Consider the following 42,938-nt stretch of genomic DNA (forward strand, 5'->3'; position numbering starts at 1 on the left):
CGATCAGCAGGATCAGCGCATAACTTCAGCACCACCCCGCACTCCGCCGAGGGCGGTGGCACCCCCGCACCGACGGGGGCGCCACCGCCCTCGCCGCATACCCGGGGTTCCCGTGACCCGGGACGAATGGACGGGCCAAGATGAGGTAGCCGGAAAGTAAAGACGTTCGAACGCTGGAGGGACACGATGTTACGGAGCAGCCTGCGCAGGACAGCGGCCATGGCCGTGGCGATAGCGGCGACGGCCGCGACCGCCGCCGCCCTCGGCGGTGGGGCGACCGCCTCGGCCGCCCCGGCCGCCGGGCGGACCCCGACCTGCGACGTATCCGGCCTGCGAGCCTCACTGTCCGACAAGGGAGGTCATCAGCACGGCATGTCCCACGAAGGCACCGTGCTGGTGCTCACGAACACCTCCGGCCGTGCCTGCGCACTGCGCGGCTACCCCGGCCTGCAGCTTGAGGACAGCCGGCACAAGGCCGTCGACACGAGCACCTCCTGGGGGAGCACCTACTTCGTCCCCGACCCCGGCAAGAGCACCCTGCTCCTGAAGCCCGGCGGTTCCGCGGAAGCCGCTCTGGCATGGGCCCACGCCGACGCCCCGCGGATGGTGAAGGCCGGCTACCTGCGCATCACGCCTCCGGCGTCCCGCGACCACCTGACGATCCCGTTCGACAAGACGGTGACCAACGGCGACCTCTCCGTCACCGCCTTCACGCGCAGCATCACCGTCTCCTGACGCTTCCCGGCGGACCAGCCGGTCCCGCTGCCCGGACGGAACCGGGCAGCGGGCCGCCACCGGCTGCCGGCCACGGGCCCCGCAGCCGTTACGTGATCTCGCGGAGGGCGTTCGTGGCACAGTGCACTTCGCCGCCGCCGAGGTGCGCCCAGGAGAAGTTCTCCACCCAGTGCACCCGCACGCCGCCTCCGGCCAGGGCGCGTTCGGTCTCGGCGCGGAAGAGGTCACGACCGGCGACCCGCGGGCCGTGCGGTGTGGGGGCTGCGAAGTCGCGGGCGGTCAGGGACAGCCCGTTGGCGAGGGCGGGGGAGAGGGCGATGTGGCGCCGCGGCTGTCCCGCGCCCGAATCGACCCTGTAGTAGAGGACGGGAAGCCGGACGATCTCCTGTGGCTTCAGCCCGGTCTCCCGCAGCAGGACCGCGAGTTGTCCGTCGATGTGCCGGGCAGCGTCCTCGTTGTCACCGGCCTGCTGCTCGTAGCGCAGGAATTCGTCGACGGTCGGCTTGGCCTCCGCGACCGTGTCGGCGAAGAGGTGCTGACCGCCTTCGCCCGCCTGCCGGGCCTGTTTGAGCAGGGCGACGGCCTTGCGGGGGTCGGAGACGGCGAGTGTCCAGCCGCGCGCGTTGTTCGCCCGCACGACGTGGACGGTCTCGTCGACGTGGCCGACCAGCAGCCAGGAGGTGTCCAGCACCACCGAGGGCTGCTGCCCCTGGGCGTTCAGCATGCCGACGAACGACGGGTCGGGCCGGCGGTCGGCGCTGCTGCCGTAGAGAACCCGGCCCTGCGGATGCCCGGCGTACGGCGGCAGGGACTCGAAGTTGCCCGTGAAGTTCAGCAGTTCGTCGACGTTCTTCTCGCGCCGGGACGTGGGCGTGTACTGCTGGACGACGCCCACATCGGGACCGCGCAGGTCGCGGTAGAGGAGCCGGCCTGCGCGGCGGAGGCTCGCGGTGCGGCCGTCCGCGGACGTCCAGTAGTTGGGGGAGCGCAGCAGGATGCGCAGTGTCTGCCGGCCGTGAGGAGTCGTCTTTGTGACGTAACCGGGCTCGGCGATGTCCTGGCGCCAGATGTCCTTCCACCACTGCGCGGTGCCGGGCTGGAACCGTACGCCGCTCTCGGGAAGGCCGGACTCCTTCGCGGCCTTGCGCAGGGAGTCCGCGAATTCCCGCCACTGGCCGGGAGGCCGCGTCGCGGCAGGGACCTCCACGGGCTGCCCCTCGCCCGGGCCCGGAGCGGCGGCGAAGACGTGCTGCGCGCGCTGCAGGTCGTGCTGCAGGAGTACCGGCGCCACGCGCAGGGCCGTCCGGGCCGTCCGGGTGGTGCCGCGCTGCGTGACGGTCAGGGTCACGTCGATCCGGCCGTCCCACCGCTTGCGGTCCCGCACGATGTCACGGCCCTCGACCGCCAGATGCACCCCGCGCCGCAGTTCCTCGGCGCTCAGCCGTCCGCCGGCGCCCAGCGATACGTACTTCCCGTCGCGCACCACGAAGATGCGCGCGTAGGGACTCTGCGCGGCGGGCAAGGAGACCCGGCCGCCGTCGGCATGGCCGCTCACGGTTATGGGCGCAACCGCCAGCGGGGTGAGGTCTTTGGCATCGGCGGCGCCGTTGACCACCTCATCCGCGGCGTCGTTGCAGGCGGCGAGCCGCTCGTCGACGGCCACGTCCAGCCGGTCCAGATCGCCGGCGCGCAGGGTGCAGCGCCGGGCGTCATCATCGAGATTCGGCAGCACGGTCGTGCCCTCGGGCGTGCGCAGCTCGGGCTGGGCGGTCACGGTCGAGGCCTGGGCGCCTGCAGGAGAGATCAGCGTGGCGACGACGGCCGCACAGGCCAGCACTCCGGCCACGGACGCCCGCCTGGTCAGTGGACTTTTCATGCCTTCACTGTCGCGCCGCCGGACCTCAACTCACATCGGCCACCGGGTGGAACTCCGGTTGCATCTTTGTGTCCAGCCCGGGGTGGAGCTTCTCCACTCACGGGTGGAGATCTGCACCATGGAGCCCCGGTGGATGACCGGGGCTCCATGCATGCGCGGTGCTGGAAGGCCGTCGCTTCAGACCTTGTTGAAGCACAGCGTGTAATCGACTCCACGACTGACGGAGTACTGGATGCCGTAGTCGAATGCCGGGCCGCACTTCTTGTCGGGCCCGTACAGCTTCTCGCCCATCTTGTACTCGGCCTGGCCGGAGCCGCAGTCGACGATTTCGGGAACGGGCTTGCCCTTGGGGTCCTGGATCTTGACGCAGTCGCCGATGTTCGGGCTGTGCTTCTTGCTCTCCTCGGCCTGTGCGGCCTGTGCGGCCTCCTTCTTGGCCTTACCGCCGTTGGGGTCGGTGTTGTAGTCCCACACGTACCAGGCGGCGCCACCGAATATCGACAGGACGACGATGGCGGAGATCGCTGCTCGCAGCGGACTCCTCTGCGGTTGCCGGGGTCCCTGCAGAGGCTGAGGCTGCGGGTACCCGTGAGGTGCCTGCGGATAGCCGTGCGGAGGCTGGTTCTGATAGGGCGGCGGCGGTGCGGACATGGTGGAGCTTCCCCGTCATTGACTGCAAAGAGTGAAGATCAACGTGTTGTTGACCGGTGAAGGTTACCTTCCGGAACCTCGGCGTCAATCGGCAGAGCCGAGCCGTGGCGCCGGCCCGGTCCTGCCTGTTGCCTCCGATGTCGGTGATGCAGGCAGGTATGTCGCATGCCGGATTTGCCGTATAGAGACTTCAGTGGCATTTTCGTTCTGTTTGTGGATCTGTCTGGCGGGCAGCTTGGCAGCGGAACCTTCCGGCGAGGGGCGGGGGATGACGGTAGTGATGAGGCATCAGGTGCGGGTCGGTACAGGGGTGGCGCTGGTGTGCGCGGCCGGGATGGTGCTCGCAGGCTGCGGCAAGGACAGCAAGGACAGCAAGGGTGGTGCGGACGGGGCGAAGTCCCCCGGCAGCAGTGCGCCCCCTGCCGCTTCGGCTTCGCCCCCGGGGCAAGGATCCGGAGACGGGAAGCCCGGCGGCGCCGGCGACGGCGGGCTTCCCGCCCTGCCGTCGTCAGGGGACGCGAAGAAGCAGCTGAACGGGCTGACCGTGGCCAAGCCCCGGCCGATGACCGGATACAGCCGCGACAAGTTCCCGCACTGGGCCCAGCAGGGCAACAAGTGCGACACGCGCGAGACGATCCTCGGCCGCGACGGCAAGGACGTGAAGCGCGATGCGGAGTGCCGGGCGGTCTCCGGCACCTGGCAGAGCCTGTACGACGGCAAGAGCTTCACCGCGGCCTCCCAGGTCGACATCGACCACATCGTGCCGCTGGCCAACGCCTGGCGGTCGGGCGCCGACCAGTGGAGCACGGACCGGCGCAAGGCACTTGCCAACGACCTCACGCACCCGCAGCTGCTGACCGTCTCCGCGGCGACGAACCGCAGCAAGGGCGACCAGAGCCCCGACCAGTGGCAGCCCCCGGCGAAGACCGCCTGGTGCGCCTACGGCCGCGCTTGGACCTCGGTGAAGTCCACCTACGGCCTGACCGTCACCGAGGACGAGAAGAAGATGCTCACGACGATGCTGGGCACTTGCACCTCGTGATCGGATAACCGGCTGCGGTCTGCCGTCTGCCGCCGGCCCGGCACCGGGAGAGGCAGCCGCCGGGCGGGACGTCGTGACGCCCCGCCCGGCGGCCCCTGTCATACGGCCGGTTCGGATCAGATGCCGAACGGCGCCGCGTAGCGGACGGTACCGGCCGGCAGCGGGTGGCCGGCGTCGAGGGCGAGGGCCATCATGGCCTCGTCCGGGACGTCGATGGTCAGCCCGATGCCGTGGGCCGAGGCCCGGGTGAAGCCGAACCGCGGGTAGTACGCCGGGTGCCCGAGGACGGTGACGAAGCGCTCGCCCATGCCCTTCGCGGCCTCAAGAACAGCGCGAACGGCTGCGGAACCGGCGCCGGTGCTCTGGTGCTCGGGGAGCACGGAGACGGGAGCCAGGCACAGGGCCGGGACGTCGCCGATGTGGCATCGGGTGAGCAGCGCGTGACCGACCGGCTTGCCGTCGGCGCCGGTGACGACGATCGACAGGCCCTCGATCCACGAGGAATCGGTGCGCAAGGCGTCGACGAGGTCGGCTTCCAGCGGGGTTTCGAACGCCGCGAGGACGATGTCGCGGACGGCAGGGATGTCGGCGCCGGTCTCGGCGCGCGTGATCCAGTCAATGCGATGAGTCATGGCGGTACGGAGATCCGTTCCATGGTGATGTTCGTATGGATGTCGCCCCGCGAGCTCACGCTCCCGGCAGGGCACAGCAGGATGCGGTCAGACCGTCGCCCGGGACGTGAGGATGATCCGGGCGCTGCGCACGGCAGTGGCCTTGCGTACGGTCATCAACCTCACCTCCCGAAATCTCCCGCTATCAGATACGAACGTCGAAAACTGTATCACCCGTGGGTGGGCGCCGGCTCGTGAATTACGGCCTGTAGACGCATGCCGCGAGCCGGGCGTGCGCCTTCCAGCCCAGCGTCTCGTACAGCGCGCGCCCTTCGTCAGTCGCTCCCAGGACGCCCACGGACGCGCCCCCGGCCACGGCGTGGTCGGCGAGCGTGCGCATCACGAAGGCGCCGAGGCCGCGGCGGCGGTGGATCTCCTCGGTCACCACGCGGTCGACGACCGCCTCGTGGCCGAGCAGGGCGACCTGGCCCGTGGCGGCGAGTCCGCCCGCGGCGTCGTGCGTCCGGACGTAGGTGACGCCGTCGCTCGTCTCCAGGGACGCGGTGTAGCCCTCGGGCGGGACGGGTTCCGTGGCCGACAGGTCCACGGCCATCAGATGGCCGGTCTCCTCCTCGTCGACCACCCAGCCCCGAGGCAGCCACGGCCGGATGTCCTCGGGCTCCGCGGGTGCCTTGAGCCAGGTGTGCGGCACGACGACCGATGCCGCGGCCGCGCGCACCGCCGACTCATGGGCTTCGAAGAGCACGTGGCGCGCCGCCTGCTCGGCCTGCCCCACCTCTATGTAGGCCCCCCAGGGCTGCTCGACGGGTCGCGGCGTCCGCCGCGAAAGGGCCCATCCCGACGCCCACGCCCTGACAAGATCCGAAACCACGACGCCTCCCCGAAGTAACCGTCACTCACCGGGAATGCACATTACTCGGGATCATGAGTCACAGCACTTTCTTTTCCTCCCGCGTCCTCTCACGCCATGCCCGGCAGCCGCCCGATCTCTTTGACGACCCTCGCCGCGCCGTCCTCCGCTTCCATGCGCCGTGCGGTCGCTGCAGCCCGCTTGCGGTACTGCGGTTCGTCGACAGCCCGCTTCACTGCTTCCGCCGGCCGGGCGGTGAGTTCCTTGTACGGAACGGGGGCGGTCCCCGCGCCCAGGGAGGCGATCCGCCCCGCCCGGAACGGTTGGTCGGCGGGGGGAGAGGGGGAGACGCGCCCAGCCGCCCTGTTGCCCCAGCGGCCCAGTGAGCGGCCTCCGCCCACAACCGGCCCGAATGCGCCCGTGGGTGTCACCGGCTGCAAGTACACGCCGATGCTGGGGATGCCCAATGATTCCGCGACGTGCCAGCCCAGCGGAGCCGTGGTGGTCGAGAGCAGCAGCAGGTCCGCACCGGCCGCGGCGGCGTCGGCGATGCCCGGCCCCAGCTCCTGAGTACAAGCAGTGAAGCGGCGGCGGTCAGCTCTGCGGCTGTTCGGGGACGACGAGTTCACGGCGCGGGGACATCGCCGGCGTGACGGCGCCGGCTGAGCGACTCGACTCCTTCTGTCCCTCTACCCCTCTTGTTCCTCCTGCTCCTTCTGTTCCTTCGGGCCCGGCTCCGTGTCGTACGTGGCGGTGCGGCCGGCCAGGCGCTCGTACCGCTGGCGGGCGGCTTGCGGGGTGCTGAGCCCCAGGCCGAAGGCGATCTCCTGCCAGGTCATGCCGCGCCCCCGCGCCATCTGCAGGAGACCGGCTTCCAGCTCGTCCATCTCACCCCGGACCGACGGAACGAGGCTCAGGGCGGCGGTGATGTCGGTGCGGTCCACCTCCGGCTCGCCGTCGACGCGCTGTGCGGCCCCGCTGAGCAGGAACGACACGAGCCGTACGGCTTCGTGCGGCCCGAGGACGGACGGATGGGTCTGGCGGCGGCGCTGTTCGTCGGTGGCCGCGTGCCGCTCCGCGATACGGAACAGGGAGGCATAGACGCGCTGTGCCCGCGCCTGGTCCGCGTGCGGAGGCGCGAAGGGGTCGGTGGGCCGGTCGGTCGGCCGGCCTGCGGGCTGATCGGGAATAGACGGCATGCGATCAAGATGCGGGCGCATGCGAGATGTTGTCAACTAGGTGTTGTAAACAACATGTTCAAACATGTCGACGGCGTCGCCGGCCTTCTGTCGGCGGAGCCGCCCCGGCTTGCCCCGCTACAGCTACAGCTACAGCTACGACTCGGTTCGCGGTCGATCGCCGGCCGTAGCAGCGCCTGCCTGGAGGCGGTACACCACGTTCTTGCGGAGCGGCCCCTCGGGCACGGTCAGGTCGTCGAAGTCGTCGGCCGGGTCGTACGTCATGCCGATGCGGCGCATCACCGCCCGCGAGCGGAGGTTGGTGGCCGTCGTCACCGCGAGGATCTCCGTCAGGCCGAGCTCGGCGAAGCCGAATTCCACGACGGCGAGTGCGGCCTCGGTGGCGTAACCATGGCCCCACGCCGGGCGGGCCAGGCGCCAGCCGGCCTCCACTCCGGTGAACGGCATGTCCTCCTCCACCGGGTCCAGTCCGGCGAACCCGATGAACTCTCCGGTGGCCACGACCTCCACCGCCCACCATCCCCAGCCGCGCCGCTCGAGATCGGCACGGAAGTGGGCGACGGACGCCTCGCTCTCCTCCCGGGTGAGCACCTCGGGGAAGTACCGGCGCACTTCGGGATCGGCATTCATGGCCGCCCAGGGGGCGAGGTCGGACTCCTGCCACGCGCGGAGCACAAGCCGGTCAGTTCGCAGTAGGGACATCACGCCAACCTAATGTGGCCGTGGCCGCCGAGCCATCGAATATGCAGGCCGTGCGGGCCCCTTAAGGGACCCGCACCCTCCTGGGGGACCGGAAGGCCATCTTTCTGTCCTTCCTTGGACGGATGCCTCGCTGGTCTTTGCGGACGATGTCCCGCCATGCACCCCGCCCCGATCGTGGAAGGGAGAGTTCACCTCCGCATCAGGCATCAGATCAGGCATCAGGCATCAGGCATTAGACATCAGGCATTCTTAGGAGAGCAGCCCATGGCAGAAATGACGCGCCGCGGCGTACTGGCAGGCACAGCAGCGTTCGGCGCGGCCGCCGCGGGATTATCCGTGCCGACCCTCGCGGCTCCCGCGGCAGCGGTGTCGCGCAGCAGCACCCCGCCCCGCCCGGACGCGGTCACGGTCGAACCCGGCGACCTGCGCTACCAGTCGCTGACGCATCGCGGGTGCAACGCTCGCTTCGTCGGCGCACCCGACTACGTGCGCGTGGTCAGTTCGACCGAACAGGTCGTCGACGCCGTGCAGCAAGCCGTACGCCAGGGCAAGCGCATCGCCGTCCGCAGCGGTGGGCACTGCTTCGAGGGCTTCGTCGACGACCGGTCCGTCCGGGCCCTCATCGACGTCTCTCCGATGACCGCCGTCTCCTACGACCCGCAGCGCCGTGCGTTCGCCGTCGAGCCCGGCGCCTCGCTCGGTGAGATGTACCGGCGTCTGTTCCTCGGCTGGGGCGTGACCGTTCCGGCCGGTGCCACGGCGGAGGTCGGCGTCGGCGGGCACATTCTGGGCGGCGGATACGGTGCCCTGTCCCGCCGCCACGGCCTGGGCGTGGACCACCTGGAGGCCGTCGAGGTCGTGGTGGTGGACAGGGACGGCGAGGCGCGCAGCGTGGTGGCCTCCAGGGATCCCGCCGATCCCCACCACGACCTGTGGTGGGCGCACACCGGCTGCGGAGGCGGCAACTTCGGCATCGTCACGCGCTACTGGTTCCGGTCGCCCGGTGCGAAGGGCTCCGACCCCTCACACTTGCTGCCCCGGGCCCCGGAGTCCGCACTCACCTTCAGCGCCTCGTGGTCCTGGAAGGACCTCGACCGGAGCTCCTTCACCCGGCTGGTGCGCAATCACGGCAGCTGGCACGAGCGCAACAGCGCCCCCGACTCTCCCTACGCCGGGCTGTTCAGCGTCCTGATGCTCAACAACCGCAAGTCGGGCACCGTCGACCTGGTCGGGCACCTGGACTCCACCGGGCCGGGTGCCCGGCGGCTGATCGACGACTACGTGGCCGCCGTCGGCCGCGGGGCCGGGGCGCGGCCCACCCGGAGCCATGTGGAACGGCCGTGGCTGCAGGTCGCCGCGAGCGTGGAGGAGAGCCGGCCGGGATTCTTCAAGGCGAAGGCCGCCTATCTGCGGAAACGTTTCACGGACCGGCAGACGGACACCATCCATGACCACGTGGCGGGCAAAGAGGCCGCCGAGCTCACCGGCTCCCTGTGGCTTGTCTCCTACGGCGGGAAGGTCAACACCGTCGCGCCCGGGGCGACCGCCGTCGCGCAGCGCGACTCCATCCTCAAGGCGGTCTACCTCACCGGCTGGGAACCGCAGGAGGACGCCGGACCGCACCTGTCGTGGGTGCGCGACTTCTACCGCGCCGTCTACGCCGACAGTGGCGGCGTACCGGTCCCCGGCACCGTCAGCGACGGCTCCTTCATCAACTACCCCGACACCGACCTCGCCGACTCCGCATGGAACACCTCCGGCACGCCGTGGCAGAGCCTCTACTACAAGCAGCACTACCCCCGCCTCCAGCGCGTCAAGGCCCGCTGGGACCCCCGCAACGAGTTCCGCCACGCCCTGTCGATCCGTCTGCCCCAGTGACGCCCGGTCTCTTTGCGCCACGGCTCCGTCCCGGCCGGGCGGCGGATGTTCGACGGTGGCGCGAGGCCTTCCTCCCGCGGCGCGCGCCCGGCAGGCGCTCAGGACCGGGTGGCCACGAGGAGGTCGACGAGGTAGGTCTCTTCCACGGTTCCGTCCGGGAAGTCCTCACGGAGGCGGGTGTGCTCGTCGGCGAGGAAAGCCCGGGACCTGGCCCGGTCGAGGACGAGCAACGCCGAGTGACTGCCGATGTTGGCCAGGTGCGTCTCCAGGGGAACGGTACGGCTCCAGCGCACTTGGCGACGCGCGACCCGTAGGCCGGAGAGGCCCGCGATCCGCACGGCGCGGGTGTCGTCGGGGCGCGCCGCGGGTGACGGTTCCGCTCCGCAGAAGCGCGCAAGGCGCTCGTCCTGGGCGGCTATCCAGGGCACGTCCAGGGCGCTGATGTTCCACCAGAGGGCGAGCGCGCCGTCCGGGCGCAGGACCCGCAGGGCCTCGGGAACGGAGCGTTCGGTGTCCGTCCAGTGCCAGGACTGCGCGTACGTGATGAGGTCGCAGGAGGCGTCGGGAAGGGGCAGGGCGTTGCCGTCGCCGCGGACGAGCGGCACACCGGGCAGTGCGCGGCGGAACTGGGCGGCCATGCCGCCGCCGGGCTCGACGGCGACGACGTCGGCGCCGCGTTCGCGGAGCAGGACGGTGGCGATTCCGGTGCCCGCGCCGACATCGGCGACACGGGAGCCTGCCAAGGGTTGTCCCGTGAGCTCTTCGACGGCGTCGAGGAGGGCGGGCGGGTAGGAAGGGCGGTTGGCTGCGTACTGGGCGGCGGCCGAGTTGAACGACTCGGAGCGTGCGACGCGTGAGACGGCAGACATCCGCCCAGGCTAGCCAGCCGCCCGGGCTGACGTCCCCCCTTCACTTGGCTGATCTTGGTCTGCCTCACCTGCCGCGGTCGGGGAGAGCGATTCCGGAGGTGCTCTATCGCGAGCGGTACGCCGGGAGTAGCCTGCGGGCGCTTGTCCGCCGTCAGGGGGTGTGCCGTGGGTGCCGTCGCAGGCGTCGATCCCGTCGCCGAGCACGAGAGGGCCCGCGCCGCCTTGCGCGCCGTCATCCCGCGCCTGGACCGTCTGCTGCGCGCCGCCCCCGACTTGGACGCGCCCTCCGGTGTGCCGCCGTGGACGGTGGGGGACGCCGGCGCCCACCTCTGCGCCGTGTACCTGGCGTTCTGCTCCGCCTTCACCCATGAGTTCGCGGACTGGGACGGCGTCCTGCCGGCGGGCGACGGCTCGTTCACCGAGCGGATCACGGCGGTGAACGCCAAGTCGATCGGGCTCCTGGACGCGGACGAGCGCAGGCACCTCGGCGAACTCCTCACCGAGCGAGGGGAGAGGTTCCTGCACGTCACCAGGGACCTCGCCCCCGGCACACCCGTCGCAGCACCCTGGTACGGACAGAAGGTCGTCCTGACTCTGGCGAACGCGACCGGGCTGATGCTCAGCGAGAGCCTCCTCCATGGTCTCGACGTCGCGCGCGGTGCCCGCATTCCCTGGACGATCGGAGCGGACGAGGCACGCCTGGTGATCGGCCAGGCGATGCCGGCGGTGATGCCGCTCGCCCTGGACGAGGCGAAGGCGCAAGGGGTCCGCATCTCGTTCGACGTCGTCATCAAGGGCGGCCCGCGCCTTGCGGTCGTCGTCGACGACGGGACGGCGACGGTGACCCGTGACGCGCCACCTCGGGCCTACGACTGCAGGATCACGGCGGAACCGACCGCGTTCCTGCTGATCAGCTTCCGGCGCACGCCGCTGTGGACGGCGATCGCCCGCGGCCGGATCCGAGCCGGCGGACGCAGGCCGTGGCTGGCCCTGCGCCTGAGCGAACTGATCGCCGGCCCCTGAGCCCGGGCATTCGTCGGCGCCGGCACCCGGGGAGGCAGCCGTCAACGACCGTCCGGCAGGACGGGACGTGCCCTCCGGGTGAGGGCCAAGGCGGCGAAAGCGAGGGCGGCCGAGACGGTCATGCCCAGGAACATGGGGAACGCGGTGTGCTCGCCGCCCAGCCCGACCAGTGGAGCGGCCACCGCTCCCAGCAGCCCCTGCCCGGCCCCGAGCACGGCGGAGCCGGCACCGGCCGCGTGGGGAACGCGCTCCAGGGCGAGCGCGGTCGCGTTGACGGACACCAGGCAGATGCCGGCGAGCGCCACGTACACCAGCCCCAGTGCGAGCGTCAGGGTGAGGGCGTCGGCCAGGGCGAGCACGGTGAGCGCGGCGGAGGCGGTGACCATGACGTACAGGCCGGTGCGCAGGAGCGCTTCGGGGCTGAAGCGGCCGACCAGCTTGGTGACGACCGCGGTGGCCAGGGCCCCGGCGACTCCGGTGGAGGCGAAGGCCGCGGACGTCTGCCCGACGCTCAGGCCGAGCAGGTTCTGGAAGAGGAACGACGCGCCGCCGAGGTAGCAGAAGAGCACGGCGAGGGAGAGCCCGAAGGAGAGGGCGTAGCCCAGGTAGGCCCGGTTCCCCAGCACCTCGCGCACCGCCCGCGCCGTCGCGGCCGCGCCTCCCGTACGGCGCCGGTCCCTGGGCAGGCTCTCGGGCACGGCGACGGCCGCCGTCACGACCGCGAGGACCGTCGCGGCGGCCAGGACCCAGAACACCGTCCGCCACCCGCCGTTCTCGATCACCACGCCGCCCGCGACGGGCGCGACGACCGGGGCGAGGCCGGTGAGAGCCATCACGATGCCGAACAGCCGCGCCGCGGTCTCGCCCCGGGCCACGTCGGCTATCACGGCCCGGCCGATCACGACGCCGGCGGCACCGCTGAAGCCCTGGACGAAGCGCAGGGCGACCAGCCATTCCAGCGACGGCGCGAGCGCGCAGAACGCCGTGGTCACCACGCACGCGACACCGCCCGCCAGCAGCGGCACCCGTCGGCCGCAGCGGTCGGAGAGCGGGCCGAGGACCAGCTGGCCGAGTCCCATGCCGATCAGGAAGGCGGTCAGGGTGAGCTGGACGCCCGATGCGTCGGTGTGCAGATCGCCCGTCATTTGTGGCAGCGCGGGCAGGTACATGTCCGTAGCCAAAGGCATGACGAAGGCGAGCAGCCCCAGGGCCGCGATCAGGACGGGCATCCGGTATCTCCAGACAGGTCGAACGAGTGCGCTGTGCCGGACAGCAGGCCGCCGCAGGAGGCTCCGGAAGGGCCACCGGCCGGGCTGGAGTGAGCGTTATTGAGCGCAATCGCTGTCCGGGATCCCGACCGTAGAAGCGGAGACCTCTCATCCGCTTCCTTCGCAGGGCCGGAACTGCAGCGTCCGCTGGTCCTACTTCCCGGGCACCGGTCTCCGTCGGACCGGCGCGCCGCGCTCACGGGCGACGGGCGCCCTGAGTCCTAGGCCGTGGTGGGCCCGTTGCCGCACACGGCCCGTGACACCCCCATGCGAAGATCCTTCCGCAGGTGTGCCGGTTCCGGACCGCGGAAGGTGACGATGTACGCGATATCCCTGGGCGACGACGGTGCGGAGCTGCGCCCGGTCGAGCCGTGGCAGGCCGCGGAGTTCCTGGCCCACATGGACCGGGGGCGGGAGTTCATCGGGCAGCACAACGGGCTCCCCGACGTCGTCACGGACCTGGAGTCCAGCCGGGCGTTCCTCCGGACGTACGCGGAGAGGACCGCGGCCGACACCGGACGCCTCTACGGCATCTGGTCGGACGGAAAGCTGGTCGGTGGTTTCCTGCTGCGGAGGCTGGACTTCGAGCAGGGCGTCGCCGAGGCGGGCTGCTGGCTGGAGCCGGCGGCGGTGGGCAGGGGCCTGGTGACCCGGGCCGCGCGCGCGGTCATCGACTGGGCCGTCGAGGAGCGCGGCATCCACCGCGTGGAGTGGTGGGTGTCGGCGGAGAACGCGCCCAGCATCGCCGTGGCGCGGCGGCTCGGCATGACGAGGGACGGCGTGCTGCGGGAGAGCTTCCTGTACCGGGGGAAGCGCCACGACGAGGAGATCTGGTCGGTGCTCGCGCCGGAGTGGCGGGCGGCCGAGCAGGCGTCTTGAGGCCTGAGACCTGAGGGCTGAGGTTTCTGAGGTCCGAGAGCCCCGAGGCTTGACGGCTGACCCCGCCTCCGCCCCCGCCCGCGGCCGGTCGGCCGAGGAGCCTCAGCGGCTCACGTCCCCGCGCTCCGGTTGATGGCGAGCAGTACCAGGTCATCGGTGATGCAGCCACCGGTGTGACGGCGCACATCGGCCAGGACGGCGTCGAGCAGCGCGTCCGGCGAGGGAAAGCCGCGCCCGGTCAGCCGGGCGACCGGGTCGTAGAACGTGTCGGACCGGTCGCGCGCCTCGCTCAGGCCGTCGGTGTACAGGAACAGGGTCGTCCCCGGCGGGAAGGGCACGGTGTCGGTCCGGTCCTCGACGGCGCTCAGCTCCGTCAGGCCCAAGGGCAGGGCCGGCTCGGACGGTTCCACGCCGCGGACCGCCTCGCCGTGCAGCAGCAACGGCGGCGGGTGCCCCCGGTTGATCAGCCGCAGTTCGCCGCCCGAGGGCGGGATCTCGGCCAGGACGCAGGTGACGAACCCCTCGGTGCGCTCCGGCCCCGGCCGCCGCTTCGCTTCCCGCAGCAGCGCCCGGTCCAGCCTGGCCGCGATCCGCACGAGCGTGGGTTCGTCGTCGGCGGCCTCCCGGAACACGCCGAGCGCCACGTCCACCGCCTTGACCGCTTCCATGCCCTTGCCCCGCACGTCGCCGACCAGGCAGCGTACGCCGTACGGAGTGTCCTGGACGCCGTAGAGGTCACCGCCGATCTGCGCGTCCTTCACGGCGGACTGGTAGCGCACGGCGATCTTGTAGGGCCCGATCGAGGCCGGCGGCCGTGGCAGGACGGCGTCCTGTACGGCGAGGGCGATCCTCCGCGCCGACTGCAGCCGCAGGTTGCTGTAGTGCATGAGACGGTTGACGACGACGGCGATCGCCGAGACGGTCGCGACCGCCGCCAGCTCGCTGCGGCCGCCGGAATCCCCCATGATGCCGAAGTGCGTGAGCATCGCGAAGTCGGCGGCGCAGGCGGCGACGGCTGCCAGGATCGTCGCGCGCAGCGACAGCAGCGCGGCCGCCGCCATCGGTGCGGCGGTGTAGAAGGCCTCGGCGCTGAAGCGCGGAGGGGTGTTGTAGTCGAGGACGACCCCTCCGACGAGCAGGGCCACCGGCAGCAACTGGAGGTGGCGCAGGAACCAGCGCCTCTCCGCGCTGCGACCTGCTTTCGGTGCCCTCACGTGCCTGCTCCCGCTCGGTCGTGCCGTAGGACCGTACCCGTACGACACGCTCAAGCATCCTCGGGCCCGATTGCCGCTGCCAGTCATGGTGGGGCCGTAGGGGTACGCGCCGGAACGCCCCCGGCTGCGCCGTTACGACCGCTCCGGACGGACCGGCGGTCCCTTGCCCCGGCCCCGGCGTCGGCCGGGGCGTCGGCCGGGGCGGAGGGCCGGCCGGGAGGGGTCAGGGCGCGGGCGTGAACACCAGGGAGGCGTTGTGCCCGCCGAAGCCGAAGGAGTTCGTGAGCGCGGCCGTCAGCTTGCCGTGCCGGGGCTGTCCCGCGACGACGTCGAGCTTCACCTCCGGGTCGAGGGTGTCGAGGTTCTGCGTTGCGGGGATGACGCCGTCGCGTACGGCGAGGATCGTCGCGAGGGCGCCGATCGCGCCGGCGGCGCCGAACAGGTGGCCGGTCATCGACTTGGTCGCGGTGACGGCCGGGTGCGTGCCGATGGCCTCGGTGATCGACCGGGCCTCCACGAGATCGCCCTTGGGGGTGGACGTCGCATGGGCGTGGACGTGCGCGACGGCCAGGGGATCCAGCCCCGCGGAGGTCAGGGCCATGCGCATCGCGCGGACCTGGCCGTCGGGATGCGCGGCGGTGATGTGGTGGGCGTCCGAGGTGACGCCGGCGCCGGCGAGCGTCGCGTGGGCCCGGGCTCCCCGCGAGGCGGCGGACCCGGCGCGCTCCAGGACGACCACGACCGCGCCCTCTCCGATGACGAATCCGTCGCGGTCGGTGTCGAAGGGGCGGGACGCCTGCCCGGGCGCGTCGTTGCGCGTTGAGTGGGCCTTGGCCTGGGCGAAGCCGGCCAGCGGGAGCGGGTGGATGCACGCTTCCGTGCCGCCTGCTACGACCACGTCGGCGCGGCCGAGCCGGATCAGGTCAAGGCCCATCGCGATGGCCTCGGCCCCGGACGCACAGGCGCTGACGGGGGTGTGCGCGCCGCCGCGGGCGCCGAGGTCGATGCTGACCCACGCGGCCGGGCCGTTCGCCATCAGCATCGGGACGGTGTGGGGCGACACGCGCCGCACCCCGGAGGTTTCGAGGATGTCGTCCTGGCCGAGCATGGTCAGGGCGCCACCGGTGGCCGTGCCGATCACGACGGCCAGCCGCTCCGGGTCGACGTCGGGCCCGCCCGCGTCGGCCCAGGCCTCGCGGGCGGCGACGAGCGCTATCTGCTCACAGCGGTCCATGCGGCGGGCCTGTACGCGGTCCAGGACCTCGGTGGGCTCGGTCCTCAGCCTGCCGGCGATCTTCACGGGCAGGTCGGCCGCCCACTCCTCCTCGATCGCGCTGATCCCCGACCGCCCGGCCAGCATCCCCGACCAGGTCGAGGCGACGTCCCCGCCGAGCGGAGTCGTGGCCCCCAGGCCCGTGACGACCACATCATCGGTGTGCGTGCTCACTGAGCGAACCCCCTTTGTAGTAGAGATACAACTCCCTGCAGAGTCGACTGCGGGAAGAGATCGACTTGACGGCCACTCTGCCAAGGGGGTGACGGGAAATTAGATGTCGTGGCCAACGGATTTCGGCGTCCGGGATTTGTAGGAAACGCTTATTCCCAGCCTTGGGGCCTCACCCGTACGGCGGAGCCGTGCATGCGACCAGAGGGTCGGGGGATGGCTGCTGATTCCGGCCGCCCGGTGGGCGGGCCCGGTACGAGCGACGGACGCCCGGGGCAGGCTCCGTTGGAAAAGATCGGGAGCAGTTCGCCCCACCACTCACTCCCGAGCCGCACTTCCGAACTGCGCTCCCGATCGGAGAACCTCCATGCAGAAGAAGGCCCTTCGTGCCGCCGCGCTCGTCTCCCTCGCCGTCGCCTTGACCATTCCGGCCGGTGCCGCGGTGGCGACCACCCCTTCGCCCGGCCTCGGCCCGAAGTCGACGACCGTCGATTCGGTGGCCGTCGGGTCTGCGGCCGCAGAGACGACCACTTCCTCCATACGAGGGGAAGCCCGCATGGGCTACCCCGTCGACGGCGACGACATCCGGGTCTCGGTCGACGCCCGCAGCACCTTCGCCCAGGGCAACAAGCCCCTGCAGTCCGGGGGAACGTTCCGCATCTTCCACAAGGTCGAGCATCCGGGCGGCGAGCCGGAGGTCTACTGGGGTGACTTCAAGGTCGACTGCCTCACCACAGGTGGCCCCACCGCAACGGTGACCGGCACCCTGGAGCGCACCAGCCCCGGACACCCCTGGCGGACCCACCTCGAACCGCACGTCCGGATGGGGGTGAGCTTCTACGTCCCGGAAGGCAAGGGCGGCGGGCCCGCCCGGATCGGGCTGTCCGGGGCCTCTTTGAAGAAGGAGAAGAAGCCGCCGCTCACGCCGTGCATGGCGCCGGCTGCCGACTCGCCCGTCGTGGCCGGCGGCTACACCCTCAAGGACAGGAAGTAGGCGCTCCGGCACGGCGGCCGGAGCGGGTTTCGCTGTACCGGTTCCACACGTCTCCGGCTCACACCTTCTTCATGGGGAGTGGGCCGGTCGGCCGCGCATGGGCCGACTGCCCGCCCCGGGCGGCCGACTTCGCCGCTTCGCCCACGAGGGACCCTGCTGATCCCGCCATCCGGCCGACGGTGCGTTGGGCCGCGGCCGTCGTGTGCCTCACGGTCCCGCCGGCCGCCTTGCCCGCCATGGGAACCGCCTTCTTCACGACCTTGCTCCCGGCGTCCCCGGCGATGCGCGTCGCCTTCTGCACCGCGCCGTCCACGGTTTTGCCCAGACTGCCGGGGTCGATCGCCGCCAGCCCGCCGAGGTCCGGGGAGGGCGCCGAACCGGCAGCCTGGGCGGCAGTGGCCGATCCGAACGTCAGAGCGGCTGCGGCCATGGCGACGGTGGTGAGGACTCGGCGCATCGACTCTCCTGCAGAGATACGAGTGGGCATGTCATGACTTGTAACGACCGGCCGGTCTTCCGGGACACGCGGCGGCCCGCACGAATACCCTCCGGACGCTTCTGCTCACCCAGCCCCCCGATGGGCCTACGGGTCCGCTTACCGCCCCTCCCGCCGGGGTACCCGAGGGAAATGCGCTTCTTCCGGCTTCCTGGGGTCTATGTGCCCCAGGAGGACACAGCACTGCTCCTGGAAGCCTTCTCCCGGGAGCGGGTCGAGCGTGGCGCGGCCGTGCTGGACGTGGGCACCGGCTGCGGCGTACTGGCCGTGGCGGCGGCACGGCGCCACGCCCGGGCCGTCGCCGTCGACGCCTCGCGCCGTGCCGTGCTCACGACCCGCCTGAACGCGCTGCGGGCAGGGGTGTGCGTGCGGACCGTCCGGGGTGACCTGCTGACGCCCGTGTCCGGCGGGCGCTTCGACCTGATCCTGACAAACCCTCCGTACGTGCCGGTGCCGGGCGGCCGGAAGCCCCTGCGCGGCCCCGGGCGGAACTGGGCCGCGGGAGCGGACGGCCGAGCCCTCCTGGACCGGCTGTGCCGGGGAGTGCCGGAGCTGCTCCGGCCCGGCGGAGTGGTGCTGATGGTCCACTCGTCCGTATGCGGGCCGGAACGCACCGTGAAGGCGCTGGAGAAGGGCGGGCTGACCGCGGAAGTGACCGCCCGGCGCACCGTGGCGTACGGCCCGGTCATGCGCGGTCAGGCCCCGTGGATGCGGGAGCAAGGGCTGATCGGGTCCGGCGACGCCCGGGACGAACTGGTGGTGGTCCGTGGCGAACACCTCACCTGAGGAGCCGGGGTCCGGCGAGGCGCGGCGGGTGTGGCAGGAACCGGGCGGGCCAATGCTGATCGAGGGGCCGGTGGAGTTCGTGACGGAGGACGGCAGGGTCGTCCGCTCGGACCGGCCGGTCGTCGCTGTGTGCACCTGCCGTCGGAGCCTTCTCTACCCGTTCTGCGACACCAGCCATCGCCGTCGCCACCGGCCGGACGAATCTTCCCGGGAAGCCTCAAGCTGAAGCGCACGGAATCCCGCGAACCGGCAGCCTCGGCCTGCGCGCAGCCGTCAGAGAGGACGGCGTACCGCGGAACCACCGTCGCTCCACGCCCCGAGAATGTGGCCGGCGAGACGGTCCTCAAGCCAAACGGTGGCGTCGATCCCGAAGGCGATGTCGTGCGTCAGCCCGGGATCGTCCGCCTGCAGGCCGCCGATGACCTCATGACGTACCAACTGCTCGTGCACGGCGTCCGCTTCGACGTGTTCGGCGTAGAAGTGACGGGCCGCGGGGCCCGCACCGAGCCTGTCGATCGCCTGGACCAGGCGCCGGGACGAGGGGGACGACGTGATCTCCACTGCCGCGAAGTGCCCGGCGAGCGCACCTCGCAGCGACCGGTGCAGCCCCAGGAGTGACATCAGATTCACCACGGCCAGCGTGTGGGCCGTGGCTGCTTCCAGGTAGCGGCCGTACGCCGGGTCGAGGCCGAGTTCGCTCATCGCGGCGGCGAAGAGGCCCGCGTGGATGCGGTCGGCCCGCCCCGCGCCGAACTCGTCGTACTCCACGGCCACCAGCCCCGCCTTGGCCCTCCCGGTCAGCCGGGGAATGGCCCAGGCGTGCGGGTCCGCTTCCTTGAGCTGGTACAGGGAGCGCAGGGCCACGTACTCGCGCAGGTGCTGCACCGTGCCCCCGTCCCGCAGGAAATGCGAGACCCCTTCGCCGTCGGCGGGCTCCACGAGCACGTCCCGCAGCGCGGAAGCGACGTCCGGATGGACCGGGACGTCACCGCGCAGGGCGGAGAGAAACGCCCGTTCCAGCGCTGCGCGCAGGCGGAGCAGCTCCGGGTCCCATTCCCATGCGTCCTCCACGCCGTCGAAGCCTCTGTAGTGCAGCTCGTAGCAGAGGTAGAGGGCGAGGTGGAGATCGTCTCCGTACGGGTCGGAGTTGCGCACGGCGCCGCAGGGAGCAAGGCTTGCCGTCCCTCCGGGCTCGCAGCCGAGCGCACCGATCACCGCCTCGGACAAGGTTCCGCGTGCGTCGGGCAGGCTCGGCACCCTGCTCCTTTCCGTCACGGCCTGCCGGCGTTCGCCAGCAGGCGCAGCGTGGCCTGACCGCCCGCCCTGGTACAGCCGGCGGCCGGAGACAGGCTGTTGCGCTCACCGCTGTTGCGCCTGCCGGCGGCAGCACCGGCTACCTACCAGTAGTGCTTGCGTCCGCCGACCGCGTGCCCCACTGCTCCGAGGACCCAGAGGATCAGGCCGATGACCAGCAGGATGATGCCGATGGTCCACAGGATCGAGATACCGGCCAGGAACCCGATGATGAGGAGAATGACGCCGAGGACGATCATGGTGTCCTCCGATGTGACAGATGTCCCCTGCCTTCTACTATCTTCCCCGGTCGGCCTGCGCGCCAGTTCATCCTGTTCTCCAGGACCTGCCGGCGGCCGTCCCTGAGAGCGCGTACCCGCCCGGGCCTCGCCTAGACCGCGTACCCGCCGTCGGCGGTGATGGTGGCCCCGGTGATGTACGAGGCTTCGGGCCCGGCGAGATAGGCGACGAGGCCGGCGATCTCCTCCGGCGTGCCGAAGCGGCGCAGGGCGGTGGCCTCGGTCATGACGTCGCGGACGTGGCTGTCGGCGGACGTCAGATCGGTGCTGATGGGGCCGGGCTGGATGTTGTTGACCGTGATGCCGCGGCCGCCGAGGTCACGGGCGAGGGCGCGGGTCAGGCCGGCGACGGCGGCCTTGCTGGTCACGTAGGCGGACAGCGTGCCGAAGGGGGTCCGGTCGGCGAACACGCTGCCGATGTTGATGATGCGGCCGTGATCGGGCATGTGGGGGAGTACGGCCTGGGCGGCGGCGAACGGGCCGCGCACGTTGACGGCCATCGTCCGGTCGAAGTGCTCGATGGGCATCTCCTCGATGGGCCCGCCCATGCCTATGCCTGCGTTGTTGACCAGAATGTCGATCTTCCCGTACTCCCTGCCCGTCGCGTCGGCGGCGGCACGGATCTGGTCGGCGTCGGCGCTGTCCGCATGGAGGGCCAGGGCGTGGCCGCCCGCCTCGGTGATCTCTTCGACGACGCGGTCGGCGGCGGTGCGGGACGCGTTGTAGGTCAGTGCGACGCGTATGCCGTCCGCGGCCAGGCGTGTGGCGATCGCGGCACCGATGCCGCGGGAACCGCCGGTGACCAGGGCGGACCTGTACTCGGGCAGCGCGGGAGGGGTGGGGCTCGCGAGACGCTCGGAATGCGTGGGAAGTGCTGCTGACACGGCGGTGCTTCCTTTCAACCAGGGGTGGTCGGTGAGCGGCGCGTCCGGGCGGCAGCCGTCGATGGCGGCGTCCGGCTCGATGGCTGCCTCGATGGCGCGGGCAGCGGCCACGAACCGTGCGCACTCCTCTGCGCTCAGTCCGGCGGTGGCGCGCTCCTCCAGCTTGGCCCATACCTCTGCGACGTGGGATTCGAGCGCACGGCCTTCCGGGGTCAGCGACACCAGGGTCACCCGGCGGTCGGCGTCACTGCGCTCACGAGTGACCAGCCCGGCGGCGGCGAGCCCGGCGCACGGACTTCGCGACCGTGGAGTGGTCGGGCCCCAGAGTCGTGCCCAGGGCCCGGTGGGTACGGGCGACTCCGAAGACGGCGAAACTGACCGGGAAGCGCTCGCGGGCGCCGGCGAGGGGCGGGGACGACCTCACTCCGGCAGGCCGAGCACCATGAGGACGACCATCACCGGCGGAAGCAGCGCACACCACGCGAGGTACCTGCGCGCCGTGGCGTAGCGCATGCGGCGCGGAAGGAACCAGGACGTCAGAAGCAGCACCGGCGTACCGATGACCGTGGTGAACAGGCCGTACTTGATCAGGGCAAGGGCACCGTCGAGCGCCCGGGAGCAGTTGTCCGGCCCGCAGCTGTCGGTGGCCATGGGGGAGAGCGAGCCGAACACCACGGCCACGGGAATGACCAGCACCGCGAGCACCGTGGCCCAGAGGGGTGCACTCAAGGCGTTGTCGTCACGATCGGCGGGGCCGCCGGTACCGGCTTTCCGCGTCTGCTCGGCGGCGTCCGCGGCATTGGCGTCGGCCCACGCCCGCCGCAGCTCGACGTCCGCTTGCGTTCCCTGGTCGTTCATGGGGCAAGTGAACCCTCCGCGCAGGCCGCTGCACCTCGGGGCAGCTACTCAAAGTACGCAGGCGCACGTACTCATCCGCCGGGTGCGGGGACCAGGGGAAAGGAAGGGAGAGGAAGGAGAGGAAAGAGAAGGAAGGGGGAGGGCAGGGCCGGCGTCAGCGGAGTTCGCCCTCCAGGAGCCCCATGACGATCATGTCGTGCCACTTGCCGTCCCGGCGGAAGCACTCCCGTTGGCGGCCCTCCTCGACGAAGCCGACCTTCTCGTAGACACGGCGAGCCGAGACGTTGTCCGCGACGACCGTCAGGGCGATCCGGTGCAGGCGCATCTCGTCGAAGCCGTACCGGCAGATCACCCGCATGGTGTCGGTCGCGTAGCCGCGGCCCCAGTAGTCCTTGTCACCGATCCGGAGGTCCAGCTCGGCCGCACCGGTCTCGGGGGCGGCATCGCGCAGCCGTACCGACCCGATCAGCCGCGGTGCGTCGAGCGGCTCTATGCCGAGGAACGTGCTGGCGTAGGAGTTCCGCGGCAGCTTCTCGAAACGCTCGGCGATCTGGGCGGCGGACTCCGGATACCCGCCGAACATCCAGCGCCCGACCTCGGGATCGTTGTTCCACCGCCATATGAGCTCGGCATCGGAAGGCTCGAAAGCGCGAAGCCGCACAAGATCTCCAGTCAGCATGACGGCAAGGCTAGCCACCCCCGGAGCTGCGCCATAGCCTTTTCTCTCTCCCCCCCCCGCACCGAGGTGCGTTCGCCGCTGCACCGGCCCGTCATGCTCAGTCGGCCGGGCAGTGCGTACGAGCGGGGGCCCGCGCCGCCGCAGTCGGCCGGAGACGCCGCCTGGACTTGCCATCGCGAGCGCGCTCTCCGCGCCCGGGCAAGCGCTGGAACCGGCCACGCGGAAGAGGATGGAATCGCATCACGGCTACGACTTCAGCCGGGTTCGGGTCCGCACGACCCGCGCGGATGCCTCCGCGCGGGTCGTGTTCGACCCGCAGTTGAAGAGACTGCCGGTGCGCGACCTGTACGACGGTTACGTGAGCAAGGGCGACGCCCAGCCGGGGCGCCGAGTCGCCGGCCCGGCGCCCCGTGAAGCGTGTTCCTGCGGCTCAGGCCTGCGGGAGGTTGCGCAGTGCGGCGAACAGCCCTCGGGTGCGGGTGCCGTCCGGGAGTTGCCAGGAGCCGCCGACGTGGCCTGCCGCCCCTTCGGGGAGGGCGTCGGGGCCGGGCTGCAGGACCCGGTGCAGGCGCAGTGCCGCGCCGTGCGGGGCGGACAGTTCGGTGGCCTCTTCGCCGTCGGTCGTGGCGGTGACGGTGAAGTCCGCCGGGGCGGGCCCGGCACCGGTGAAGGAGCGGGTGACCTCCAGGTCGGGGGTGTCGCTGACGCTCTGGTCCTGGGCCTGCACCCGGCCCTCGACGAGGGCGAGCAACTGGGCGACCAGCACCGGGTCGTGGCAGCCGTCGTAGATCCACCGCCGCCCCAGCACCCCGTGTTCCATGGTGCCGACGAGGGCGTCGTCGCCCGCCCCCTCCAGCGGGGCACCGCGGTAGGTGAGCGGCACCAGGTAGGCGACCGGGGCGGTCCCGGAGGTGTCGGTGACGATGATGAACTCGATCCCGACCTCACCTTGCGGGTCGTCGAGCCGGAAGCCGCCGGACTTGGTCAACTGCGGTTCGCCCGCGCCGCCCCGGTACCAGGTGCGGGAGGGGAGCCAGGCGGTCAGCAGCTCTATCTTGGTCGGCTTGAGGGTGGTCTTGTGGATGACGGCCATGCTGTGCTCTCTCCTCCGTCGGACGGCGTGCCGGCCCTGACACTTTCCCATCCCCGCAGGGTGCGCCCGGTGCCGGGTGCCCCCGGCGAGGACACGTCCGGATCCGCTGATTCCCCCTCAGTGTCGTGCGTCTGTTTGGTTTTGTGGACAGGGCGGGGCCGAAAGCCGAGAATCACCTCCATGACGTCTCCTGAGTTCCGTACGCGCGTGACACGGCCCTCCGAGGCCGACCGGGAGCGGGCCCTGGCGGTCCTGCGCGACGGCACCGGCGACGGCAGGCTGTCCCACGACACGTTCATGCGCCGCATGGACCTCGTCCTGACCGCCCGCACCAGCGCCGAGATCGAGCTGGCCATGGCCGATCTCCCCGCCCGCGGACGGTTCTCGGACTTCATCCTGCGCACGGTCAGCCGTCTGTCGGCCTTCGGGGCCCACGTGCGCGGAGCCTGGCGCGGTGCGCGGCTTCCCGGCCTCCGGCTCCCCGAGCCCGGTACGAAGCCGCTCACCATCGGCCGGGCCCCGGTCTCCGACCTGCGCCTGGAGGACGACACGGTCTCCCGCCGCCACGCGGAGCTGCGCTGGCTCGACCACGGCTGGCGTCTGACGGACCTCGGCTCCCGCAACGGCACCTACGTGAACGGCCTGCGCATCGCCGGGTCCGTCCGGGTCGGCCCCGGCGATCACGTCGCGTTCGGCGACCTCGGCTTCCGGCTGTCGGTCTGACAGCCCGGCCCGGACGCCTGCCGCCGGCCGCGCCGCTACTTCCCGGGCCCGCCCGTGTTCACCACGAAGTCGAAGGTCGCCTGCTTCGCCGGGCCGGCCTGGCGGACGTTCATGAGCAGGGCGGCGTTGAAGAGCGGGTCGGTGTTGTTGCGGGGCTCTCCGGGGAAGTAGAGCTGCGTGGTGAGGAGAGGGCCGCCGGGTGCCTGCACCTTGACGTGGAGGTGGCGCGTACGGCCCGGATAGAGGCCCGCCACGATGGTCGTCAGCTTGAACGCGCCCCGGGCGTCCGTGTACTGGTGCCCCCTCATCCGGAAGCCGCGGTTGTCGTACGCACCCGCGTCGTCCGCCTGCCAGAAGTCCAGCAGGGCGTGCGCGACGGGGCGGCAGGTCAGTCCGAAGACGAAGCCTTCCACTGTGAGGCGCGTGCCCCGCGTCCCGGGCTCCAGCAGCGAAGCGCGCTCGGGGGAGTCGGGCTTGAAATAGGGGCCTTCGATCTGCGGCGGCGTGGGGTCGTCCCCGTCGTCGCAGAAGGGCGTCGGCCGGAGGGGTGCGTCCGAGGGCCGGTGGTCCCGGGCGAGGGCCACGCCGCCGAGCAGCGCGGGCAGGGGCACCGCCACGAGCGCCGCCTTGAGCAGGGTCTTGCGACTGACCGTTCGCCGGCCTATAGCCTCCGTGTCCCCGGTGCCTCCGGTGCCTCCGGTGCCTCCGGTGATGCCGGTGATGCCGGTGCCGCTGGTGTCGCCGGCGCGGGCGTGATCGTCCGTCATGGTCCGCCTCCTGGGGTGAGTGGCTCACCGACGAACCTAGGGAGGCGGGCCCTGCGGATCGATGGACTCCGCTGGGCAAACATGGTGATTCCCTAGGCTTACGCGGGGCCCTGCCTCCCCCGCCGTCTCCAGCCTTTCCGGCTCCCCTGTCCCAAGGTCCTCCGGCTCCTCCGTCACCGCCCTGCGGCGGAAGTCCCCGGGGCTGAGGCCGGTCTCGCGCCGGAAGAAGCGGCAGAAGTACGCGGGGTCGCTGAAACCCACGCGCCGGGCGACCTGGCCGACGCCCAGGGAGGAACCGGCCAGCAGCCGCTTCGCCTCCAGGGTCCGCGCCGCGCGGATCAGCTCGCCGGGCGTACGGCCGGTGGCTTGTTTGACGGCTTCGTTCAGATAGCCGACGGAGACGCCGATGCGCGCCGCGTACGCCCCGACCGACCGCTCGGCACCCGCGGTCCCGGTGAGCAGCAGTCCGAATTCCCGCGCGACCTCCGCGGCCCGGCCGGCCGCGGCGTCGGGTCTTCGCGCGCCGGGCAGGCGCAGGGCGCGTACGAGCAGGATGTGCAGGTACGCCTCCAGCACGGAGGCGTAGCCGTCGGCCTTCGCGGCGAACTCGGCCGCCATGGCCCGGATGAGCGAGCCGATGCCCGCGGCGTCGCCGTCCCCTTCCGAGGGCGCGGCGGGGAGCCGGAGCCAGTGCTGCTCCGCGAGCGTGCGCAGCAGCTGCCGGTCGCCGGGGCGCGCCAGCAGGAAGTCCTCGGTGAACAGCGTCAGGACGCCGCGCAGGCCCGACACCTGCTCCCAGTAGTGCACCTGCCCGGGCAGGATGACGCACAGGTGGGGAGGGCTGAGGGGTCTGCGGACGAGGTCGATGACGTGGGCGCCCGAGCCGCCGGTCACGTAGACGATCTCGTAGAAGGTGTGCCGGTGCGGATAGCCCGCCCGGGAGTCGGGGCCGAGGGCGTCGAAGGAGCCCATGGCGAACGGCGGTACCTGCGGCGGTGCGACCTGCAGCCGGTGCAGGGGAAGGGGGTCGGCGTGCTGCACCCGGTCGCGTGCCTGTGCGGTCATGTCGCTCCGCCTCCGTCCTGTACGGCCCGCCGGTGTTGCGGCCGGCCTGCTCGCTCCGGTCGTCGTCCGGTCCCGGCCCCGGTCACGCGTGCCGGCGGACCGGGTCCACGGTCAGCTGACCCCGTGGCGTGCGGCCCGGTCAAGGGGCCGGGGAGGAGGCCGTACCGGGGTGTCCCTCGCGGTGGCGGGCGCTCGTCCCGGGCCCCGGCGGGGGGCTCCCGCTTCCGGGTGAACGGACCGGAACACCGGTGTCGCCGTCCGGTGCCCGAGGAAGGCGTCGTGGGAACAGACCAGGGGCGCCGTGCCTGACGTCATGCCGAGGAGAACGCCGTGGAGATGCCGCAGGTGAGCCTGTGTCAGGTGGATGAGTGCGCGTACAACCAGGACAGCGCCTGCCATGCTCTGGCCATCACGGTGGGCGACGCGAAGCACGCCCACTGCGATACGTACTTCGTCTTCCCGTACAAGGGCGGCGACGCCTCCGCCGTCGGCCGGGTCGGCGCCTGCAAGATGTCCGGGTGCCTGCACAACGTCGACCTCGAATGCCAGGCGCCCGGCATCACCGTGGCGTCCCTGGGGTCCTCGGTGGACTGTCTGACGTACACGGCGAGATAGCCCTCCCGGGCGGTGTCCGGTTCCGCCCTTGGAGGTTCTGTGAAGAGCGTGGAGAATCCCCACCGTTACGCCATCGCATCTCATGTCACATCAGTGAGGAGAAGCCATGCGCTCGGTGAAGACTGCCCTCGCTCTCGGTGTTGCGGCCCTGGCCGCGGCAGGGAGCGTCGTGACCCCCGCTGCCGCCGCGACGCCCTCCGGGGACGCCAACGGCAAGGCCATGACCTGGACCCTGCTCGCGGACGGCCCCGGCGGAACCGTGCAGGTGGGCGGCGGCCCCCTGAGCAATCCGTACCAAGGTGACACCGCCACGACCACGGCCCTGCCCCTCCTCTGCCTGAGAGTCGACGGCTCGCCGGCCCCCGCCGGCATCACGCCCGGTTTCTACGCGGGCTGGGCGCGCGGCGCGGTCGCGGCCACCAACCCGATCCGCGGCACCCGCCTGACCAGCCGCGCGGTCGCCGACGGAGTCTGCGCCAACAACTTCGGAACGGGCTGGCGCATGGCCGAGTTCCACGACGGCAGATACGGGCCCAACCTGGAGAGCTCGGGCGGCTGGAGCTACTGGGCCTACGGGGACGTCCCGGCCGGGACCCGCTTCTGGACGGCCATCAACGACCAGCCCGCCAACCCCTGGAACTGACGCACCACGCACCACGTACCTGCTCCGTCCGCGCCGGGCGAATCCGCGGCAGCTGCTCCCTGGCCCCTGCTCAGCGCCCGGCGCGGAGCGGGGTGCTTGGATGGAGCCACCGACAGCACCTCGATCCACCTGAGAGCTCCGTGTCCGCAGACATCCTGTACGGCCTCGCCGGCAACCCCGCCGCCCCGCCCGACGTACTCCTGCGCCTTCTGCACTCGGCAAGCCCCGAGGTGGGGGAGAGGGTGGCGCGGCGCGCGAGCCTTCCCGGCGAGGTGATCGACGCGATCGTGGGCCACCCCGACGTGAAGGTCCGGTCAGCATTCGCCGAAAGCCCGCTCGCCCCGGGCGCACAGCGGGCACGCCTGGTCGACGACACGCCCCGAGTGCGGCTGGCCCTGGCCACCGGCCCGCTGGTCTTCCGGAGCCGGCCCGAGCCCCTGCCCGACGAGACCTACGCGCGCCTGTTCAACGACCCGCGCTCGTACATCCGCCACGAGGCGCTGATATCGCCGTCCCTCCCCGCCCGCGTCCTGGCCGGCCTCGCCGGCAGCCCCGACCCGGACCTGCGCCACGCCGCCTGCCGCGCATGGGACGAACTGACACCCGAGGCCCGGGAGGCGCTGCTCGCCGACGAGGAGCCTTACGTACGGCGAGCCGCCGCCCTCCGCGCGGCCTCCGGCGACGCGCGCCACACCGCGGAACTCGCCGGGGAACTCGACCGCTGGGACCTCACCCTCCTGCTGACCCACGGACGGCTCGACCGTGTCCTGGCCGAACGCTACGCGCACAGCGACGAGCCGTCCGAGCGGATGGCGGTCGCCGAGAACCCCTCCCTCCCCGCCGACCTGGTCGCCCACCTCGCCCGCGACCCCCACCACCCCGTACGCCGCGCCGTCTCCGCCCGCCCGGAGCTCACGGAGACCCAACGCGCCGCCATCGACTACGAGATCGGCCCCGACGAACGGCTGCGCCCCCTGCTCTGGGTCCGGGAAGCCCGCGAGGACGCCGGCGTCCTGCGCCGCTGCGTCCACTCCTCCCACGTATGGCTGCGCCGCAGCGCCGCCGTCAGCCCGTACCTCCCGCCCGACCTCGTCGCCCGCCTCGCCCGCGACGACGACTTCGCCGTCCGGCTCCTGCTGTGCGAGCACCATCCGGCACCGCCGCCCGAGCTCATGTGGCGGATCCTCATCGAGTGGGACGGCTGCACGCGATGGCTGCTGCTGGACAAGCCCGGCTTCCCCCTGCACCGCCTGGCCGCGCTCGCGGACCACGAGGACCCCGGGCTGCGCCGCTTCGCCGTCCACGCTCCTGACGCCTCACCCGGACTGCTCGACCGGCTCAGCAGGGACGAGGCCGACTACGTACGCCACCAGGCCGCCGGAGACCCGCGGCTGCCCCTGCCCCGGCTGCACGAAATGCTCGCCGACCCCGCGGACGCCCGGTACGCGGCACAGAACCCGGGCCTGTCGCCGGCCGGCATGCGCCGGCTCCTCGACGAGGCCGTCGTCGTCTAGCGGTCCCGGCCCGCCGGGTGCGCCCGGCCGTCGACGAGATAGGCGGTGTGCGCGCCGCGTTCGGCCTCCAGCGCGGCCGCGACACGACGCCGCAGAGGGTCCGGGAACCGCTCCAGCGCCGTCTCGTCCGGAACGAACTCGGCCGCCCGGATCTCCTCCTGCTGCAGGATCAGATCGACGGACCGCACCTCCGGCTCGGCGGGGCGTGCCGCGAAGATGAACACGATCACCGGGCGGCCCGGTCCTGCCGCCGGCACGTTGTCCACCGCCAGCAGCCGGCCGATGCGCAGCCCGCGCAGGCCGACCTCTTCCTCCGCTTCCCTGGCGAGCGCGGACAGCAGTTCCTCGTGCTCCACGAGGCCGCCGACGATGTCCCACCCCGGCTTGTACGTGGGCTCGACGACCAGCAGCCGGCCGCCGTCGTCCCGCACGAGCGCGTCGACCGCCACCAGCGGCGCGGGATGCTCACGCAGCCACCGGAACCGATCCGTATCCCGCTCCGCCGTATCCCGCTCCGCCGTGTCCATGCGCCCATCCTGCCCGCGGAGCGGGCCCCGTGACGGCTGTTCGGCGCAGATCGCCGCGGGGCCGGCGGTCCGGTCACAGGTGGTCGAAGCGCTTCATCCGGTCCAGGATCTGGTCTGCGTCCGGGCGGTGGAGCTCGTCGGTGATGCGGCCGTCGGCCAGGAAGACGACGCGGTCGGTGTAGGCGGCGGCCGCGGGGTCGTGGGTGACCATGATGATGGTCTGCCCCATGCGGTGGGTCAGGTGGGCGAGGAGGGAGAGGACTTCGGCGCTGGTGGGGGTGTCGAGGTTGCCGGTGGGCTCGTCGGCGAAGACGATGTCCGGCCGGCCTGCGAGGGCCCGGGCACAGGCGACGCGTTGCTGCTGGCCGCCGGACAGCTCTCCGGGGCGGTGCCTGAGCCGGTCCGTGAGGCCGAGCGTGGTGACGACCTGATCGAGCCACTGCCGGTCCGGGCGCCGGCCGGTGATGGCCAGGGGAAGGGTGATGTTCTCCGCCACGGTCAGGGCGGGCAGGAGGTGGAACGCCTGGAAGATGAACCCGATCCGTTCCCGGCGCAGGCGCGTCAGCTGGCGCTCGGAGAGACCGGCCAGATCGGTGTCGCCGATGAGGGCCCTTCCGGAGGTGGGCGTGTCCAGTCCCGCGAGGCACTGCATGAGCGTGGACTTGCCCGACCCGGAAGGGCCCATGATGGCGGTGAAGTGCCCCTGCTGGAACGCCACGCTCACGCCGTCGAGGGCTGCGACGCGGCGTGCCCCGCTGCCGTACACCTTGGCGAGGTCCACCGCGGAAGCGGCCGGCGGGGCTGCCGGCGGTTGGTGTGCGTAGGGCTGGTGTGCCGGGCCGTGGCGCAGGTGTGCCCAGGTCATGCGGTGCTCCTCAGGACGGTGCGGGTGCGGTCGGCTGCCGGAGCGCCCGGAGCGGGGAGGGCGCGTTCACGTCGGTGACTGGCGAGGGCGGCTTCGGTCTCGTGGGGGCGGCGAGGCCGGTGCGGGTGGCGAGGAGGGCCAGCACGCGGGCGCTGAGGGCCGTGGCGGCGGCGCCGGTGCGCCCGTGGTGGCCGGTGCCGGGCCGGTGGTCCAGGAGGACCGGCTGCCGGCCGGAGTTCGCCTCCTGGAGCGCGGCGCAGAGTTTCCAGGCGTGCCAGGGAGGGACCCGTGCGTCGTTGCCCCCGGTGATCAGGAGCGTGGCCGGGTACGACTCACCCTGCCGTACGTGGTGGCAGGGCGAGTACGCCAGGAGCGCCGCGAGCGCGGCCGGGTCGGCGGGATCCCCGTACTCGTCGTGCCACAGGCGGCCCAGGCCACCGCCGGAGGTGTAGCGGGCCATGTCGGTGAGGGGCGCGGCGCACGCGACGGCGGAGAAGAGGCGAGGGGCGCGGAGCGCGGCCGCGGCCAGCACCAGGCCGCCGTTGCTCGCGGCCAGGCCGGCGAGCTGCCCCGGGGCGGCCTCGCCCTGGTCGACGAGGGCGCGCGCGGCCGCGCACAGGTCGTCGACGGTGCGCGACTTGCCCGCGCCCCGCCCCGCCGCCGCCCACTCCGGGCCGAATTCGCCGCCGCCCCGGGCGTGCACCCAGGCCACGCGCCCGCCGGCGGTGAGCCAGGCGGCGAGGACGGGGTCCCAGGAGGGTTCGAGGGGGACGCCGAAGCCGCCGTAGACGGTGACCAGGACCGGGGCCGGGCCGGTCCCGGCGGTGGAGGGCGGGTCGCAGACGGTGACGGGCAGGGAGGTGCCGTCGCTGCTGACGGCGGTCGAGGTACGGAGAGGTGAGTGGCCTGCCGGCGGGGTGACGGGTGGTGCGCCGGGGGTGAGGCGGTGGCTCCAGCAGCCGTCCCGCGGGTCGTCGGCCAGGATCCACAGTGCGTCGCCGGGGCGGCCGTCACCCCCGTACGAGGAGGGTCCGATGCGCAGCCGGGCGTGCCAGGTCAGGACCGTGGTGCCCCGGCCGCCCGCCTCGGTCCTCGGCTCAGTGGGCCGTCCGTCCTCGGCGCGCATGACGTCCGTGCGGTGCGGGCCGGTCAGGCTGAGGCGCCGGGTGGTGCCGTGCTGCCTCAGGACGGCCAGGCAGGGGGTGGGCCCCGGCCTCAGGACGCGCAAAGCCTTGATCTCTCCCGGCGCCGGCCCGGCATCGGCGATGCGGGGGAGCGGGGCGGGCGCTGTGATGGGCCCGCGGGCCACGTCCGGCAGGGCAAGTGCCGAAACCTCCGGGCCTGTGGCGAGGTAGAGACGGTCCGTGCCGAGCGCGAACGCGGTGATACGGAGGTCGTCGAGGGGAAGGGGCTGCCAGTCGGGAGTGCCGTGGCCGTCCCAGAGGGTGCACCACCACTGTGCCGAGGGCGCCTTCGGCGTCCGGGTGCGCAGCAGCAGATGTCCGCCCGGCCCGCAGCGCAGAGTGATCCTCACCGGTCCGGGGACGGGAAGCTCCACGGTCCGGTCCGGATGCCGGGCCGCGCTCCGGGCCGGGTCATCGCGTAGGGGACGGGCGCGCAGGGTGTGTTCGGTCCGGGTGCCGGCGCTGTAGAGCAGGAGGTCGCCGGCGTAGGCCACGGCGGGGTGGGGCGAGGCGTCGGGCAGGTACGCCGCGGGTGCGCCGCCGTCGGTGGGGATCAGGTGCAGGCCGCCGTTCTCGTGCCCGTCGTGGTGGAGCTGGACGAGCAGGGCGCGACCGTGGGGGTCGGGGTGCCAGCCCGCCGTCCTGGTGGGGGAGGGGTGGTCACCGGTGTCCAGGAGGGTGCGGTCGCGGCCGTGCGGGTCGGTCGCGGTGAGGAGCTCGCTGCCGGAGGCGCTCAGCCGCTGCCGGAACAGCATCCCTCCGGCTTCCACCGGTGGGCTCAGGAGACGGCCCGCGGCGGCGGTCTCGATCCTGCGCAGGAGCGCTTGCCAGCCGCGGTCATCGGTGCGTTCCCGGTGGGCTTCGAGCAGACCCTGCTGTGCCGTCAGCCACGCGCGCGTGCGTGACGACTCCTCCTCCAGCCAGCGGTAGGGATCCGCCGGTTCGCCGGTCCGCTCGTCCGGCCGGGTACCGTCACCGGCCGCCGGTACGCCGTCAGCCACGGCCTGCCTCCACCGTTGGAGCTTCCGCCGCCGGAACCTCCCCGGCGCGGGCTTTCTGCTCATCCGTTGACACCTTCGCATCTGTGGAGACCTGCGCATTCGTGGACACCTGCGAGGGCGCCGCGGACACCTGCGCGTCCAGGGACTGCCGCGCCTCCGCCGTCACCGTGCGGCGGGCGGTGGTGAACCAGCCCACCACGGCCAGCAGGACGACCAGGGCGGCCGCTGCCGTGACCGTCGGCCCCAGGCCGAAGGCGTGCGCGCTCGCACCGGCGAGCGTGGGCCCGAGAGGGGCGACGGCCTGGGAGAGGAAGCCGCTGGCACTGTGGACGCGTCCCTGCAGCCGGGGTGGTGTGATGCGCATCTGCATCGAGGAGAGCACCACCGTGATCACGGGGCCGCCGGCGGTGGCGAGCGCCAGCATGAGGGCCGCGCCCCACGTGCTGCGGACCGTGGCGAAGCCGAGCAGCGCGAGGGCGATGACGGCGGTGGCCAGGGCGATGCCCCGGCCCGCGGGGAGTCTGCGCGCCACCGGGGCGGCGATCAGGGAACCGGCCACCGCGCCCGCCCCGAAGCAGGCGGTCTGCACGCCCACGGCCACCGAGCCCGCGCCGGTCCTGTCGCAGGAGGCGATGACGACGATCAGCAGGCCGTTGAAGACGAGGTTGAGGACGGTGGCGTTGAGCGCGCCGTAGCGCAGGAAGGGGGACCGCCACAGGAAGCGCAGGCCCTCTGTGACGGCCCGGAGCGCCGGCTGCTGCTTGCCGGTGGGGCCCGCTTTGGCGGGGAGGAGGAAGGCACAGCAGGCCGCGGTGAGATAGGTCAGGGCGTCGGCGGCGAAGACCCAGGCGGCGTTGGCCTTGAGCAGCACGCCCGCCACGAGGGGGCCGACGATCAGTGCGAGTGCGGCACGGCTCTGGATCAGGGCCAGGGCGCGGGGCAGGAGGTCGGCCTGGACGAAGGTGCGTACGGCCACGTTCTCCACGGGGGCCAGGGTGCTGCCCACGGCGCCGAGGAGGAAGGCGGCGGTCAGGAGCGCGCCCGGGTGGACGGAGCCCGTCGCGCGGAGCACGGCCAGGGTGCCCAGCACCAGGGCGCCGACGGCGTTGCCCAGGAGGAGGAGCGTGCGGCGTTCGTAGCGGTCGGCGAGCACCCCGGCGGGCAGCCGGGCCGCCACGATCCCCAGGGACAGCGCGGTACTGGTGAATCCGGCGTGCCGGACGTCGCCGCTCACCTGGTAGGCGACCATGGGCAGGGCGATGACCGAGGCTGCCGTGCCCACGGCGGAGGCGGCCTCCCCGCTGAACAGCAGCCAGAACCGCCTGCCCAGCTTCTGCTTCGGCTGCTTCACGCCGTTCTCCTTGCGAACTGTTGCCGGACGGTGGACATGGGGTGGGCGGTCATCACCGAGGGCAGGGCGACCGCCAGGACGGCGGCGGCCAGGACCGCTGCGGTCCACGGCACGTCCAGGGCGGGCAGCGCCCCGGTGCCCAGGGCGGCGGCGAAGGGGACCAGGCAGGCGAGTGCCGTGGCGGCCGCCAGCGCCGCCCCGACGGCGGCCGCGCCGAGCGCTTCGTAGAGCACGCAGCGCAGGAGCTGGCCTCTGCCCAGCCCGAGGGCGCGCAGGTGGGCGCGCTGGGCGCGGCGGTCGCGCTGGGCCAGGGAGGCGGTGTTGGCCGCCGCCAGCAGGGCGTAGCCGCTGACGACGGAGACGATCAGGCGCGAGGCGAGGTCGTCGGCGGGGTTGCGGGGCTTGAGGTCGTCGAGGTACTGCGCGCGGGAGGCCACGGTCCGGCCGGATTCCTTCGGCCAGGAGCGGTACGCGCCGCTGAGCAGGATGCGGTCGGCGTACGGTTCCCGGGTGTGCTGCAGGGCCGTGGTACGGGCGATGACGAACGCCGGGAAGGCGAGGTCGCGTTCGTAGACGGCGACGAGGGTCAGCTCGGGGCGGGACCCGTCCGCCAGGGCGAGCCGGACCTTCTGGCCGAGCCGCCAGTGATGGGCCTCGGCCTGGCTGACGCCGGCGGCGAAGGTTCCCTCCCGCAGTGCCGACAGCCGGCCTTCGCGTTCCTTGAGGTCCAGGGACTTCACGAGCGCGGAACCGTCGGCCCCCCAGGCGTCCACGGGAGAGGGCTGGTCGTCGAGAGACGTGGCGGGAGCGGTGATCCGCGTGGCCACGAGCACCGTGGCGGTGACGCCGGAGGGCGCGGCGGGCTGTGCGGGAAGACGGTGGCCGGGGCGGGCGGTGACCACGCCGTCGGCGCGCAGCCCGTCGCCCGTCTGCCGCGCGACGGCCTCTCCCATGGTGGCGCCGGTGCCCAGCAGGCAGACGGCGATTCCCACCGCGAGCAGGACGGGTACCGCCATGGCGGTCGTCCGCGCGGGAGCCGCCCGCAGCCCTGCGGCGGCGATGCGTCCCACCCGCCGGTCCGCGATCCGCAGGACGGCGCACACCGGCCGGGTCAGCAGGGGCACGATCCAGGGCGCGAGGACGGCGAGCGTGGGGATGAGCACCAGGGCGAGACCGGGGGCGACGGCAGCCCGCACCGTTGAGGGGAGTTGCGTGAAGGCCATGACGTACAGCAGCGGAACGCACAGCATCACGGCCATCGTCAGGCCGGTCAGCAGCCGTGCCCGGCTGCGGCGGGATGCCAGGGAACCTTCCGTGTCCTTCATGAGCGCTCCGGGGCTGACGCGCCCGGCGGCGAAGACACTGGCCATGGCGGCCAGGACGGCCACGGCTCCGGTGGCGGCGCACACGCCTACGGCCGTGCCCCAGACCTGGCCCGAGGAGGGCAGGGAGGCCGCTTCGGGGAAGAGCTCGCGGTTCACCAGAAGACGTCGCCCCGCGTGCGCCAGGGGCAGCATGCCCAGGGTTCCCACGGCGGCCGCGGCGACCGCGAGCCGGGCTACGTCACCGGCGACCAGGCGCCGCAGCCGACCGGCCGTGACGCCGAGCGCGCGCAGGACGGCGAACTGCCCGAGCCGCTGCCCTGTCCACAGCGACACGGTCGAGCCGATCACCAGCACGGCGCACATCAGCAGCATGGACAGCAGCAGGGAGAGCAGATCGCGGGCGTCCTGGGCCTGTGCCGCCGCCACGGAGCGGGCGGGGAAGTCCGCACGGCCCGCACCGATCAGGAGCAGCGTGCAGGCGCCCACTCCCGCCGCCGTCATGGCACAGGCCACGGCGGCTCCGGCCAGACGGCCGGGGTAGGCGCGCGCTTCGGCGAGGAAGAGGCGACGCATGCGCATCGGTCCGGCGAGGGGGCGAGAGGGACGGGACGCCTCGGACACTGTCTTCTGCCCTCCACAGTGCGTAAGCTGGAAGCAGCGCAGGGGAGGCCACCCACATTGTGGCCTCCCCGCGCTCATTTACGGCCGGTGCGACCGTCTATGACCAAGCGTCAGTGGCACACGACGACGCTGACGGAGCTCAGAGGAGCGTCGAGGACAGTCTCCTCGTCGAGCTCCTGCAGGGCGAGAATGTTCAGCATTCCTTGTCACCTCCTTCAGGGGCGCGGTGGGGAAGGGTCGGTCCCGGTCGCGCCGGGGCGGTCTTTCAGTGGCAGCCGCCGAGGCTGATGGTGCTGATGGGGGCGTCGACGATCGTCTCCTCGTCGAGCTCCTGCAGGGCCAGAATGTTCTGCATGTCCGTACACCTCCTTCAGGGGTGCGGTGGTGCGGTGGGAGAGGTCCGGTCCCGGTCTGCGCCGGCCGCGGTGTCAGTGGCACACCACGACGCTGACGGAGCTCAGCGGAGCGTCCAGGACGGTCTCCTCGTCGAGTTCCTGCAGGGCGAGAATGTTCTGCATGTCTTCTCACCTCCTCTCGCAGGCTTGTGGGGCCGGGTGGTCCGGAGCGCCGCTCCCGGGGGCCGGCCACCCGCAGGTGGGGTGAGCGCCGGGGAGCAGACGGCTGCCGGGGTTCTGGGCGGCGACGAGCGCGATCACCGCGCCGGCGGAGCCGGTCGCCAGGTCCGCCGAGAGACGGACCAGCTGGTCGCCGTGCAGGACGTGACCGTCCTCGTACGGCGCCAAGTGCAGGGAGAGGGCGCGCAGATGACTGTCCAGCTCCGCTTGCCACCGTCCCGTGCGGGCCGGGGCGTGGGAGAGCAGGTACGCCAGTCCGGAGCGGCCGTTGAACAGCCCGCCCTGCAGGACGACTTCCACCGCGCCGGCCCGTGCGGCGCCGGCCACGATGCCGTCGGCACCGACTGCGGCCGCCTGGGGCGGGGGAAGCGCGAGGGCGGCCATCGCGACGCCGGCGGAGCCTTCCGCCAGGTAGGGCAGCAGCCGGCTCGAACTGTGCATCTGCAGCATGCCGTCCACGTCGCGGGCGTGCACCAGGTCGCAGCGTACGGCGCGTTCGGCCGCCGCCGCCCATTGCAGGTCTCCGGTCACTTCCGCGCAGCGGGCGAACAGCACCGCCGGCCCCGACCAGCCGTACATCAGCCCCGGCCGGTCCAGCGGCCCCTTGACCCCCACCTGTGCACGTACCCGCAGGGCGAGGGCGAGCGCTTCGTCCTTGAGCCCGGCGTCCAGGAAGAGGTGGGCGATTCCGGTCAGTCCGCTGAACAGGCCCGGCGAGGCGGGCAGGGGGCCGGCCAGGAGGCGGTCGATCAGGTTCGCGCCCTGCGGGTGCCCCAAGCGGTGCAGGAGCCATGCGGCACCTGCCAGCCCGTCGTAGAGGCCGGGCGGCGCGTCCCGGGGAGCCCGGCGCGCGGCATCGACCAGCCACTCCACGTCCTCTCCGGAAACTGTGCTTCCGGCGGCGTGTTGTGCCCACAGCACGCCCGGAGTGCCGTACGCGAGCCCCAGTGAGGCGCCCGGACGGTACCCGGTCACATCGCAGGGGTGGCGCCGGTCCTTACGGGCTGGGTCGGCGGAGCGGGAGATGCCTTGCAGCAACGTTTCCGCGGTTGGAGCGGTCAGGGGTGGCGGGGCGGCGAGCATGCCGCTGGGTGTTCCTGCGGGCGTTCCGGAAGGCGGCAAGTGGGGGCGCAGCGTGGGCGACAGCGCCAGGCGTTCGGTCATCTGCCGGATGAACTCCGCCGGCAGGGAGGGGAAGGAAGCGCGGGCCAGCTCGATCAGTGAGCCTACGGCGCGGGGGTTGCGCAAGGTCAGCACGGTGAGGGGGACGAGGGCGGCGAGCTGGCAGCAGCCCAGGGCGAACAGGTCCGCCTCGCGCGGATCGGTGAGGGCGGGGTCGGCGAAGCCGGGCGCCCCCAGCGCGGCACTGCGGACAGAGTCGACCGAGGTGGCGAGCTCGAAGTCCACGAGCGCCACGGTGCCGTCGGGCCGGATGAGGATGTTGCGGTGGTGGAGGTCACCGAAGGCCACTCCGGCCTCGTGCAGCGCCCGTACGCATTCCGCGACCTGTTCCATCCGCTCGACGACGGAGGCGGCGAAGCGGCTACGGGCCGCCGCGGTGGGCCGGTGGCGGGTGAGCGGGTGCTCGCGCCCCAGCCAGGCGCTGACGGTCTCCCCTTCGACGTACTCCATGGCGAGGTAGTGGTGTTCCCAGGCGGTGAAGGAGCCGTACCGGCACGGCACGAACGGCAGGTGCCCGAGTCTGCCGAGGACCTCGTCCTCGGTGCGCAGTCTGGCGACCGCGTCCAGGCCGTTGGCGTCGAGGCCGGCATGCGGCCGTGCTTCCTTGAGGACGACCTGTCCGCCGTCGCTGTCGGCCGCGAGGTACACGCCCCCGCCGTTGGAGAAGTGGAGCGCCTTGCGGACCTCGTAGCCGCCGAGTGAGGCCGAGGCCCCATCGGCCGCCGGCTGCTCCGCGAGGAAGCCAGGGACGTCCGCCCACGGAGGGACGGTGAAGACCGGGCGGCGGGGGTCGGGCACGAGCTGCCCCTGAGGGGTGCGCATCGCGGGGACGCGGGTGCCGTCGGCGAGTTCGCACCACATCAGCGTGAAGGCTCCGTAGCGGACCGACACCGGGCCGTCGTTCCAGCGCCGGTCGGACAGTACGTACGGCCCGGGCCGCCCGTGCACCGCCGTTTCGAGCTCCTCCAGAGCCGTGCGCAGCTCGTCGGTGGTCCGGGGGTAGACGGTCACCGCCTTGCCGCTTGCGGCCCGGTGGGCGTACTTGGTGTTCATCGCGGCGACGATCTGCCGGCTGCGCAGGAACTTCCACGGCAGCCCCAGCCGCCGGCAGACGTCCCAGGCCGCCTCTATCGTCTCCTCGGCGGCGCCGGGCGTCGCACTCACGTGGATCTTCCAGCCCTGCTCCGGCAGCTGTGCGGCGTCACCGGGCGTCAGGAATTCCCATACGCCCTGGTGTTCCCGCCGCCACCCGGAGGGGAGTTCCCGCACCGAGAGGGAGAACAGCGAATCCGAATCCTGGCAGCGGTCCAGCGGCTCGTACCACGTGGAATCTGCGATGGTGTACGCCTCGTACCTCGGATCCATGGTGCCCTCCCGCCGTGCTGCAGGCGGCATCTTCTTATGCCGTCGTCAAAGTATGAAAAGGGTTGCGGTGGAACGCTTTTCCGTTCCGCTACGAGAATCCTCCACCCGCTCGCCCTCGCCCGGCAATCGGCGTAAGTTCACGCTTAACCGGAGATGTACCATCCGGTAATGCGAGGGGCGGGCAGCCCGGATCCGTATCGTCAAGCGATTTCCGCTGAATACCGGAGAGTTGTTGCGAGTGGCCGGGAGACCGGGTGCCGCTCCGCCGCCTCGCCTCGTAACAAGAGGTGGCCGAGACGGGTGACGGTGTGGATCGCATGGCTGCGGTTGCGGCGCGTCGAGACCAGGCCGGCGGCTCTCAGGACGGCCATGTGCTGACTCACCGCGGCCGCGGAAACGCCGAGCCGTTCTGCCAGCTCGGCGTTGGTACAGCCCTCGCGCAGCGCGCGCAGTGCGGCCGCTCTGGTCCGCCCGACCAGGGCCGCGAGGCTGTCCGGCCCGCACTGCGGACCGGCTGCCCGTCCGCCGCCCAGCAACCGCGTCAGCTCCTCCGGTCCCGGACGGTCGGGAAACACCAGGACGGGGGCGCGGTGCGCGCCCTGCCGAGCCGGCGGGAGCACATGCCCTGCGCGCTGCAGGAACAAGGACGGAGCCAGCACCAGCCCGCTGCCGTCCAGTTCCCGCTCCCCGGAACGTACGCCCGAGATCTCCAAGACCGGTGCGTTCCAGCGGATTCCCGGCCCCAGCGAGTCCAGCAGCACTTCCACGCCGTCACGGCACATGATGTCCCGCAGAGTGTCCCGGACCTCGCCCAGATAGGCGCGGATCCGATCCCAGTGCGGTGCGACGGCCACCTGCTGGAAGTCCTGGACCGCGGAACGCACGGACACGGCGGGAACCCCGGCACCGTTCGGGGGGACCATCGTGTGGCGCCCCCCGCCGGTACACAATTCCAGTAACTTTCCCGGGCCGCCCGGAATCCTGATCAGCGTCGCGACCCGCTCCATTCTCGGATCGGCACGGCGGCCGCCTCCGCTTCCGCACACTCCTTGCCGCCAAGCGCGAAAGCCCTCTCCACGGCCTTCCCGGAGCGCCTCCAAGGCGAACAGTGCCTCCATTGAGAGGAGATCCGATTCACTGATCCTCACGCGTGCCAGGTCGTCGACCGACAAAATGATGCGATACATGAAGAGCGGCCCCCGCAGCGATCGGCTCCGCCTGGATGCGCGGCGACGTCCCGGTGCCGGCGGACGGAGCGTTGGCCAATGCTGATGTGCATGGTTCCCGGCTCCCGGGGCGCGCGGGGGATGGATAATCGAGTCCGTCACCTCAGCAGCGGCGCGGCTACCCTCCTGTTCATGGAGGCACTGGTCGTACGGCTGTCGCAGCTGGATGCGGAAGCAGGGGATGCCATCCGCGTCGTCATGTTCTACGACACGCTGATGCGCCGCCGGGTGGACCTTCCGGCGCTCGCCCGGGCCTCGGCGGGCCTCGCCGAGTGCGTGGCGGGGATCCGGCTCTTCGGCACGGGGCGCGTGATCCGCATCGGACCCGACGGGCGGGAGGCTCCTGTCCCGGACCCGCACGCGCCCGCAGGGCAAACGCCCTCCGGGCGTGGGTTCACTGAGCACGGGCCCGCAGGGCGAACGCCCTCCGGGCATAAGTTCACTGAGCACGGGCCCGCCGGGCACAGGCCCAGCGGGCACGGGCCCACGACGGTGCCGGTCAGGCTGGACGAGGAAGAGATCGGTGCCGTGTGGCTGGAGCGTCCCGGCCCGCCCGGCCCGTTCGACGACCTGCTGCTGGACCGGCTCGCCATCGCCGTCGCCGCGGTCGTCGAGCGACACGGCCCGGCCTCCACCACGATGGCCGATCCCGCCCTGGTGGAACTCGTGATCAGCCCCGGCAGCGACGAGGCCGCCAGGGCCCGGGCGATGCGGCTCATGGGGTTCTCCGCGGGGCTGCCGGTCCGTGTCGCCGCCGTGCGGTCGGAGATCCCACTGGACCAGGTGGGCGGATCCGTCTGCGCGTCCCGTCCGGTGAAGGCGGCGGAGGTCGCCGGAGTGGGCGTCATCCTGGCCGCGGCGATCGCCGCGGACCGGCTTCCGGCGGGCGTGCGCGCGGGCATCGGCACCGCAGGCTGCCCGGCCCGGTCGTGGCGGCAGGCCCGTACCGCCCTCCGCTTCACCAGCCCGCGCGAACCCGTCGTGCACTACGACGGACTCGGCGCCCTCGCCCTGCTCGCCGAGATACCGCGGGACCTCTCCCGGGACAACGCCGACGTGGCCGCGATCGCCCGCATGGCAGGCAGCCCGGACGACCTGGAGACACTCGACGCCTACTGCACCACCGGATCCCTGCGCCGGGCGGCCGAACTCCTGCACCTGCACCACAGCAGCGTCGCCCGCCGCCTCGACCACATCGGAACCACCCTGGGCATCGGACTCACCGAACCCGCCGGCCTCGTCCGCGCCCGGCTCGCCCTCACCGCATGGCGCCTGCTCGACGACTGACGCCTTGTCACCCGCCCCCGGCGCGCGCCGGTGAGCTGCGCCTTCCTCGTCAGGACGGGGTCGCTGACGGAGCGTCGGAACTGCCACCCGGGCGTACAGACGTGAAACGGGTGTGGTGCAGGATGACTTCTCGCGCCGGGTCGAGCGGGACCGCCGTGGCCCGGCGCGAGCACGATCCGTCGGGACAGACAGGTACAAGGTGACGAATCATTACTCCGGGCTTCCGGTGACGGCGCACGACGCCGCCGCCGCTCCCTCATCCGCTCCCTCCTCCGCAGGGCGGGGAGGACACCGGTGAACCGGGATCTGACACTGCATGACATCATCGTCGCCGGCATCGCCATCGCCGCGGGCCTGGCCCTCGCCCTCGTGCTGCGCGTGGTCCTGCGCTGGCTCGGCGTGCGCGCCCTCAGAACCCGCTGGCAGGGCGACGACATCATCGTCGACGTACTGCGCACGCTCGCACCCGGCTGCGCGGTCGCGGCCGGCGTGGCGGCTGCCGCCGGAGCCCTGCCGCTGACCCGCCAGGTCGGCCATATCGTCGACGAGGTGCTGATGGGCACCATCGTCCTCATCGCGACGTTCACCGCGGCCCGGGTCATCAGCGGACTGGTGCGCTCCATGGCGCAGTCCAGATCGGGCGTGGCCGGATCGGCCACGATATTCGTGAACATCACGCGCATCGCGGTCCTGGCGATGGGCTTCCTCGTCATGCTGGAAACCCTCGGCATATCCATCGCCCCGCTCCTCACCGCCCTCGGTGTCGGCGGCCTGGCGATCGCCCTGGCCCTGAAGGACACCCTGGCCAACCTCTTCGCGGGCGTGCACATCCTCGTCTCGAAGACGGTCCAGCCGGGCGACTACATACGGCTCAGCAGCGGCGAAGAGGGCTACGTCCGCGACATCAACTGGCGCATCACGGTGGTCGAGCAGCTCAACAACAACCTGGTCATCATCCCGAACGCCAAGCTCGCCGGCACGAACATGACCAACTTCAGCCGGCCCGAGCAGAAGCTGTCCGTCACGGTGCAGGTGGGCGTCGGCTACGAAAGCGACCTGGAACGCGTCGAGCGGATCACCGTCGAGGTCGCCGAGAGCGTCATGAAGGACGTCGAAGGCGCCGTCCCCGATCATGAGCCTGCCGTGCGGTTCCACACCTTCGGGGACTCCCGGATCGGCTTCACGGTGATCCTTGGAGTCGGCGAGTTCAGCGACAAGTACCGGATCAAGCACGAATTCATCAAGCGTCTGCACCAGCGCTACCGCACCGAGGGCATCCGCATCCCCGCTCCCGCCCGGACCGTCTCCCTGCAGCAGGCCACGGAGACGACAACGGAAACCGCGATCCCGCACCCCCGTGCGTCCCTCGACCAGTAGACGTGCGGGCCCGCGCGGGCCTGGAATCCGTTGACGCTGTGCGTATTCGTGCTCGCTTTGTGTTGTTTCGGGGGTGGTGGC

At 72.0% G+C, this 42,938-nt stretch carries 43 protein-coding genes and 1 pseudogene; 14 read left to right on the plus strand and 30 right to left on the minus strand.

The window, feature by feature from the left end; genetic code table 11:
* Nucleotides 1–186 precede the first annotated feature (186 nt).
* On the plus strand, nucleotides 187–735 hold the full coding sequence (locus tag NQU55_RS32780) for a DUF4232 domain-containing protein (RefSeq protein ID WP_168096208.1): 549 nt from the start codon (nucleotides 187–189) through the stop codon (nucleotides 733–735).
* A gap of 88 nt (nucleotides 736–823) precedes the next feature.
* On the opposite strand, the gene NQU55_RS32785 is transcribed toward NQU55_RS32780, so the two are convergent.
* Nucleotides 824–2,611, minus strand: coding sequence for a protein-arginine deiminase family protein (locus NQU55_RS32785; RefSeq protein WP_168096207.1), 1,788 nt, complete (start codon nucleotides 2,609–2,611; stop codon nucleotides 824–826).
* 177 nt (nucleotides 2,612–2,788) lie between these two features.
* Nucleotides 2,789–3,262 (minus strand): LppU/SCO3897 family protein, encoded by a 474-nt coding sequence (locus NQU55_RS32790; RefSeq protein ID WP_168096206.1) that lies wholly within the window; start codon nucleotides 3,260–3,262, stop codon nucleotides 2,789–2,791.
* Between the two features lie 268 nt (nucleotides 3,263–3,530).
* On the opposite strand from NQU55_RS32790, the gene NQU55_RS32795 reads away from it, so the two are divergent.
* Nucleotides 3,531–4,304 (plus strand): HNH endonuclease family protein, encoded by a 774-nt coding sequence (locus tag NQU55_RS32795; RefSeq protein ID WP_256791672.1) that lies wholly within the window; start codon nucleotides 3,531–3,533, stop codon nucleotides 4,302–4,304.
* Nucleotides 4,305–4,420: 116 nt separating this feature from the next.
* On the opposite strand, the gene NQU55_RS32800 is transcribed toward NQU55_RS32795, so the two are convergent.
* From NQU55_RS32800 to NQU55_RS32820, 5 genes and pseudogenes are all read right to left on the minus strand, one after another.
* Nucleotides 4,421–4,936 carry a GNAT family N-acetyltransferase gene (locus tag NQU55_RS32800; protein WP_168096656.1) on the minus strand — a complete coding sequence of 172 codons (516 nt, stop codon included), beginning with the start codon at nucleotides 4,934–4,936 and terminating at the stop codon, nucleotides 4,421–4,423.
* A gap of 238 nt (nucleotides 4,937–5,174) precedes the next feature.
* Nucleotides 5,175–5,711 (minus strand): GNAT family N-acetyltransferase, encoded by a 537-nt coding sequence (locus NQU55_RS32805; protein WP_256791673.1) that lies wholly within the window; start codon nucleotides 5,709–5,711, stop codon nucleotides 5,175–5,177.
* 425 nt (nucleotides 5,712–6,136) lie between these two features.
* Nucleotides 6,137–6,358 (minus strand): annotated as a pseudogene (locus NQU55_RS37230) (glycosyltransferase); the annotation flags it as partial.
* Between the two features lie 117 nt (nucleotides 6,359–6,475).
* Nucleotides 6,476–6,985 carry a DNA-binding protein gene (locus NQU55_RS32815; protein ID WP_168096658.1) on the minus strand — a complete coding sequence of 170 codons (510 nt, stop codon included), beginning with the start codon at nucleotides 6,983–6,985 and terminating at the stop codon, nucleotides 6,476–6,478.
* A gap of 135 nt (nucleotides 6,986–7,120) precedes the next feature.
* Complete coding sequence (locus tag NQU55_RS32820) at nucleotides 7,121–7,687, minus strand: GNAT family N-acetyltransferase (protein WP_256791674.1); 567 nt, start codon at nucleotides 7,685–7,687, stop codon at nucleotides 7,121–7,123.
* A 264-nt stretch (nucleotides 7,688–7,951) separates the two neighbouring features.
* On the opposite strand from NQU55_RS32820, the gene NQU55_RS32825 reads away from it, so the two are divergent.
* Nucleotides 7,952–9,565, plus strand: coding sequence for an FAD-binding oxidoreductase (locus tag NQU55_RS32825; RefSeq protein WP_168095779.1), 1,614 nt, complete (start codon nucleotides 7,952–7,954; stop codon nucleotides 9,563–9,565).
* A 98-nt stretch (nucleotides 9,566–9,663) separates the two neighbouring features.
* On the opposite strand, the gene NQU55_RS32830 is transcribed toward NQU55_RS32825, so the two are convergent.
* Nucleotides 9,664–10,434: a class I SAM-dependent methyltransferase gene (locus NQU55_RS32830; protein WP_168095780.1), complete on the minus strand. Its 771-nt coding sequence runs from the start codon at nucleotides 10,432–10,434 to the stop codon at nucleotides 9,664–9,666.
* Nucleotides 10,435–10,599: 165 nt separating this feature from the next.
* On the opposite strand from NQU55_RS32830, the gene NQU55_RS32835 reads away from it, so the two are divergent.
* Nucleotides 10,600–11,457, plus strand: a complete 858-nt coding sequence (locus NQU55_RS32835) for a maleylpyruvate isomerase N-terminal domain-containing protein (RefSeq protein ID WP_168095781.1) — start codon at nucleotides 10,600–10,602, stop codon at nucleotides 11,455–11,457.
* Nucleotides 11,458–11,498: 41 nt separating this feature from the next.
* Here NQU55_RS32835 and NQU55_RS32840 read toward each other — a convergent pair whose 3' ends face one another.
* A complete protein-coding gene (locus tag NQU55_RS32840) occupies nucleotides 11,499–12,686 on the minus strand; it encodes a multidrug effflux MFS transporter (RefSeq protein ID WP_168095782.1) in 1,188 nt (395 codons plus the stop codon).
* Between the two features lie 357 nt (nucleotides 12,687–13,043).
* Here NQU55_RS32840 and NQU55_RS32845 point away from each other — a divergent pair, with 357 nt between their 5' ends.
* On the plus strand, nucleotides 13,044–13,604 hold the full coding sequence (locus NQU55_RS32845) for a GNAT family N-acetyltransferase (RefSeq protein ID WP_256791675.1): 561 nt from the start codon (nucleotides 13,044–13,046) through the stop codon (nucleotides 13,602–13,604).
* 110 nt (nucleotides 13,605–13,714) lie between these two features.
* Here the strand turns inward: NQU55_RS32845 and NQU55_RS32850 are convergent, their stop codons facing one another.
* On the minus strand, nucleotides 13,715–14,818 hold the full coding sequence (locus NQU55_RS32850) for a PP2C family protein-serine/threonine phosphatase (protein ID WP_256791677.1): 1,104 nt from the start codon (nucleotides 14,816–14,818) through the stop codon (nucleotides 13,715–13,717).
* Nucleotides 14,819–15,041: 223 nt separating this feature from the next.
* The gene (locus NQU55_RS32855) at nucleotides 15,042–16,265 is read right to left on the minus strand and encodes a beta-ketoacyl-[acyl-carrier-protein] synthase family protein (RefSeq protein ID WP_168096487.1); all 1,224 of its coding nucleotides are present in this window, start codon (nucleotides 16,263–16,265) and stop codon (nucleotides 15,042–15,044) included.
* 364 nt (nucleotides 16,266–16,629) lie between these two features.
* On the opposite strand from NQU55_RS32855, the gene NQU55_RS32860 reads away from it, so the two are divergent.
* The gene (locus tag NQU55_RS32860) at nucleotides 16,630–17,256 is read left to right on the plus strand and encodes a hypothetical protein (RefSeq protein WP_168095694.1); all 627 of its coding nucleotides are present in this window, start codon (nucleotides 16,630–16,632) and stop codon (nucleotides 17,254–17,256) included.
* A 58-nt stretch (nucleotides 17,257–17,314) separates the two neighbouring features.
* Here the strand turns inward: NQU55_RS32860 and NQU55_RS32865 are convergent, their stop codons facing one another.
* Nucleotides 17,315–17,713: an ATP-binding protein gene (locus NQU55_RS32865; protein WP_168095693.1), complete on the minus strand. Its 399-nt coding sequence runs from the start codon at nucleotides 17,711–17,713 to the stop codon at nucleotides 17,315–17,317.
* Nucleotides 17,714–17,884: 171 nt separating this feature from the next.
* On the opposite strand from NQU55_RS32865, the gene NQU55_RS32870 reads away from it, so the two are divergent.
* A complete protein-coding gene (locus tag NQU55_RS32870) occupies nucleotides 17,885–18,538 on the plus strand; it encodes a HemK2/MTQ2 family protein methyltransferase (RefSeq protein ID WP_240976888.1) in 654 nt (217 codons plus the stop codon).
* A gap of 52 nt (nucleotides 18,539–18,590) precedes the next feature.
* Complete coding sequence (locus NQU55_RS32875) at nucleotides 18,591–18,764, plus strand: CDGSH iron-sulfur domain-containing protein (protein ID WP_168095691.1); 174 nt, start codon at nucleotides 18,591–18,593, stop codon at nucleotides 18,762–18,764.
* Nucleotides 18,765–18,811: 47 nt separating this feature from the next.
* Here the strand turns inward: NQU55_RS32875 and NQU55_RS32880 are convergent, their stop codons facing one another.
* The 6 genes from NQU55_RS32880 to NQU55_RS32905 form a co-directional block, all read right to left on the minus strand.
* Nucleotides 18,812–19,813, minus strand: a complete 1,002-nt coding sequence (locus NQU55_RS32880; protein WP_168095690.1) for an iron-containing redox enzyme family protein — start codon at nucleotides 19,811–19,813, stop codon at nucleotides 18,812–18,814.
* Between the two features lie 122 nt (nucleotides 19,814–19,935).
* Nucleotides 19,936–20,091, minus strand: coding sequence for a DUF6131 family protein (locus tag NQU55_RS32885; protein ID WP_168095689.1), 156 nt, complete (start codon nucleotides 20,089–20,091; stop codon nucleotides 19,936–19,938).
* 131 nt (nucleotides 20,092–20,222) lie between these two features.
* Complete coding sequence (locus tag NQU55_RS32890) at nucleotides 20,223–21,236, minus strand: 3-oxoacyl-ACP reductase family protein (RefSeq protein ID WP_308402300.1); 1,014 nt, start codon at nucleotides 21,234–21,236, stop codon at nucleotides 20,223–20,225.
* A 198-nt stretch (nucleotides 21,237–21,434) separates the two neighbouring features.
* Nucleotides 21,435–21,872, minus strand: a complete 438-nt coding sequence (locus tag NQU55_RS32895; protein ID WP_240976887.1) for a hypothetical protein — start codon at nucleotides 21,870–21,872, stop codon at nucleotides 21,435–21,437.
* 154 nt (nucleotides 21,873–22,026) lie between these two features.
* Nucleotides 22,027–22,533: a GNAT family N-acetyltransferase gene (locus NQU55_RS32900; RefSeq protein ID WP_256791679.1), complete on the minus strand. Its 507-nt coding sequence runs from the start codon at nucleotides 22,531–22,533 to the stop codon at nucleotides 22,027–22,029.
* Between the two features lie 448 nt (nucleotides 22,534–22,981).
* The gene (locus NQU55_RS32905; RefSeq protein ID WP_168095855.1) at nucleotides 22,982–23,644 is read right to left on the minus strand and encodes a maltokinase N-terminal cap-like domain-containing protein; all 663 of its coding nucleotides are present in this window, start codon (nucleotides 23,642–23,644) and stop codon (nucleotides 22,982–22,984) included.
* A 180-nt stretch (nucleotides 23,645–23,824) separates the two neighbouring features.
* Here NQU55_RS32905 and NQU55_RS32910 point away from each other — a divergent pair, with 180 nt between their 5' ends.
* Nucleotides 23,825–24,367 carry an FHA domain-containing protein gene (locus NQU55_RS32910; protein WP_168095854.1) on the plus strand — a complete coding sequence of 181 codons (543 nt, stop codon included), beginning with the start codon at nucleotides 23,825–23,827 and terminating at the stop codon, nucleotides 24,365–24,367.
* Between the two features lie 35 nt (nucleotides 24,368–24,402).
* Here the strand turns inward: NQU55_RS32910 and NQU55_RS32915 are convergent, their stop codons facing one another.
* Both NQU55_RS32915 and NQU55_RS32920 read right to left on the minus strand, forming a co-directional pair.
* Complete coding sequence (locus NQU55_RS32915) at nucleotides 24,403–25,134, minus strand: dioxygenase family protein (protein WP_168095853.1); 732 nt, start codon at nucleotides 25,132–25,134, stop codon at nucleotides 24,403–24,405.
* Between the two features lie 36 nt (nucleotides 25,135–25,170).
* Nucleotides 25,171–26,199: an AraC family transcriptional regulator gene (locus tag NQU55_RS32920; protein WP_206330007.1), complete on the minus strand. Its 1,029-nt coding sequence runs from the start codon at nucleotides 26,197–26,199 to the stop codon at nucleotides 25,171–25,173.
* Nucleotides 26,200–26,535: 336 nt separating this feature from the next.
* Here NQU55_RS32920 and NQU55_RS32925 point away from each other — a divergent pair, with 336 nt between their 5' ends.
* From NQU55_RS32925 to NQU55_RS32935, 3 genes are all read left to right on the plus strand, one after another.
* The gene (locus NQU55_RS32925; protein WP_206330008.1) at nucleotides 26,536–26,814 is read left to right on the plus strand and encodes a DUF1540 domain-containing protein; all 279 of its coding nucleotides are present in this window, start codon (nucleotides 26,536–26,538) and stop codon (nucleotides 26,812–26,814) included.
* 106 nt (nucleotides 26,815–26,920) lie between these two features.
* On the plus strand, nucleotides 26,921–27,457 hold the full coding sequence (locus tag NQU55_RS32930) for a flagellar hook-length control protein (protein ID WP_168095851.1): 537 nt from the start codon (nucleotides 26,921–26,923) through the stop codon (nucleotides 27,455–27,457).
* Nucleotides 27,458–27,597: 140 nt separating this feature from the next.
* Nucleotides 27,598–28,971, plus strand: a complete 1,374-nt coding sequence (locus tag NQU55_RS32935) for a hypothetical protein (protein ID WP_256791680.1) — start codon at nucleotides 27,598–27,600, stop codon at nucleotides 28,969–28,971.
* Here NQU55_RS32935 and NQU55_RS32940 read toward each other — a convergent pair.
* The 10 genes from NQU55_RS32940 to NQU55_RS32985 all read right to left on the minus strand — a co-directional run bounded on the left by NQU55_RS32940 (nucleotide 28,968) and on the right by NQU55_RS32985 (nucleotide 40,154).
* On the minus strand, nucleotides 28,968–29,498 hold the full coding sequence (locus NQU55_RS32940; protein WP_168096798.1) for an NUDIX domain-containing protein: 531 nt from the start codon (nucleotides 29,496–29,498) through the stop codon (nucleotides 28,968–28,970). The two genes, NQU55_RS32935 and NQU55_RS32940, sit on opposite strands and share 4 nt — an antisense overlap.
* A gap of 73 nt (nucleotides 29,499–29,571) precedes the next feature.
* Complete coding sequence (locus NQU55_RS32945) at nucleotides 29,572–30,363, minus strand: ABC transporter ATP-binding protein (protein ID WP_256791681.1); 792 nt, start codon at nucleotides 30,361–30,363, stop codon at nucleotides 29,572–29,574.
* A 10-nt stretch (nucleotides 30,364–30,373) separates the two neighbouring features.
* Nucleotides 30,374–32,548 carry a prolyl oligopeptidase family serine peptidase gene (locus NQU55_RS36990; protein ID WP_168095521.1) on the minus strand — a complete coding sequence of 725 codons (2,175 nt, stop codon included), beginning with the start codon at nucleotides 32,546–32,548 and terminating at the stop codon, nucleotides 30,374–30,376.
* Entirely contained in the window at nucleotides 32,541–33,899 is a 1,359-nt protein-coding gene (locus tag NQU55_RS32955; RefSeq protein ID WP_168095522.1) for an MFS transporter, read from the minus strand. Before NQU55_RS32955 ends, NQU55_RS36990 begins: the two co-directional genes overlap by 8 nt.
* Nucleotides 33,896–35,797, minus strand: a complete 1,902-nt coding sequence (locus NQU55_RS32960) for an FtsX-like permease family protein (RefSeq protein ID WP_256791682.1) — start codon at nucleotides 35,795–35,797, stop codon at nucleotides 33,896–33,898. Before NQU55_RS32960 ends, NQU55_RS32955 begins: the two co-directional genes overlap by 4 nt.
* A gap of 158 nt (nucleotides 35,798–35,955) precedes the next feature.
* Nucleotides 35,956–36,045: a class III lanthipeptide gene (locus NQU55_RS32965; protein WP_206329932.1), complete on the minus strand. Its 90-nt coding sequence runs from the start codon at nucleotides 36,043–36,045 to the stop codon at nucleotides 35,956–35,958.
* A gap of 65 nt (nucleotides 36,046–36,110) precedes the next feature.
* The gene (locus NQU55_RS32970) at nucleotides 36,111–36,200 is read right to left on the minus strand and encodes a class III lanthipeptide (RefSeq protein WP_216823969.1); all 90 of its coding nucleotides are present in this window, start codon (nucleotides 36,198–36,200) and stop codon (nucleotides 36,111–36,113) included.
* A gap of 73 nt (nucleotides 36,201–36,273) precedes the next feature.
* A complete protein-coding gene (locus NQU55_RS32975) occupies nucleotides 36,274–36,363 on the minus strand; it encodes a class III lanthipeptide (RefSeq protein WP_256791683.1) in 90 nt (29 codons plus the stop codon).
* A 6-nt stretch (nucleotides 36,364–36,369) separates the two neighbouring features.
* Nucleotides 36,370–38,967 (minus strand): class III lanthionine synthetase LanKC, encoded by a 2,598-nt coding sequence (lanKC, locus tag NQU55_RS32980; RefSeq protein WP_168095259.1) that lies wholly within the window; start codon nucleotides 38,965–38,967, stop codon nucleotides 36,370–36,372.
* Between the two features lie 200 nt (nucleotides 38,968–39,167).
* On the minus strand, nucleotides 39,168–40,154 hold the full coding sequence (locus NQU55_RS32985; protein WP_256791685.1) for an ArsR/SmtB family transcription factor: 987 nt from the start codon (nucleotides 40,152–40,154) through the stop codon (nucleotides 39,168–39,170).
* 171 nt (nucleotides 40,155–40,325) lie between these two features.
* Between NQU55_RS32985 and NQU55_RS32990 the strand changes: the two genes are divergently transcribed.
* Nucleotides 40,326–41,480 carry a PucR family transcriptional regulator gene (locus NQU55_RS32990; RefSeq protein ID WP_168095261.1) on the plus strand — a complete coding sequence of 385 codons (1,155 nt, stop codon included), beginning with the start codon at nucleotides 40,326–40,328 and terminating at the stop codon, nucleotides 41,478–41,480.
* A 294-nt stretch (nucleotides 41,481–41,774) separates the two neighbouring features.
* A complete protein-coding gene (locus NQU55_RS32995) occupies nucleotides 41,775–42,857 on the plus strand; it encodes a mechanosensitive ion channel family protein (RefSeq protein WP_168095262.1) in 1,083 nt (360 codons plus the stop codon).
* Nucleotides 42,858–42,938: the final 81 nt, after the last annotated feature.

This window comes from Streptomyces telluris (assembly GCF_024519335.1).
GTDB lineage: Bacteria > Actinomycetota > Actinomycetes > Streptomycetales > Streptomycetaceae > Streptomyces > Streptomyces telluris.

Excerpts from the sequence above, each read along its gene's own strand:
- NQU55_RS32790 (WP_168096206.1), bottom strand. The coding sequence starts at position 3,262 with ATGTCCGCACCGCCGCCGCCCTATCAGAACCAGCCTCCGCACGGCTAT.
- NQU55_RS32830 (WP_168095780.1), bottom strand. The coding sequence starts at position 10,434 with ATGTCTGCCGTCTCACGCGTCGCACGCTCCGAGTCGTTCAACTCGGCC.
- NQU55_RS32930 (WP_168095851.1), top strand. The coding sequence starts at position 26,921 with ATGCGCTCGGTGAAGACTGCCCTCGCTCTCGGTGTTGCGGCCCTGGCC.
- NQU55_RS32885 (WP_168095689.1), bottom strand. The coding sequence starts at position 20,091 with ATGATCGTCCTCGGCGTCATTCTCCTCATCATCGGGTTCCTGGCCGGT.
- NQU55_RS32985 (WP_256791685.1), bottom strand. The coding sequence starts at position 40,154 with ATGTATCGCATCATTTTGTCGGTCGACGACCTGGCACGCGTGAGGATC.
- NQU55_RS32940 (WP_168096798.1), bottom strand. The coding sequence starts at position 29,498 with ATGGACACGGCGGAGCGGGATACGGCGGAGCGGGATACGGATCGGTTC.
- NQU55_RS32845 (WP_256791675.1), top strand. The coding sequence starts at position 13,044 with ATGTACGCGATATCCCTGGGCGACGACGGTGCGGAGCTGCGCCCGGTC.
- NQU55_RS32860 (WP_168095694.1), top strand. The coding sequence starts at position 16,630 with ATGCAGAAGAAGGCCCTTCGTGCCGCCGCGCTCGTCTCCCTCGCCGTC.
- NQU55_RS32895 (WP_240976887.1), bottom strand. The coding sequence starts at position 21,872 with ATGAACGACCAGGGAACGCAAGCGGACGTCGAGCTGCGGCGGGCGTGG.
- NQU55_RS32840 (WP_168095782.1), bottom strand. The coding sequence starts at position 12,686 with ATGCCCGTCCTGATCGCGGCCCTGGGGCTGCTCGCCTTCGTCATGCCT.
- NQU55_RS32780 (WP_168096208.1), top strand. The coding sequence starts at position 187 with ATGTTACGGAGCAGCCTGCGCAGGACAGCGGCCATGGCCGTGGCGATA.
- NQU55_RS32915 (WP_168095853.1), bottom strand. The coding sequence starts at position 25,134 with ATGACGGACGATCACGCCCGCGCCGGCGACACCAGCGGCACCGGCATC.
- NQU55_RS32960 (WP_256791682.1), bottom strand. The coding sequence starts at position 35,797 with ATGCGTCGCCTCTTCCTCGCCGAAGCGCGCGCCTACCCCGGCCGTCTG.
- NQU55_RS32795 (WP_256791672.1), top strand. The coding sequence starts at position 3,531 with ATGACGGTAGTGATGAGGCATCAGGTGCGGGTCGGTACAGGGGTGGCG.
- lanKC (WP_168095259.1), bottom strand. The coding sequence starts at position 38,967 with ATGGATCCGAGGTACGAGGCGTACACCATCGCAGATTCCACGTGGTAC.
- NQU55_RS32875 (WP_168095691.1), top strand. The coding sequence starts at position 18,591 with ATGCTGATCGAGGGGCCGGTGGAGTTCGTGACGGAGGACGGCAGGGTC.
- NQU55_RS32920 (WP_206330007.1), bottom strand. The coding sequence starts at position 26,199 with ATGACCGCACAGGCACGCGACCGGGTGCAGCACGCCGACCCCCTTCCC.
- NQU55_RS32945 (WP_256791681.1), bottom strand. The coding sequence starts at position 30,363 with ATGACCTGGGCACACCTGCGCCACGGCCCGGCACACCAGCCCTACGCA.
- NQU55_RS32905 (WP_168095855.1), bottom strand. The coding sequence starts at position 23,644 with ATGGCCGTCATCCACAAGACCACCCTCAAGCCGACCAAGATAGAGCTG.
- NQU55_RS32815 (WP_168096658.1), bottom strand. The coding sequence starts at position 6,985 with ATGCCGTCTATTCCCGATCAGCCCGCAGGCCGGCCGACCGACCGGCCC.
- NQU55_RS32820 (WP_256791674.1), bottom strand. The coding sequence starts at position 7,687 with ATGTCCCTACTGCGAACTGACCGGCTTGTGCTCCGCGCGTGGCAGGAG.
- NQU55_RS32965 (WP_206329932.1), bottom strand. The coding sequence starts at position 36,045 with ATGCTGAACATTCTCGCCCTGCAGGAGCTCGACGAGGAGACTGTCCTC.
- NQU55_RS32870 (WP_240976888.1), top strand. The coding sequence starts at position 17,885 with ATGCGCTTCTTCCGGCTTCCTGGGGTCTATGTGCCCCAGGAGGACACA.
- NQU55_RS32825 (WP_168095779.1), top strand. The coding sequence starts at position 7,952 with ATGGCAGAAATGACGCGCCGCGGCGTACTGGCAGGCACAGCAGCGTTC.
- NQU55_RS32785 (WP_168096207.1), bottom strand. The coding sequence starts at position 2,611 with ATGAAAAGTCCACTGACCAGGCGGGCGTCCGTGGCCGGAGTGCTGGCC.
- NQU55_RS32990 (WP_168095261.1), top strand. The coding sequence starts at position 40,326 with ATGGAGGCACTGGTCGTACGGCTGTCGCAGCTGGATGCGGAAGCAGGG.
- NQU55_RS32970 (WP_216823969.1), bottom strand. The coding sequence starts at position 36,200 with ATGCAGAACATTCTGGCCCTGCAGGAGCTCGACGAGGAGACGATCGTC.
- NQU55_RS32865 (WP_168095693.1), bottom strand. The coding sequence starts at position 17,713 with ATGCGCCGAGTCCTCACCACCGTCGCCATGGCCGCAGCCGCTCTGACG.
- NQU55_RS32975 (WP_256791683.1), bottom strand. The coding sequence starts at position 36,363 with ATGCAGAACATTCTCGCCCTGCAGGAACTCGACGAGGAGACCGTCCTG.
- NQU55_RS32910 (WP_168095854.1), top strand. The coding sequence starts at position 23,825 with ATGACGTCTCCTGAGTTCCGTACGCGCGTGACACGGCCCTCCGAGGCC.
- NQU55_RS32925 (WP_206330008.1), top strand. The coding sequence starts at position 26,536 with ATGCCGCAGGTGAGCCTGTGTCAGGTGGATGAGTGCGCGTACAACCAG.
- NQU55_RS32800 (WP_168096656.1), bottom strand. The coding sequence starts at position 4,936 with ATGACTCATCGCATTGACTGGATCACGCGCGCCGAGACCGGCGCCGAC.